The sequence below is a fragment of the Mycobacterium sherrisii genome (assembly GCF_002102355.1).
Taxonomy (GTDB): domain Bacteria; phylum Actinomycetota; class Actinomycetes; order Mycobacteriales; family Mycobacteriaceae; genus Mycobacterium; species Mycobacterium sherrisii.
Genome location: NZ_LQPT01000019.1, coordinates 1 through 57,671, shown reverse-complemented (window position 1 = coordinate 57,671; position 57,671 = coordinate 1). Strand labels below are relative to the sequence as shown.

The window sequence follows — 57,671 nt, the reverse complement described above, 5'->3', positions numbered from 1 at the left end:
ATGCCGCGCCCGCCACCAGGGGAACCGTGAAAAGCGCCACGGTCGCCGCGACGACGCCGACGGAATAGCGCTGCTCGACCTTCTCGATGAACAGCTGCGTTGTGGCTTTGCTGGCCGACGCCCGGGCGACGAGGGCAACGATGCGGGCCACGACCGTGTCGGACGGATCGTTGGTGACGCGAATCCGCAGTGCCCCAGCGGTATTGAGCGTACCGGCGAACACGTCGTCGTCGACGGTCTTGCCGACCGGCAGGGGCTCGCCGGTCACCGACGACTGATCGACCTCCGACGCTCCCTCGACGACGACACCGTCGGCCGCGATGCGTTCACCGGGTCGCACGCTGACAACGTCACCGACACGGAGGGTGTCGGCGTCCACCGATTCTTCGATGCCGTCGGCACCGATGCGGACGGCGCGCGAGGGCGCCAGGTCGAGCAGGCCCCGCACCGAATCCTCGGTGCGCTTGGTTGCCGCGTCCTCCAGGGCGCCCGAGGTCGCGAAGATCACAATCAGCAGCGCGCCGTCGACGATCTGGCCGATACCGGCCGCGCCGACGGCCGCGACCACCATCAGCAGGTCGACGTCGAGGGCACGAGAACGCAACGCCTGCAACCCTTCCCGCGCGGGCTGCCAGCCGCCGGTCAGATAGCATGCCAGGTAACACGCCCACCAACTCCATGCGGGCGCGCCGAGCAGCTGTGCGGTGAGTCCGGCCAGGAACAACAGCACGGCCGCCGAGGCCCAGCGCACCGCGGCGAGGGACCATAGCCCGGAGTGCTTTGGCCGCGCCACCGACGGGGTGGGCATCGCCTGCACGGTGGCGCAACTCATCGACGTCCCCTCAGCAACCGGATTGCAACATGTACACATGTAAAGCTCTACATATGTCATATCAGTTGGCGCCGCGTGCTTCAATTGGGGGATGGGACATGGAGTCGAAGGCAGGGTGACGCCACCCGCCACGCTCGACTCCGCCGCCGCCGTCAAAATCGCCGAGACCCTGCAAGCCTTGGCGTCACCCAATCGTTTGATGATCCTCACCCGGTTGCGGCAGTCGCCGTGTTCGGTCGGCGAGTTGTCCACCGCCGTCGGGATGGAGCAACCCGCGGTGTCGCACCAACTGCGGCTGCTGCGCGCGCTCGGGCTGGTCGCCGGTGATCGCAACGGCCGCCACATCGTCTACCGGCTCTACGACAATCACGTCGCCCAGCTCCTTGACGAGGCCGTGTACCACATCGAGCACCTGCGCCTCGGTGCGAGCGACACGAGCATCCAACGCGCCTGAGGCGCAAGGTGTTTCGCTGGCCTCCGGCTAAGCGTCACTCTTATTGAACATGTTTTTCGACAAAGGTTGCGCGCACCGGTATCGTACGGGTGATTTTAATGAAAACGATTGTCAATAAGGCTGAGGAGGCTGCGGATGAAGCCCGACATCCACCCCGACTACCACCCCGTGGTCTTCCAAGACGCCACCACTGGCGCGATGTTCCTCACCCGATCGACCATGACGAGCTCACGCACCATCGAGTGGCAGACACCCAACGGCGTCGAGACCTACCCGCTGGTCGTAGTCGAGGTCACTTCCGATTCACATCCGTTTTGGACCGGGGCGCGCCGAATCCTCGACACCGCGGGCCAAGTGGAAAAGTTCCACCGCCGCTACGGCAACCGCCGCTGACCATCGGCGTGCCCCTAGTGCGCGTGCACACTCCACGCCGGCAGCGGATCGGCGTACGCTGCCCAGCGCTGCGGACCGTCGGCCACTTCGGCGTCGGTCAACAGCGCCGATGTCATGAGCCGCAGGACTGCGTCGCGGTCGAGCTTGATGCCGATGAACACGATCTCTTGTCCGGGCGGGAAGTCGGCCGTCGACCAGTACTGCGCCGGTTCGATCGTCAGGTTGGGCCCGGCCTGCGACCACACCGCCAAAAGATCGGGACGGCTGGCGATCCAGCAAAAACCCTTGCTGCGCAACAAACCTTGCAACCGATCCAGCGCTGCGTGCAAGCGTTGCGGGTGGAAGGGGCGGCGTGCGCGGAACGTCACGCTGCTGATTCCGTATTCCTGTGTTTCCGGAGTGTGGCCGCCGCTGCGCTCTTGTTCCCAGCTCGGTAATTCCGCGGCGAGTTCGGGGTCGAACCGACCCGTGCCGAGCACCTCCGACAGCGCCACCCGGCCGTGGTCGGCGAGCACCAGGCGCGCCGAGGGATTCAGCCGCCGTAGCACCGCGGTCACCCGGGCGCAGGCATCCGCGCTGACCAGATCGGCCTTGTTGAGCACTAGAACGTCGGCGAATTCCACCTGATCGACGAGCAGATCGGCGATGGTGCGGATGTCGGCCTGGTCGACGGCGAGGTCGCGAGCCGCCAGCGCCTCGCCGCGCGCCAGCTCGCGCAGAAACGTCGAGGCGTCCACCACCGTGACCATCGTGTCGAGGCGGGCGACGTCGCTCAGGCTGAACCCGTCGTCGAACGTCCAGCTGAAGCTCGCGGCGACCGGCATCGGTTCGGAGATGCCCGTCGACTCGATCAGCAGATAGTCGAAGCGGCCCGTCGCCGCGAGGCGGGCCACCGATTCGATGAGGTCTTCGCGCAACGTGCAGCAGATGCAGCCGTTGGTCAACTCGACCAACTTCTCTTCGGTGCGGTCCAGATGTCCCGTCCCGGCGACCAGCGCGGCGTCGATGTTCACCTCGCTCATGTCGTTGACGATCACCGCAACTCGCCGGCCTTCGCGGTTGGCCAGGACATGGTTGAGCACGGTGGTCTTGCCTGCTCCCAGGAAACCGGAAAGCACGGTCACGGGCAGCAGGTCAGCGCGCGGCGAGGACATGCCTTAATGGTAATGATTTTCAATAAAGCGGCAACGCCGCCGCGCGGCCCCGCCCGGTTGGAAAAATTCAGCTGAACTTTCGATAAGAGCGCGTGGCGGCAACAAATTAGATACGTTCACGGATCTAATGTGGTGGGGATGACTATCGAGTACTACTTACAGAAGGTGCCCGTCGAGTCCGTCCGGCCGGGATTCTCGCTGGCCGTTCACGACGACGGCGATTACCGGTTGTTCCAGGTCGAGTGCACACAGATGTCGCAGCGGGCCGGCCTACCGACCATGTTCAAGCTCACCTCTGAGCCCGTCGACGGCGGGGCGCCCTGGGTCCTGGAATGCGAAGAGGGCACGCCGGTGGTGCGCATCCTGGGCGTGGCCAAGGCGGCGTCCTAATCCGACGTGCCCGGCTTTGCCGCGACGACGAACTGCACCGCGCGCCGGGTCTGCTGCTCGATGACGATCAGGCCCGCCGCGGTAAACAGGTCGACGAACTCGTGCCCGTCGAACATCGTGAGCCCGATGCCACGCGCGCTCGCCGTCATGAGTTGCCGCAGCGGCGCGACGTGCGGGGCATAGCTGGTCAGGATCGCGATCCGCCCGCCGGGTTTGAGCACCCGCACCATTTCACCCGTCACGCCGAACGGCTCCGGCATCAAGTACAGGGCACCGAAACAGCAGACGGCGTCGAAGATGTCGTCGCCGAAGGGCAGCAGGCGGGCGTCGCCGCGGACATAACACGTGCGTGGACCGCTATTGTCGGCGACGGCACGGGTCAGCATCGACTCGGAGATGTCGAATCCGACGGCCAACCCGTCTTCGGGCAGCTCCGCCGCCAGGGGAGCGGTGAAATTGCCGGGGCCGCAAGCCACGTCGAGCAGCCGGTGAGTCGAAGACAATCGCAGCGCCGACGCGGCCCGGATCTGCTCGGCGCGTTGCGTCAACCCGCTGGCGAGGTAAAACGCGGTGGGCCGCCACAGGCGTTCGTAGACCCTGGCCACGAGGGGACTGTTCATGGCGTGCTGCGCGACCGTTGGGACCGGCGCGCTCGTCGCCGCACCCAGCACGTCGAGGAATCCATGGCGCAGCTGCGCCGGCCGGTTCAGCAGGCCGCGGGTCGACTCGACCGGATCCAGGCTCATTGCATTGGACGGTAATGCAACGCAACGCAGGCCCCCGGTGCGGGCGCCGTCGGACGCGGTGATAATCATTTTCATCAACTGTCATGAGATGCCAATCCGGGTGCGTTAGATGAGGGCCGAACGCCGACCGCGTTTCGGGTCGATGGAAGTCCTGGTCTTCGGCTTGGTGATCTTCGCGATCTCCGGGACGTGGCTGCGGGCCATCGTGGCCAACAGCGCCGCGCTGGCCACCGCGGGCACCGTGTTCTGCGGGGTGTTCGTCCAAGCTCTGCCGTTTCTGGGCCTCGGCGTGGTGGTCAGCGGACTGATCGCGGTGTTCGTGCCGCCCGAGCGGCTGCTGCGCTGGCTGCCACGCCGGCCGGCGGCGGCCGTGCTTGCCGCCGGCGTCGTCGGGGCGGCGCTGCCGGGCTGCGAATGCGGCTCGGTGCCGGTGGCCCGGCGGCTGTTCGGCGACGGCGGCGCCACAGGTGCGGCGGCCCTGACGTTCATGCTCGCCGCGCCAGCCATCAACCCGGTCGTGGTGGTCGCCACGGCCGTCGCGTTTCCGGGGCAGCCGAAGATGGTCGTCGCGCGGGTGGCCGCGTCGTTGCTGACGGCGGTGGTGATGGGGTGGGCATGGTCGCGGTGGGGCCGTGCCGAATGGATCAGCCGCCGGCTTCCCACCCACGAATCACACGGCCCGGCAACACGATCCAACTGGGCCGTGTTCTGCGAAGTGGCGCGCCACGACTTCCTGCAGGCCGCGGCCTACCTGGTGGTCGGCGCGGCCGCGGCGGCGGCCCTGCACGTGCTGGTGCCGCCGTGGATCTTCGAACACGTCGGCGCGCATCTGGTCCTCGGCGTCGTCGCGATGGCGGCGCTGGCGGTCGTCCTGGCGGTGTGCTCGGAGGCCGACGCCTTCGTGGCGTCGAGTCTGACGATGGTGCCGCTGGTGCCGCGGCTGGTGTTCTTGGTCGTCGGGCCGGCGATCGACGTCAAGCTGGTGGCGATGCAATCCGGGATGTTCGGCCGCGCCTTCGCCACCCGCTTCGGCCCCGCGACACTCGTCGTCGCCGCCCTGGCCGCGACCCTGGTCGGCCTGCTGCTGCTGGGCGGCTCGCCATGAAACGCGAAACCGAGAACACCGTCCTGCTGCTGGTCGGGCTGAGCATCGCGATGATCCTGGCCACCGGGGTGTTCACCCGCTACGTCAAGCCGACGCTGCTGCCGTGGCTCGGGCTGACCGCCGCGCTGCTGATCGGGCTTGCCCTGGTGGCCATCGTCGGCGACGTCCGCCGCGGCGGAGCGCATCACCACCACGATCACGGCGACGGACACACCCACCGCGGCGGTGTGGTGTGGTTGCTCGCCGTGCCCGTCGTGGTACTGATCTTCGTCACCCCTCCGGCACTGCGGCCCCAGGCGGCCACCGGTTCGGTCACCAACGTCTCCAACGACGTTCTGCGCCAAGCCTATCCGCCGCTACCACCGGGTGTTGCGCCGGAAGTGTCGCTGCCCGACGTCATGATGCGGGCAGCCAACGACACCACCGGATCGCTGAACGACCGGCTGATCACCGTCACCGGTTTCGTCCTCAACGAACCCGGCGGAGTCGACCTCGCCCGCATCGTCATCATCTGCTGCGCCGCCGACGCCCAGCTGGCCCGCGTCCATCTGCGCGACCACGGCGGCGCCGCCACCCTGCACTACGCCGACAACACCTGGCTGCGGGTCCAGGGTGTCGTGACACCCGCCGAGCGGCGGCCGCACACGCCCCCCATCCCGACGCTGCGAGCAGTCACAATGACACCGATCGCCGCGCCGCCGAACCCCTACGCCTGACCCAAAACGCCGACAGCCGCGCTGGTGAGCCGTCGGGCTCGGGCGACCAGCGCAGGCGATCGCGTCGAAACAGACGCCCCCGAATCCGTGCGCGGGCGCCGCTGCGGGTCTCCTTCGCCGGGGGCGGCACCGACGTCGCGCCGTTCCCGACTCTCGAAGGTGGCTGCGTGTCATGGGATCGCCGGCAAAGTTCCACGGAACCCGCGACATCGGTGGGCCAGGTTGTTGCTGCCCCGGCCGCAAACGCCATAACCTGAGCCAATCGGACCGCAAGATGGGCCGCCGTGGCCGAACTGATCGGCGCGCGGGCAGAAGAACTCGCCACGATGGACATCTTCGAAGGATGCTCCATCGATGACTTGGAGCCGTTGGCGTCCTGTCTGCAGCCGCTGCGGGCCGCGGCCGGCCAGATCCTGATGCAGCAGGGCGAGCAGGCCGTCTCGTTTCTGCTCATCTCCTCGGGCACCGCTGAGATCAGACACATCGGCGCCGACGGCGCCGTGTCGGTGGGCGAGGCCGCCGCCGGCACGATCATCGGCGAGATCGCCCTGCTCCGCGAAAGTCGGCGCATCGCCACGGTCACCACGGCCCAACCGCTGACCGGGTGGATCGGCGACAACGACGCCTTCACCCGGTTGGTGCATATCCCCGGCATCATGCCCCGGCTGCTGCGCACGGTCCGCCAGCGCCTGGCCGAGTTCGTCACGCCGATTCCGATCCAGGTGCGCGACGGCACCGGCCTGCTGCTGCGCCCGGTGCTGCCCGGCGACGATCAGCGCACGGTACACGGCCACATCCGTTTCTCCAGCGAGACGCTGTATCGACGGTTCATGACCGCCCGGATGCCTTCGCCGGCCCTGATGCACTACCTGTCCGAGGTCGACTACGTCGACCACTTCGTCTGGGTCGTCACCGACGGCACCGACCCCGTGGCCGACGCCCGGTTTGTCCGCGACGAACACGATCCGACCGTCGCCGAGATCGCCTTCACCGTCGCCGATGCCTATCAGGGCCGGGGCGTCGGGAGCTTTCTGATCGGCGCGCTGTCGATAGCGGCCGAGGTCGAAGGCGTCGAAAGGTTCACCGCGCGAATGCTTTCCGACAACTTGCCGATGCGCACGATCATGGACCGGTACGGCGCGGTCTGGCGGCGCGAAGACATCGGCGTCATCACCACCGTCATCGATGTGCCGCGCGGGCGCGACCTGCACATCAAACGCGCCCTGGCCAGCGAGATCCGACGCGTCGCCCGCCAGGTGATCGAGGCACTCGGCTGATCCGGCGTCTCGTGATACCAATGGCCATGCGCGGCTTGTGGATTGGCGTCCGGCTCGGCGGAGCGCTCACGGTGCTGGCCGTCGGCTGCAGCCACCCGCCGGACCATCGACCGGCGGTCACGCCGTCGCCGACGCCGCCGCGCACCAGCACCATCAACCCCGCCAACATCAAGCGCGTCGTTCGTGACCTGCCCCCCAATTACGAAGTCACCAACGACGTTCCGGACACGGCGTCGCCGCGGCTGAGCTGGGGCCTGGATCCGGACGCGACGTCTCGCCCCGCCGCCTGCGCGGCGCTTGCCGACCCCGGCCGGGGGCGTGAGCAAACCGCGCAGGGACTGTCCGCCTCGGGCCAGGGCGGCATTCTCAACGTGACCTTGGTAGCTTCGCCCGACGCGCGCCTGGATCGTGGCGTCGTCGACGGCTGCGGCGAGTGGTCCCTGACCGCTAAACACACCACCGCACACGTGCGCCTGGCCGACCCCCCGCGCATCGACGGCGCCGATACCATCGGCATGGCCGTCGACATCAAGTCCGCCGTCGAATCGGGAACCGAAATCGACTCGCGGGCATACACATTCGTCGCCTATCTGGGCGGCTACTACGCGTTCACCACGCTGACCATCGATCCCGGGTCGGCATTGCCTGCGCTGCCACCGCAATTCGCCGCCGACTTGCTGGTCAAAACGGTGTCGACGTTGCGCGGCTGAGCGTCCCGCGTTGGGTAGATTAGCCACGGTGTCCAGGCTGGTATGCGTGCTCGCGACGGTGTGCCTGCTCGCCGGCTGTTCATCGAATACCGACAACGCCCCGCCGAGCGCCGACATTGCCAAGGTCGTCGCGGTGAAGTCGAGCTTTGGGCCCGAATTCAAGGTCACCGACGTCTCGGAACGGGCGATCGACCCCAAGCTGTTGTCGGCACGGAAGCTGCCCGACGGACTGAAATTCGATCCGGCCGACTGCGCAAAGCTGGCGTCCGGACCGGATATGCCGTCGGACGTGCAGGGCAACATGGCCGCGGTGTCGGCCGAGGGCAACGGGAACCGCTACGTGGTCATCGCGGTGGAAACCTCCAAGCCGCTGCCGGCCAGCGACCCGGGCAAGGACTGCACCAAGGTCGCGTTCGCGGGGACGGGGGTGCGCGGCGGCCTGGAAACCATCGACGTGCCCCGCATCGACGGCACCCGCACCCTCGGCGTGCACCGCGTGCTGCAGGCGGTACTGGCCGGTGGCACCCGCACCGGCGAGCTCTACGACTACTCCGCGCAATTCGGCGACTACCAGGTGATCGTGATCGCCAACCCGCTCGTCGTGCCCCACCAGCCCGTCGCCAAGGTCGACACCCAGCGTGCCCGCGACCTGCTGGTCAAAGCGGTCGCCGCGATCCGCACCTGAGGCGCTCAGCGCACGTCGCGCGGCCGGAACTGGATGCTGACCCGCGGGCCCTTGCGGGCCCTCGTCTTCGGGACGGCGTGCTCCCAGGTCCGCTGGCAAGAGCCGCCCATCACCAACAGATCGCCGTGCGCCTGCGGCAGCCGCAGCGACGGGCCGCCCCCGCGCGGGCGCATCGCGAACATCCGGGTGGCACCCAGGCTGACGATCGCCACCATGGTGTCCTCGGCGCTGCTGCGGCCGATCGTGTCGCCGTGCCAGGCGACGCTGTCGGAGCCGTCGCGATAGCAACACAGGCCGATGGTGGTGAACGGTTCGCCGAGCTCGCCCGCGTAGATGTCGTTGAGCCGGCGTCGCATCCGCGCCAGCAGCGGATGGGGCGGTTCCTCGAGGGTCAGGTCGTAAAAGCAGACCAGCCGCGGCACGTCGACCACCCGCTCGTACATCTGGCGGCGCTCGGCGCGCCACGGGATGCTGGTCAGCAGGGCGCCGAACAGCTCCTGCGCGGCACGCGGGTCGTCACTGAGCCAGCCGGCGCGAATCTCGATGAAGGCGCCGTCCCCGAGCTGGCGCCGCTCGGTGTGCTCGAACAACGAGCCCTGTACCCCTGAGATCTGGGTCCCCACGCTGCTAACTCTATCGCACATCCGTTCGATCAATTGGGACTCGCCGGGCTACCAGGCCGCCCCGCGTGTGACGCGACGGCCGCGATCCGCGCGGCTACGGTTTAACCGTGGGTGTCATTGAACTGAGCACCAATTCCGAGGTGGGCGCGCTTCGGGTGGCGATCCTGCACCGGCCCGGCGCCGAGCTGCGTCGACTCAATCCGCGCAACAACGACCAGCTGCTGTTCGACGGATTGCCCTGGGTGGCTCGCGCTCAGGAAGAGCACGACCAATTCCGCGAGTTGTTGCGCTCCCGCGGCGTGGAGGTGCTGCTGCTCGCCAACCTGCTGACCGAGGCGCTGCAGCACAGCGGCGCGGCCCGGATGCAGGGCGTGGCCGCCGCGGTCGACGCACGCCGGCTCGGAGTGCCGTTGGCGCAAAGCCTTTCGGCCTACCTGCGCGGCCTGGAGCCGGCGAAGCTGGCGCACGTGCTGATGGCCGGCATGACCTTCAACGAACTGCCACCGGATACCCGTACCGACGTGTCGCTGGTGCTGCGCATGCATCACGGCGGGGATTTCGTCATCGAGCCGCTGCCGAACCTGGTGTTCACCCGGGACTCATCGATCTGGATCGGCCCGCGGGTGGTGATCCCGTCGCTGGCGTTGCGGGCCCGGGTTCGCGAGGCGTCGTTGACGGACCTGATCTACGCCCATCACCCGCGGTTCACCGGGGTGCGGCGAGCCTACGAGTCGCGCACCGCGCCGGTCGAGGGCGGCGACGTGCTGCTGCTCGCTCCCGGGGTGATCGCGGTGGGAGTGGGGGAGCGCACCACGCCGGCCGGTGCGGAAGCGTTGGCGCGCAGCCTGTTTGACGACGATCTGGCGCACACGGTGCTCGCGGTGCCGATCGCGCAGCGGCGCGCGCAGATGCACCTGGACACGGTGTGCACGATGGTCGACACCGACACGGTGGTGATGTACGCGAACGTCGTCGACCACCTGTCGGCATTCACCATCCAGCGCGCGCCCGACGGGGTGACCATCAGCGATGAGGCGCCGTTTTTGGATGCCGCCCCCAAGGCGATGGGCATCGACAAGCTGCGCGTCATCGACACCGGACTGGATCCCCTGGTCGCCGAACGCGAGCAGTGGGACGACGGCAACAACACGCTGGCGTTGGCGCCCGGCGTCGTCGTGGCCTACGAGCGCAACGTGCAGACCAACGCCCGGCTGCGGGACGCAGGCATCGAGGTGTTGACCATCGCGGGGTCCGAACTGGGTACCGGCCGCGGCGGCCCGCGCTGCATGTCCTGCCCCGTCGCCCGCGACTCGCTGTAGCTCGTCGCGTTCCGCGAAACTGTAACTGGCAACCCGTTTCCCGAGTGCCACCGTCGCTCGTTGCAGTCTCACGGCGAAGCGAACGTCACCGCCAGCTGGGCAGCCAGATCTCCATGTCCCAGGTCTGCTGCGAGATCGGCAGCCCGGTCAAAATCGGGAACAGCCACGCGAAGTTCGTCACGACCAGCGCCACATAACAGCTCACCGCGATCAGGCCCAGCGTCCGGCGCTCGGCCGATTGTTTCGGGCGGTAGAGAATGTCGCCGCAAATCAGCGCGATGGCCATCACCAAGAACGGCGCCATGGTCGCCGCATAAAAGAAGTACATCTGCCGGTCGATGTCGGCGAACCACGGCAGCCAGCCCGCGCAGTAACCGACAAGGACCACCGCGTAGCGCCAGTCCCGCCGGATTGCGGCTCGCCACAGTGCATACAGCAGCACCGGCACCGCCAGCCACCACATCGCGGGCGTGCCGACCAGCATCTCGGCCTTGACGCAGGATTGCGCGCCGCAACCGGCGACATTTTGCTGGTCGATGGCATACAGCACCGGCCGCAACGACATCGGCCAGCTCCACGGCTTGGATTCCCAGGGGTGGTGGTTCCCGGCGGCATTGGTCAGGCCGGCATGGAACTCCAGCGCCTTGGCGCTGTAGTGCCACAGCGAACGCAGGGCGTCGGGGACCGGCAGCACGGACGTGGGCCCAATCGTCTGGCCCACCTCGTGCCGGTCGATCGCGGTCTCCGAGGCGAACCAGGGCGCATAGCCGGCCAGGTAGACCGCGATCGGGATGACGCCGAGCGCGTACGCCGTGGGGATCAGGTCCCGGCGCAGCGTCCCCAGCCAGGGCCTGCTCACCTGGTACTGCCGGCGTGCCGCGACGTCGAACGCCAGCGACATCGCCCCGAAGAACACCACGAAATACAGCCCGGACCACTTTGTCCCGCACGCCAATCCGAGCAGAACCCCGGCCAAAAAGCGCCACCAGCGCACCCCCAGCCGGGGGCCCCACGCGGTGTCGGCGCTGCGGCCTTCCAGCAGCGCGATGTGCATTCGCCGCCGCACCTCGTCACGGTCGACGATCAGCGCGCCGAACGCCGCCACCACGAAGAAGGTGAGGATGCCGTCGAGCAGCGCCGTGCGGGCGGCGACAAAGCTGACCCCGTCGCAGCTGCACAACACGCCCGCGATCGCGCCCACCAGCGTCGAGCGGCTGATGCGGCGCACGATCCGCATCACCAGGGTCACCATCACCACGCCCAGCAGCGCGCCGGTGAATCGCCAGCCCACCCCGTCATAGCCGAAGATCGCCTCGCCCACGGCGATCAGTTGCTTGCCGACGGGCGGGTGCACCACCAACCCGAAACCCGGGTTGTCCTCGACGCCGTGGTTGTGGAGCACCTGCCAGGCCTGCGGCGCGTAGTGCTTCTCGTCGAAGATCGGGGTGCCCGCATCGGTCGGCGAGCCCAGGTTGACGAACCGGGTCACCGTCGCCAGCAGCGTGATGATGCCGGTGACCACCCAGCCCCGGACATGATCCAGCGGCCCGAAATCGGCCACCGGCACCAGTGGGCCGGGGCTGACCATGGGGACGGCGCGCTCCGCGACGGCACCCTCCGCGGTCACGGAGGCTTCGCTGGGCGGGGCAGACATCACGTCGATCGTAGGCTGTCCGTCATGTCCTTTGGCCGCCTATTACTCGGCGCGACGCCACTGGGCCAGCCGTCGGACGCCTCCCCGCGGCTGATCAAGGCGCTGGGCGAGGCCGATGTCGTGGCCGCCGAAGACACCCGGCGGGTGCGCACGCTGGCCAAATCGCTGCAGGTGGCGATCACGGGCCGGGTGGTCGCGCTGTTCGATCAGGTCGAGGCCGCACGGGTGGAGTCTTTGATCGCCGCCCTGAAGGCCGGGGCGACGGTGCTGCTGGTCAGCGACGCCGGTATGCCGCTGATCAGCGACCCCGGCTACCGGTTGGTCACGTCCTGCATCGACGCCGGGGTGCCGGTGACATGCCTGCCCGGGCCGTCGGCGGTGACCACCGCGCTGGCCGTGTCCGGTCTGCCCTCGGAGAAGTTCTGCTTCGAGGGCTTCGCGCCGCGCAAGAGCGCGGCCCGCAAGACGTGGCTGGCCTCGCTGGTCGACGAGCGGCGCACCTGCGTGTTCTTCGAGTCGCCGCGCCGGCTGGCGGCGTGTCTGGACGACGCGGTCGGGCAGCTCGGCGGTGACCGGGCCGCCGCCGTCTGCCGGGAGCTGACCAAGGTGCACGAGGAAGTGGTGCGCGGCTCGCTGGCAGAGTTGGCCGCCTGGGCGGCCGACGGCGTGCTGGGTGAGATCACCGTGGTGCTGGCCGGTGCCCGCCCGGTCGCCGACGTGGCGTCGCTGGTGGCTCAGGTGCACGAGCTGATCGAGGCGGGCGCCCGGGTCAAGGACGCGTGCACCCGGGTGGCGGCCGGACATCCCGCCGTGCGCTCCCGCGACCTGTACGACGCGGTGCTCAAAGAGCGCCGGGACTGATTAGGCACTAGCCCACGCCGGCGGCGGCGCCGGTGGTCGCGGTGCGCGGCACCCCGACCACGGGGGCGGCCTTGTGCAGGCACTCCTGCCATTCGGCGTCGGGATCGGAATCGGCGGTGATCCCACCGCCCACCCCTAGCACGGCGGCCCCGGCGGCATCGAACTCCACGGTCCGGATCGCGACGTTCAGCTCGCATCCTGCAACCGGTGACGCTAAACCAATTGTGCCGCAATAGATTCCGCGACGGTTCGGTTCCCACTGCGAAATCAGCTGGCGGGCACGGTGTTTGGGCGTTCCGGTGACCGAGGCCGGCGGGAATGCGGTGTCCAGCAGCGCGGGCGTCGGCATGTCGACGGGAACCTGTGCCGACACCGTCGACACCAGATGCCACACGCCCGGAGCGCGTCGAACCACCAGCAGCTCTGGAACTTTGACCGTTCCGGTGACCGCGACCCGGCCCAGGTCGTTGCGCACCAGGTCCACGATCATGATGTTCTCGGCCACCTCCTTGGGGGAGGCGCGCAGCGCGGACGGCCAGGCGTTCAACGGCAGGGTCCCCTTGATCGGGCTGGACGTCACCAGGGCGCCGCGGCGGCGCAGGAACAGTTCGGGGGACAGCGACGCGACCGCCCCGGCGGTGCCGGCGACATAGGCGGCGCGGGCCGGCGAGGTGCGCGCGATGCCGTCGACGAAGAAGTCCAGGGGCGCCCCGCGGACGGTTCCGGTGAACCGGGTGCACACGCAGGCCTGGTAGACCTCGCCGGCCCGGATCGCTTCCAGGCAGGCAAGGACGCCGTCGCGGTGGGACGCCCGGTCGGGCGCACCCCACTCGATCCGGAAGTCACGCGGCGGGCCCGGGGTCGCGGCCAGGGCGGCGGACAGCCACTGCGGCATCGGCGCCCCGGACAGGCTCTCGTACCACCACCGGCCGTCGCGATCGCGACGCAGCACGCAGTCGGTCCAGCCGCCGGCGGCCTCGGGGATCCGGTGCGGCTGTCCGTCGGCGCCGGCGTCCGGATACGACAGATAGCCCACCCAGCCGCCGCCGACGGCGGCGCTGTCGCGGGGTGGGGTGTCAAGCGGAACCGCGAAGGCGTCCGCGACCCGAACCGGGCGCACCGCCACACTCGGGGCGATCACCGCGAGTGCACCGAACCATTCGCCGGTCAGCGCCGCGGGCGGCGGCAGACCGAGCCGATCGGTGGCATCGCCGACGGCGCGCAGCACGCGGTGCGCCTCACCGAGGCTGCCGAGCCGGTCGATCCGCACCGACCTAGCTTGACAGAACGCCGAACTTTCGCACCTCACGGCCCATACGGCTCAGCTGCGGCTGATGTCGCGGGCGGTTGCCAGCGCGGCCAGCTTGTCCGGGTTTCGCATCACGTAGAAGTTGGTGATCTTGTCTTCGACGATCTCCACCGTGATCACGCCTTCCAGGCTGCCGCGCAGATACAGCAACACCGCCGGGGCGTTGTTGCAGTTGACCAGTTCGACGTGCAGCTCGGTCTCCTCCCGGGCCTTGCGGAACAACCCGACGATGGCCCTGGCCACCTTGTCGGCGCCGACGACGGGCCGCCGGGCGGCCGACACCTTGCCACCGCTGTCGGCCATCCAGGTGGCGTCCGGCGCCAGCATCGCCACCAGCGCCGGTACATCCCCGCTGGCGGCGGTGGCCAGGAACTGGGCGGTGAGCTCCGCGTTGCGCCGCGGGTCCACGTCGCCGAACCGTTTGCGCCGCGCCCGCACGTGTTCGCGAGCGCGATGAGCGACCTGACGCACCGTCGGCACCGGTTTGTCCACCGCGTCGGCGATCTCGGCGTAGTCGAACCCGAACACCTCGCGCAGTACGAACACCGCCCGCTCGTCGGCGCTCAGCGTTTCCAGCAACACCAGCATGGCCATCGAAATCGATTCCGCCAGAACAACATCCGCTGACGGGTCCTGGTCGTCGAGCAGCAGCGGCTCGGGCAGCCACGGCCCGACGTACTCCTCGCGGCGACGGGCGCCGGCCCGTAACGCATTGAGCGCCTGCCGGGTCACCAGCTGGGCCAGGTACGACTTGGTGTCGTGCACCTTGGCCAGGTCGACGTCGGCCCACCGCAGATAGCTGTCCTGCAGCACGTCGTCGGCCTCGGTGGCCGAGCCGAGGATCTCGTAGGCGATGGTGAACAACAACGGGCGCAGCAGGGTGAACCGTTGCGCGTGCTCACCGGTCGCGATCATGGGACCGCGACCTGGCGGTCGGCCGGCTGGGCGGGCCGCTGCCCGCCTTTGAGCCAGAAGTACGAGCCGGGTTTGGCCGCCTCGCGCCGAATTGCCCACAGCGTGCCCCGACAAATGCGTTCCTTGATGGCCGCGGTGACGCGGCCGCCGAGCGCCAGGTTCAGCGGAGTGTCGTCGGTGTGTGCGAACTGCAGGGTGCCGCCGCTGCGGCCGATGCTGATGCACTGCCCGACGAACGCCTGGTCGAGGGGCGCGGGATCCTGGCCGGCGATGCGGGCGAGCACGGTGTTGGCGGCCTGGGCGCCCAACGGCCCAGCGGCCTGGCAGCTCATCCGCAACGGCCGACCCGACGGTGCGGCCGCGTCACCGGCAGCGACGATGCGGTCGTCGTCGATGCAGGTCAGCGTCTCGTCGGTGAGCAGCCGGCCGGCCTCGTCGGTACGCAGTCCGCTGCGGGCGGCCAGGTCGGGCACGGCGAACCCGGCCGTCCACACCGTCGCCATGCTGGGCAGTACCGCACCGTCGCTGAGCACCACGCTGTCCCAGCGCACCTCGGTGGCGGTGACGAATTCCGCCACGACCACACCGCGTGCGCGCAGCTGCTTGCGCACCGAACGCCGGCCGCGGTTGCTCAGCGATGCCCCGAGCGGACCGCCGCACACCAGCGTCACCGGGCGGCCCTGTTCGGCGAGTTCGGACGCCGTTTCGATGCCGGTCAGTCCGCCGCCCACCACGGTGACGGGAGCACCCAGCGGCAGGTCGGCGAGCGCGTAGTGCAGCCGCTGTGCGCTTTCCAGATCGCAGATCCCGTGGGCGAATTCGGCTGCCCCCGGCACCGAACGTGGCACCGCGCCGGTGCTACCCACGGCGTAGATCAGATAGTCGTAGTCCAGCACGGCACCGGAGGTCAGCACCAGGCGGCGGGCCGCGGCGTCGATGCGCTCGACGGCGTCGACGACGAGCTGGATGCCCTCGCCGAGCAGGGTGCCGTAGTCGGCGGTCGCGGCGCCGGTGTCGGCGACCAGCTGGTGCAGCCGAATTCGTTCGACGAAGACCGGACGCGGGTTCACCAGGGTGATGTCGACGCCGGTCCGCTGGCGCAGCCGATTGGCCGCCAGGGTGCCGGCATAGCCACCGCCGATGACCACGACGCGGGTGTTCTCGGTCATTTCTGTCTCCTCTTCTCGTGGGGCGTGTGCCCTCGAGACACCGGAGAGGGGCCAGGCGTGACATTACCGGGCCTGATTGTGAGCTGGATCACTGGCGGATCGGCCCGGCCGGTCGGGCCGCCGCTGCCCCTGGCCGGGCCACCCCTCTAGCATCGCAACGATGATTCGGACAGCGGGGCGAAGCGCGGCGGCGATCGTCGCGTGCGCGGCGGTCGCGCTGAGCGGGTGCAGCAAGCACAGCGACCCCGGTCCGTTGTCGGCCATCGTCAGCCCGGCCATCCCGCCCAGCGTCCAGGAAATCTCCAACCCGCTGCGCGGCCAGTACGAGGATTTGCTGAATCCGCTTTTCCCGCAGGGTAATCCGGCCCAGCAGCGGTATCCGGCGTGGCCGGCGTCGTATGACGCCAGCATGCGTATCTCGTGGCGACAACTGCAGCCCATCGATCCGGCCACGCTGCCGCCCGACGCGCCCGACGATCGCAGGTACGACTTCAGCGCGATCGACGACACCCTCAACAAGCTGGCCAGCCGGAACATGCGGCTCGGCCTGCGCATCGTCACCGTCACGCCGGACCCGCATGACCCGATCGCGATCCCGGACTGGATGCGGCCGGCGTCGACCAGTTCCCCGGCCGCGCCGAACAGCCCGGGCGTCACGCAGGTCGTGCCGAACTGGGACGACCCGCGCTACCTGGACGCGTTCGGCCGGCTGCTGTCGGCGCTGGGCCGCCGGTACGACGGCGACGAGCGGCTCAGCGTCTTCGAGTTCTCCGGTTATAACCAGTCAGGCCAGTTTCGCGATCAAAGCATCAGCGCCGCCTCGATCCGGCAGCTGGTGACGGCCAACGTCGACGCCTTCCCGCATACCCAACTGGTGGTGGCGCCGCAAAACCCGGAGATCGTGCGAGCGCTACTCGCCGACGAGGTGACGAAGAAGTTGTCCGCCCCGGTGGGCATCCGCGCCGAGTGCCTCGGCGCCCAATCGCCGTTGCCGGCCTGGGCGGAATCCGGGGATTCCCAGTACGTCCGGAACAACGACGCGGTCGTCAACGCGCTCAAGCAGCGACTGGCCTCGGCGCCGGTCATCACCGAATGGTGCCCACCGCCCCCGGGAACCGACCCGAAGGCCTACTACGAGAAGGCGCTGCACGACGTCGTTCGCTACCACGTGTCGATGACGGCGAGCGCGAACTTCCCGGACCGCGACGCGACCGCGGCGATGGACCCCAAGCTGTACGCGCTGTGGGCACAGGCCAACGCGGCTGCCGGATACCGGTATTCGGTGCAGGCGCGGCCGGGGTCGCAGTCGATTCAGGGCACGGTCGCGTCGATCTCCGTGGAGTGGACGAATTACGGGTCGGCGGCGAGCACCGAGCAGTGGGTGCCCGGCTACAAGCTGGTGGACTCCTCCGGCGCGGTGGTGCGCACGCTGCCGGCGACGGTCAACCTCAAGACGTTGGTCCACGACGACTCCAGCCCGTCGCGCGAAGAGGCGGTGCCCGCGACGTTCAGCGAGACGGTGCACGTCGACCTGGCCGGTGTGGCGCCCGGGCACTACACGCTGCGCGCCGCCGTCGACTGGCAACAGCACAAACCGGGCGCCTCGCACGTGGTGAACTACGGACCGATGGCACTGGCCCGAGACGGCCGCGACGGGTCGGGTGCGTATCCGATTGCGACGCTTGATATTCCGCGTTCCGGCATAGCCGGCACCGGCGGCTGACCCGGCCCGCGGCGGGCCCGTCGCCGCTGGTCATAGCAAAGAGCCGATATCGAACTGGCAGCGGCCCGCGGCGTCCCGCCTCGTGACCGGCGCCGATGCAGTTGGGCCAGGATGGCCGCGCGATGACCCGGCCGGTATCCGATCGCGATCCTCGGCATACTCCGCGAGCGACTGATCTCCGCTACTTCTCGCTGCATCGCCAGTCGTGCGCCCCGAAAAGACCAGGCAAACGAAACCATACTAATAGTCAGTGCCGCTCCAGAAATTCTGACGATAAGTATCGATATGGAATGACGCCGACGTCAATTTCCTGCGCCAGCTGCTAATCTCAGGGCGTTCAAACGTCGTCCCGAGAAGCACGGTGTGTGTATGCACAAACCGATGATGAGCCGAGGTGTGTGCCGAGCTCGAGTAAGGCATCTGCAGACGTGAAGACGGTGGAACCAGGTCATGGCGTAATAGCCGCTGGGAGTTTCAGGTCACCGAATTGCCAGGATCGGCGGTGTGCCGCCGAGCGGACTCGGTATCTGCGATGACGACCCACTCCACCGACGGGCGCGCCGACGTGACGCGCCGACACATTTTGCGGGCTGCGTCGCACCAATTTGCGCGGCGTGCGTACCACGAGGTTGGACTCGACGACATCCTTGCCGAAGCCGAGCTGACCAAGGGCGCGATGTACTTCCACTTCCGGTCGAAGCACGCGCTGGCGGTTGCGATCATCGACCGGCTGACCACTGCCGGAACCGCAGCCGTGCACGACCTGGTCACGCGGGGTTTGTCGGGCCTGGAAACCCTGATCGACTTCTCATATCTGATCGCTATCCAGGACATCAAGACCGACCAGGTGCGGGCCGGGCTGAATCTGATCGAGTCGGTCGGGCGTTCCGAGGGGCTGCAGGAGCGGTTGTTGGACGGCTGGGTCAAAGCCCTGGCCACAGTGGTCGAGCAGGCGATCGCCGAGGGCGACATCGACCAACGATGCGAACCCGAGGATGTGGGACGCATGATGGTCTCCCTGCACATGGGGTTTCGCAAGACCAGCAACCTGGACGACCCGGAACGGTTCCTGCGTGACCTGGAAAGGTGCTGGGGATTGATGTTGGCTGGCATCCTGCAACCCGACCGCGTCGACTACTTCCAGCAATTCCTGCGGCGCCGCGCGGCGCTGGCGGTCAACACGAGCTCGCCCGCGGATTTCCCGTGACCGGCCGGAACGGCGAGGGTGGCCCGGCGGGAGTTCACCGCACTTGCGGATCCGTCGACATGCCGAAGGAACAGGGGTAATGGCGCGCCAGGTTCGATCCGAGGTCACTCGCCGCAAGATCCTCAACGCCGCGATAGGCGTATTCGGCGAGGTCGGTTATTCGGCGGCCGGCTGGGGCACGATCATCGAGCGCACCGGGATGACCAAGGGTGCTTTGTACCACCACTTCGACTCCAAAGAGTCGTTGGCCTCGGCGATCATCGAGGAAGGCGCCGAAACGATCCTGCGCGGCTTCCGAAATGTCTGCGGGGGAGCATCGCCGGGACTGGAAAACCTGGTGCACGGAACGTTCACGATCGTCGGGGTGCTGAGCTCGGATGACACGGCGCGCGCCGCCGAGCAACTGAGCTGGACGCTGCGCGGATTCAACGAAGCCGCCGGAAAGTTCTGCAAAGCCTTGATCGGGCTGCTGGCCACCGAGGCCGCGCGGGCGATGTCCGAAGGTGACCTTCGGACAGATCTCGACCCTGAGGCGGTCAGCGAATCAGTTGTCGGCGCGTTGTTTGGCACCCGTGCACTGGCCGATGCAATCGCGGGTCAAACGGCGGACGCGGGGCCAGGCCGCGACGACGCGGCAGACCTCGAGCGGCTGACGCGGTCCTGGGAACTTATGTTGCCGGGCATCGTCACCGATGCGTCGCTGTCCTACTTCCGGCAGTTCCTTGGTCGCGAAGCGATGCGCCACCGCCGCACCGCCACGCCGCGCCCCGACGCCGTCGCCGTGTCCGAAATCGGTTAGTCCGGGGCTCGTGCCGCGACCGGCCGCGACCGACGCTGGCGGCGATCGGTTTGCGCGACATGAACTGCGCGCCGTTTCGACAACCTACCGAAAGGATGTATACGTTCGCCTGGGCTGTACTGGAAGTATCTAGCGGCCCGGTCGTCGCCTCAGCCGGTGTGGTCGGTTTCCTGGTGTCGAGCGCGCTGCCGGCGACCAAGGGTCGGTGCCCGGCGTGCAGCACGGCTGCTGTTGGTCGGATGGTTCCCATTCCGACCCGAGCTGGTTGTGATGTTGGGCGCCGGCTCAGCGCAACGGAACTCGGGCGTCAGCGCTCGTCATCCCACAGCTGCTCGGTCAGGTCCTGGAACGTCGCCAACGCGAACCGGTCGTCGGAGCGCATGCCGACCGACTTGCTCATCAGCGCACGCACTATCGAGCCGTCCTTGTGCGCCAATTCGACGACCATATTCGCCAGAGCGTGCACGACCGACAGCAGGGATTCCGAATCCGGAGCCTCGTGGAAAATTTCGCGGAACCGCAACTCCAAAACTTCTTCCGGCGCGTAGCCCACCATTTCTGCAAATGCGGTGTTGGTAAACAAGATCGTGCCGTCGTCGCCCACTGCCAGCACCGGAACCGGAATTCGCTCCAGCACGACCAAGGCAGGCAACTGTTTCAAGGTGGTCATCGGCGATTGGTTGGGTTGGTGCCGATTCTGTCGTCGCTCCACAGGCCGATTATGGTCTATGCCAGAGGCCAGGCTTGACACCAATTCCCGTCGCACACATTGGACGGTCGAAATGGTGCCCGGTGTTGTTTGGGCCTACTGCTCGTCGGCAGGGGGCTGATACCGGGGGAAGACGCCGGTGGGCGGGGGTAACACCGAGCCGGGGACCAGCCGCGTGCCGACCGCAGCCAACGTTCGTTGCTCGGCCGGTTGCCCGAGCAGATCCAGCAACTTGCCGGCCGATTCCGGCATGACCGGCTGGACCAGCAGTGCGGCGATGCGCACCACCTCGCAGGTGGTGTAGAGCACCGTGCGGAACCGCACCTGATCCGCCTCGGCTTCGCTTTTGCGCAAAACCCACGGTTGCTGCGCCGAGAAGTAGCGGTTGGCCTCGCCGAGCATCAGCCAGATGGCCTCCAGCGCCAAATGCATGGCTTGGTCGTCGAAGTGCGCCCGCACTCGGTCCAGCAACGAGTCCGCGCGCTCGAGCAGTTCGGTGTCGGCGGCGCTGAACTCGCCGGGTTCGGGCATGATCCCGTCGAGGTTCTTGGCGATCATCGACAGCGACCGTTGCGCCAGGTTGCCCAACTCGTTGGCCAGATCGGTGTTGATCCGGTTGATGATGGCCTCTTGGCTGTAGCTGCCGTCCTGACCGAACGGCACTTCGCGCAACAGGAAGTAGCGCAGCTGGTCCACACCGAAGGCGTCTGCCAGCGCGACCGGGTCGATCGTGTTGCCCACCGACTTGCTCATCTTCTCCCCGCGGTTGTGCAGGAATCCGTGCGCGAAAACCCTTCGCGGCAGCTCGATTCCGGCCGACATGAGGAATGCCGGCCAATACACCGCGTGGAACCTGATGATGTCCTTACCGATCATGTGCAGATCGGCGGGCCAGTAGCGGCGGAACAGTTCCGAATCCGTGTCCGGGTAGCCGGCGCCGGTCAGGTAGTTGGTCAGGGCGTCCACCCATACGTACATGACGTGGTCCGGATGCTCGGGCACCTGCACGCCCCAGTCGAACGTGGTGCGCGAGATTGAGAAATCGGTGAGCCCGCCGGCGACGAAACTGACCACCTCGTTGCGACGCGCCTCCGGGCCGATGAAATCGGGGTTGGCCTTGTAGTGGGCCAGCAGCTTGTCGGTGTACGCCGAGAGCCGGAAAAAGTACGTCTGCTCCTTCTCGCTCCAGGTCACCGGCGCCCCGGTGTCGGTCGCGATGCGGACACCGTCGACCACCTCGATCTCCGAGTCGGTGAAGTAGCGCTCATCGCGCACCGAGTACCAGCCGGAGTACGTGGCCAGATAGATGTCTCCGGCCGCCTCCATCCGCCGCCAGATCTTCTTGGACGCCTCATGGTGGTCGGGATCGGTGGTGCGGATGAAACGGTCGAAGGAGATGTTCAGCGCTTCCTGCATGCGTTGGAACACATCGGAATTGCGCCGCGCCAGCTCGGCGGTCGGGATGCCGGCGGCGGCGGCGGTCTCGGCGACCTTTTGGCCGTGCTCGTCGGTCCCGGTCAGGAAGCGCACGTCGAAGCCGTCGAGCCGCTTGAACCGGGCGATCGCGTCGGTGGCGATGTATTCGTAGGCATGACCGACGTGCGGCGCGCCGTTCGGATACGCGATCGCAGTCGTGACGTAATAGGGCCTCATCGAGATTCACCCTATTGTGTGCGCGTGAGGTCCAGCCGACCCGGTAAACGAGAAGCACCGCCCGCCCCGGAACCGTTGGCGCCCCTGATCGATGCCCACACTCACCTCGACGCGTGCGGGGCCGAGGACGCCGCCGGGGTGGCGGCGATCATGCAGCGGGCCGCGGCGGTCGGCGTGGGTGCGGCCGTGACCATCGCCGACGACTTGGGCTCGGCGCGCTGGGCGACCCAAGCCGCCGACTGGGATCCGCGGGTGTACGCCGCGGTCGCCCTGCACCCCACCCGCGCCGCCGCGCTCGACGACGAGGCGCGCGCCGAGATCGAGCGGCTGGCCGCGCACCCGCGGGTGGTGGCCGTCGGCGAGACCGGGATGGACATGTACTGGCCCGGACGGCTGGACGGATGCGCCCCGCCCGACGTGCAGCGGGAGGCGTTCGCCTGGCATATCGACCTGGCCAAGCGCGTCGGCAAACCGTTGATGATTCACAACCGGGAGGCCGACGCCGAGGTGCTCGACGTGTTACGGGCCGAGGGCGCACCCGAGCTGGTGATCTTCCACTGCTTCTCCTCCGGCAGCGTGATGGCCCGAATCTGCGTCGACGCCGGCTGGTTTCTCAGCCTGGCCGGCACGGCCAGCTTCACCAATGCCCGCGCGCTGCGGGAGGCGGTGCCGTTGATCCCGGCCGAGCAGCTTCTGGTGGAGACTGATGCACCCTTTTTGACACCACATCCTTATCGTGGCGCGCCCAACGAGCCATATTGCCTTCCATATACTGTCCGGGCGATCGCGGAACTGGTCGACCGCCCGGCAGCGGAGCTGGCGCGGACCACCACGAGCAATGCCCGACGGATCTACGGGCTCGCCGAGGCCGACGGGTGATTTCCGCAACACACTTCGGCTCGGGTTGCTCCAGATTGACCGGTTCGTTACCGTCTTGTGATCGAATCGTTGGTTTAATGCACTGTTGTCGAATGCCGGGTAGGTCGTTACGTGGTTGCTGAGCATGGGGTAGATGCGCGTTGAGCGTATTGAGAAAACTCGATCAGACCCCATCACCGATGTTGCGGCTCGTAGTAGGTGGGCTGCTCGTGGTCCTCGCCCTGGCCGGCGGGTTCGCGGTTTCGGTGTCCAAAACGGTGACGCTGACCGTCGACGGCGTGGCGATGCGGGTGACCACCATGAAATCTCGGGTCATCGACATCGTCGAGGAGAACGGCTACGTCGTCGGCGAGCGCGACGACCTGTATCCCGCCGCCGACGTCCAGGTGCGCAACGCCGACAAGATCGTGCTGCGGCGCAGCCGGCCGCTGGAGATCTCCCTGGACGGCCGCGACACCAAGCGGGTGTGGACCACCGCCTCCACCGTCGACGAGGCGCTGGCCCAGCTCGCGATGACCGACACCGCGCCCGCCGCGGCCTCCCGCGGCAGCCGGGTTCCGCTGGCCGGCATGGCGCTGCCGGTCGTCAGCGCCAAGACCGTTCAGATCAACGACGGCGGCAAGGTCCGCACGGTTCATCTGCCCGCGCCCAACGTTGCCGGGCTGCTCAACGCCGCCGGCGCGCCGCTGCAGGACAGCGACCAGGTGGTGCCCAGCGCAACGTCGCCGATCGTGGACGGCATGCAGATCCAGGTGACGCGTAACCGCATCGAGAAGGTCACCGAGCGAATCCCGTTGCCGCCGACCGCGCGCCGGGTCGAAGACCCCGACATGAACATGAGCCGGCAGGTCGTCGAGGACCCCGGTGCCCCGGGAACCCAAGACGTGACCTTCGCGGTGGCGACGGTCAACGGGGTGGAGACGGGCCGGCTGCCGATCGCCAACATCGTGATCGCCCCGGCCCGCGACTCCGTCGTCCGGGTGGGCACCAAGCCCGGCACCGACCTCGGCCCGATCAGCGACGGCGCCATCTGGGACGCCATCGCGGGCTGCGAGGCCGGCGGAAACTGGGCGATCAACACCGGCAACGGCTATTACGGCGGCGTGCAGTTCGATCAGGGCACCTGGGAGCGCAACGGCGGGCTGCGCTTCGCCCCCCGCGCCGACCTCGCGACCCGTGAGGAACAGATCACGATCGCCGAGGTGACCAGGGAGCGTCAGGGCTGGGGCGCGTGGCCGGTGTGCAGCGGAAGAGCTGGTGCGCGCTGACGATACGGCTGCTCGGACGCACCGATATCAGGCGGCTGGCCAAAGAACTCGAGTTTCGGCCACGCAAATCGTTCGGCCAGAACTTCGTCCATGACGCCAACACGGTCCGGCGCATCGTGTCGATCTCCGGAGTCGGCCGCGCCGAGCGCGTCCTCGAGGTCGGGCCGGGTCTCGGCTCGCTCACACTGGCGTTGCTCGACCGCGGCGCGGCCGTCACCGCGGTCGAGATCGATCCCGTGCTGGCCGGCCGGCTGCAGCAGACCGTCGCCGAGCATTCGCACAGCGAGGCCCAGCGGCTGACGGTGTGCAACCGCGACGTGCTGACCTTGCGGCGCGACGAGCTGGCCGCCCCGCCCACTGCCGTCGTCGCCAATCTGCCCTACAACGTCGCCGTCCCGGCGCTGCTACACCTGCTCGCGGAGTTTCCCTCCATCCAGACCGTGACCGTGATGGTGCAGGCCGAGGTGGCCGAGCGGCTGGCCGCCGAACCCGGCGGCAAGGAATACGGTGTGCCCAGCGTCAAGGTGCGCTTCTTCGGACGGGTGCGCCGGTGCGGCACGGTCTCGCCGAACGTGTTCTGGCCCGTCCCGCGCGTCTACTCCGGTTTGGTGCGCATCGACCGGTACGCCACCGCGCCGTGGCCCACTGACGACGGCTTCCGCCGACAGGTCTTCGAGCTGGTGGATATCGCCTTCGCGCAGCGGCGTAAGACCGTGCGCAATGCGTTCCTGCAGTGGGCGGGGTCGGGCAACGAGTCGGCGAACCGGCTGCTCGCGGCCAGCATCGATCCGGCCCGGCGGGGTGAGACGCTGTCGATCGAAGATTTCGTGCGCCTGCTGCGTCGCTCCGGTGACTCGGCGCGGCCGCAGCGATAGTCTGCTGCCGTGGCCGCGGCGGACATGGTGACCGAGGATGTCTGACGGCAGCACCGCCGCGCAGTGGGTGCCCACCGGATCGGTCACGGTCCGCGTTCCCGGCAAGGTCAACCTGTATCTCGCGGTCGGCGATCGTCGCGACGACGGCTATCACGAGCTGACGACGGTGTTTCAGGCCGTCTCCCTGCTCGACGAGCTGACCGTCCGCAACGCCGACGTCCTGTCGCTCGAACTGGTCGGCGAGGGGGCCGAGCAATTGCCTACCGACGAGCGCAACCTGGCCTGGCAAGCCGCCGAGCTGATGGCCGATCACGTCGGCCGGGCTCCCGACGTGTCGATCATGATCGACAAATCCATTCCGGTGGCCGGCGGCATGGCGGGCGGCAGTGCGGACGCGGCGGCGGTGCTGGTCGCGATGAACTCGCTATGGGAACTCAACGTCCCCCGCCGCGACCTGCGGATGCTGGCCGCCCGGCTGGGCAGCGACGTGCCGTTCGCCCTGCACGGCGGCACCGCGTTGGGCACCGGCCGCGGTGAGGAGTTGGCGACGGTGTTGTCGCGCAACACTTTTCATTGGGTACTGGCCTTCGCCTACGGCGAGCTGCTCACCCCGGCAGTGTTCGGCGAGCTCGACCGGCTCAGGGATACGGCGGAGCCATCGCGGCTGGCCGAGCCCGGGCCGGTGCTGGCCGCGCTGGCGGCGGGCGATCCGCAGCGGCTGGCGCCGTTGTTGGGTAACGAACTGCAAGACGCGGCGATCAGCCTGCACCCGCAGCTGCAGCGCACCCTGCGCGCCGGGGAAGAGGCCGGCGCCCTGGCCGGCATCGTCTCCGGGTCGGGCCCGACGTGTGCGTTTCTGTGCGCGTCGGCGTCCTCGGCGGTCGATGTCGGCATGGCGCTGTCGGGCGCCGGTGTGTGTCGCGCGGTGCGGGTCGCGAGCGGTCCGGTGCCCGGCGCGCGGGTGGTGCCGGCGCCGATGACCGACGCATGAACGCGCTGTGAAATCAGACTCAAATCGCAGAAATGGTGGGTTGTTACTTAAGAGGAGTTTAAGATAGCTCGCGGTGAGGACTATAGATCAGGACGAGCATTCGGCCTGGCCGTTCGCCGGCAGCCCCGGTGGACGGCCAGTTGGTCAAGTGTGGCCCGGCCGCGCGCATGCTGATCGGACAACCGGACATGGGGTTGCGCAAACGTCACCCTTTCGAGATCTAACCGCTTTCCAACTGTGCTCGCGTGCCTGCTGCAAAGTGTCGCCGCGCGAGCGGAACATGAAATCCCGGGTGTTGGGGACAGCGCCGGAACCAAGGAGGTTTGCGTGAGCAGGTTTACCGACAAGATGTTCCACAACGCCCGTGTCTCGAAAAAGGGCATGGTCACCGGTGAGCCACACGAACCCGTCCGCCACACCTGGGGTGAGGTGCACGAGCGCGCCCGCCGCATCGCGGGCGGCCTGGCCGCCGCGGGCATCGGTCTCGGCGACGCCGTCGGGGTGTTGGCCGGCTACCCGGTGGAGATCGCCCCGACGGCGCAGGGTCTGTGGATGCGCGGCGCGAGCCTGACCATGCTGCACCAGCCCACCCCGCGGACGGATCTGGCCATGTGGGCCGAAGACACCATGAACGTCATCGGCATGATCGAGGCCCGGGTGGTCATCGTGTCGGAGCCCTTCCTGGTCGCCATCCCCGTACTGGAAGACCAGGGCATCAAGGTCCTCACCGTCACCGACCTGCTGGCCTCGGAACCCATCGACCCGATCGAGGTCGGCGAGGACGACCTGGCGCTGATGCAGCTGACGTCGGGATCGACCGGATCGCCCAAGGCCGTCCAGATCACACACCGCAACATCTATTCCAACGCCGAGGCGATGTTCATCGGCGCCCAGTACGACATCGACAAAGACGTGATGGTCAGCTGGCTGCCCTGCTTCCACGACATGGGCATGGTCGGCTTTCTGACGATTCCGATGTACTTCGGCGCGGAGCTGGTCAAGGTCACGCCGATGGACTTCCTGCGTGACGCGCTGCTGTGGGCCAAGCTGATCGACAAGTACCGGGGCACCATGACCGCGGCGCCCAACTTCGCGTATGCGCTGCTGGCCAAGCGGTTGCGGCGGCAGGCCAAGCCCGGCGATTTCGACCTGTCGACCCTGCGTTTCGCGCTGTCCGGCGCCGAGCCCGTCGAGCCCGCCGACGTCGAGGATCTGCTCGACGCCGGAAAGCCGTTCGGTCTGAAGCCGTCGGCGATCCTGCCGGCCTACGGGATGGCGGAGACGACGCTGGCGGTGTCGTTCTCGGAGTGCAACGCGGGCCTGGTCGTCGACGAGGTGGACGCCGACCTGCTAGCCGCCCTGCGCCGGGCCGTGCCCGCCACCAAGGGCAACACCCGCCGGCTGGCCACCCTGGGGCCGCTGCTGCACGGTTTGGAGGCCCGCATCATCGACGAGCAGGGCAACGTGATGCCGCCGCGGGGCGTCGGCGTCATCGAGTTGCGCGGCGAGTCGCTGACGCCCGGCTACCTGACCATGGGTGGCTTCATCTCGGCTCAGGACGAGCACGGCTGGTACGACACCGGCGACCTCGGCTACATCACCGACAACGGCCACATCGTCGTGTGCGGCCGCGTCAAGGACGTCATCATCATGGCCGGCCGCAATATCTATCCGACCGACATCGAGCGCGCGGCCTGCCGGGTCGACGGTGTCCGGCCGGGCTGCGCCGTCGCGGTCCGGCTCGACGCCGGCCACTCCCGCGAGACGTTCGCCGTGGCGGTCGAGTCGAACGCGTTCCAGGACCCCGCCGAGGTGCGGCGGATGGAACACGAGGTCGCCCGCGAGGTGCTCAAAGAGGTCGACATGCGGCCCCGCAACGTGGTGGTCCTGGGCCCCGGCACCATTCCGAAGACGCCGTCGGGCAAGCTGCGCCGGTCCAACTCCGTCACGCTGGTCACCGGATAACCGGCTCTCGCACGGTTGGCCAGCTCTCTCACAGCCGGGTGTGCGTTCACGGATTTCGGTGTGCGCCAGCGGTGCCGACACGCCGACCGGGCCCGCCGGCAGCGCACACTCAACGGCCTGGACGCACACAGCGCGGGGAACTACCAGGCGTGCACGCGGTTCTGTGCGGGCTCTAAACCCAACTCGATCAGCAACTCGGTCGCGTCCGCGGCCTGCTCGCAGATAGCGGGGATCTCCGGGCGCTCCCTGGCGGTGAACGGCTCCAGCACGAACGCGGCCGGATCCTTGCGCCCGGGCGGACGCCCGATGCCCAGCCGCACCCGCTGAAAGTCCTTGGTGCCCAGCGCCGATGCCACCGAGCGCAACCCGTTGTGCCCGCCCTCGCCGCCGCCCATCTTGAGCCGGATACGACCGAACTCGAGGTCGAGGTCGTCGTGGATGAGGATGATGTCGGCCGGCGCCACGGAGTAGAACTTGGCCAGCGGGCCCACCTGGCGGCCGGATTCGTTCATGTAGCAGCGCGGTTTGGCCAGTAGCACCGAGCGGCCGGCGAGCCGGCCGCTGACCACCTCGGCGCCGGACCGCTTGTGCACCTTGAACTTTGCGCCCAGCCGCGCGGCGAGCAGGTCGGCGACCATGAACCCGACGTTGTGTCGGGTGCGGGCGTAGTTGTCTCCGGGATTGCCCAGGCCGACCACCAACAGCGGTTCGGCCATCTCGTCGGCCGCCTACTCGGACTCTTCGGCGACGGCCTCGCCCTCATCGGCCGCCTCGGCGGCCGGCTCGGCACCTTCGGCGGTCTCGCCGGCGCCCTCTTCCTCGAGGTCCTCGGCAGTCGGCGCGGTGACCACGTTGACCACCAGCATCTCCGGGTCGGAGACCAGGCTGACCCCGTTGGGCAGCTGAATTTGTCCGGCAGTGATCTGGGTACCGGGCTCGACGTCCTCGACCGAGACGGTCAACTGCTCGGGGATGGACAGCGCGTCGGCCTCGATCTCGATGGTGTTGGTGTCCTGGGTGACCAGGGTGCCGGGAACGGCGTCACCCTCGATGATCACCCGCACCTCGACGACGACCTTTTCGCCGCGCCGCACGACCAGCAGGTCGGCGTGCTGAATGGTGCGGCGGATCGGGTGGATGTCGAGGACCTTGGTCAGCGCCAGCTGCTCCTTGCCCTCGACGTCAAGCGTCAGCACGGCATTGGTGCCGGAGTGCCGCAGCACGGCCGCGAACTCGTGCCCGGGCAGTTCGAGGTGCTGCGGTTTGGTGCCGTGACCATAGAGGACGGCGGGAATCTTGCCGGCGCGCCGGGCCCGGCGCGACGCGCCCTTACCGGTCTCGGTTCGCACCGTGACCGCGAGTTGGTTGACTGGAGATTTCTTCGCCATTGTCGCTCCTGTGTGCTCGGTACCTAAGTGTCAAGGCACGGCCAGGGTCGCGACATCTGTCGGTCTCCGTCGATAACGGTGCTGGCTGGACGCCAATCACCCTCGCCGTGACGCCCGGCCAGGGTATCCCATGTGCGCCTCAGAGCGGAAATTTGGTGCCGGTGAGCCGCTCGGACAGCTCCCACAGCCTGGTCGCCGCGGCGCCATCTTTGGCCCGACGGCTGCGGCCCACCGGTCGCGTTGGCCCGATCCAGCCGAGCCGCGGACCGACGAAGGTGTCGCCGGGCAAATCCTGTGACGCCGCGTACAACGTTTGCCGCGCGCCGAAATCGGCATTCGTGGCTACCACCCGGGTGGCCGCCGACATCAGCGCGTCACCGACCCTGCGGCCGGAGGCGCCCTGCAAATTGGTGTGCGAGTAACCGGGATGAACGGCCAGCGCGCGCAGCGGCGAGCCGGCCGAGCGTAGTCGGCGCTGCAGTTCGCTGGTGAACAACAGGTTGGCCAGCTTCGACTGGCTGTATGCCAGCCAGGGCGAATAGCGGCGGGCCTGCCAGTTGATGTCGTCGAAGTCGATCCGCCCGGCCCAGTGCGCCATCGACGACAACGTCACCACCCGGTCGGTCAGCTGGGGCAGCAGCAGGTTGGTCAGCGCGAAGTGGCCGAAGTGGTTGGTGCCCATCTGGCTCTCGAAGCCGTCGGCGGTCAAGGCGAACGGTGCGGCCATGATGCCGGCGTTGTTGATCAGCAGGTCGACCTTGTCGACGCCGTCGGCGAACTCATGCACCGACGACAGGTCCTGCAGATCCAGTCGGCGCACCTCGATTTGGCCACGCAGGTCGCGAGCGGCCTTCTCGCCCTTGCGCGGGTCGCGGACGGCCATGATGACCGTCGCGCCGACTCGGGCCAGCTCGCGAGCGGTGATCGCGCCAAGTCCACTGTTGGCGCCGGTGACGATCACGGTGCGCCCGGCAAATGGCGGCAGGTTTGCGGCGGTCCAATCGGTCATGCCTGACAACCCTAGTGTTCGAGGGTTCGCGGGTCGGCACACCTCTCCCGACCAAGATTGCCGCCATGGCTGTGGTTTGACCGCCTTCACGCCCGTGAAGCAATCTGGCTACCGCTCCGATTGATCAGTTACGAAGGCCGCCAGACAACTTCGAGGTCATCTTCCGACACGTCCGAATCCGCGAACTCCACCAGGTACGCGGGCGGCTGACCTTGTTCTAGATCGTCCGCTTGCTCAGACAGACACTGTGCGGTGTGGGCAGCCACCGCGAGTTGCACTGCGGAATACGCCTGCCACGTTCCCTCATGGTTAGCGTTGCAGTCGGTGCTCACGGTCAAGACCACCCACTGCGGATGTGCAATCCCGCGCCCTATTTCGCGGCGACGACGAATCCGTGGATGATCATGTCGATGTCGGGTCCCTGCGCGGCTGCCTGGTCGGCCAGGCCGGTGATGGTGAGTTGGACAAAGTACCGCTGCTTTGCCGGGGGCGACCCGGTCGGCAGGACGATCCGATTCCAGCTGTGCAGCCGGGTGCCGTTCTCGCTGTTGTAGCTGCCCTGAATCATCGACGAGGGAAACCCGTTGAAGGGGTCCATCGAGGCGTCCAATTGTTTGAAGTTCTCGAACAACTGGGTGTCGTCGTTGCCGTGCTTGATGACCTGAGCGGGGTCGAACTCGCCATTGAGTTTGAACACGACGAGCCGCGCCGTCGGATACTTGCCGCCTTTGGCCAGGATCAGCGTCTGGGGGGCGATGTGCGGATCGGTGAACCGCGACCAGCCCGCCGGCGTCGGTATGGACACCGTCAGATCGGTCAGCGAATCGGGCGCCACCTGCTGTCCGGTCACGCCGATGCTGTTCAGATACATCGACAGCGGCACCGGCCGGTCGGTGGTCGTGGTGGTCGTCGCCGTCGTGCTCGTCGTCCAAACCGACGAGTAGTCAGGAGCTTTCGGGCCACACGCCGCTGTTAGCGCGGCGATCCCGGCAGCGGCGGCGAGCCGTCTCACAGAATCTCGTGCACCGCGTCGATCGGACGAGCCAGCCGGGTGCCCTTGCCCGTGACGACGAACGGGCGCTCGATCAGGATGGGATGCTCGGCCATCGCGTCGAGCAGCTGGTCGTCCGTCGCGTCGGCCAGTCCCAGTTCGGCGTACAAGGATTCGCGCTTACGCACCGCGGTGCGTACGTCGATGCCCGCGTCGCGAATCATTTTGGCCAGCTCGGCGCGGGACGGCGGAGTCTTCAGGTACTGCACGACCGTGGGTTCTAAACCGTTGTCGCGCAACAAGTCCAACGTCTTACGAGAGGTGCTGCAGTTGGGATTGTGGTAGATGACGGCTGCGGCGGCCATTCAGGCGTCTCCATCGAATAGTCCTGTGACAGAACCATTTTCGAAGACGGCGCGAATCGTGCTGGCCAGCAGCGGTGCAATGGACAACACCGTGAGTTGCGGGAAGCGCTTTTCGTCGCCGATCGGCAACGTGTTGGTGACGATCACTTCCCGGGCCCCGCACGCGGCCAGGCGTTCGGCGGCCGGGTCCGACAGCACACCGTGGGTCGCCGCGACGATCACGTCGGTGGCTCCGTCCTCACGCAGCAGGTTCACCGCGCCGGCGATGGTCCCACCGGTGTCGATCATGTCGTCGATCAGCACGCAGGTGCGGCCCTCAACCTCGCCGACCACCCGGTTGGAGACCACCTGGTTGGGCACCCGCGGATCGCGAGTCTTGTGGATGAAGGCCAGCGGAACGCCGCCCAGCGCGTCGGCCCACTTCTCGGCGATACGCACCCGGCCGGAGTCGGGGGAGACCACGACCATGTTGCTGTCCGGGTAGTTGTCCCGGATGTAGCCGGTCAGCAGGTTTTGCCCGCGCATGTGGTCCACGGGCCCGTCGAAGAATCCCTGGATCTGGTCGGTGTGCAGGTCAACGGTGACGATCCGGTCGGCGCCGGCGGTCTTGAGCAGGTCGGCGACCAGCCGCGCCGAAATGGGCTCACGGCCGCGGTGCTTCTTGTCCTGGCGGGCGTAGGGATAGAACGGCATCACCGCGGTGATCCGCTTGGCGCTGCCCCGTTTGAGCGCGTCGATCATGATCAGCTGTTCCATCAGCCAGTTGTTCACCGGCGCCGGATTGGACTGCAGGACGAACGCATCGCAGCCGCGCACCGATTCGTGGAAGCGCACGAAGATCTCGCCGTTGGCGAACTCGCGTGCGGTCTGCGCGGTGACGTGGACGTCGAGTTCCTTGGCGACCTGCTCGGCGAGCTCGGGATGCGCCCGGCCGGAGAACAGCATCAGATTTTTGCGATTGTCGGTCCAGTCGTGGCTCACGGTGCTGCCCTTAGCGTTCGGGTCGTGATGGAAGTGCTGCTCATCGTACGTAGCGAATCGTACGGAACGACCGCCGGGTTGCCAGCCACCAAATTCATGGTGTCTATTCGGATTCCGGTGGTGGGGTAGCCGACGAAGCCTGCTGTGCGGCCTTCTCCGCGGCTTCCGCGGCGGCGGTGCCTGGGCGTTTGCGTTGCACCCAGTTCTCGATGTTGCGCTGCGGGCCGGCGGACACGGCCAGCGCGCCCGGCGGAACGTCCTCCCGCAGCACGGTGCCGGCCCCGGTGTAAGCACCGTCGCCGACGTTCACCGGCGCCACGAACATGGTGTCCGAGCCGGTGCGCACGTGCGAGCCGACCGTGGTGCGCCGTTTGGTGGTGCCGTCGTAGTTGACGAAGACGCTCGACGCCCCGATATTGCTGTGTTCGCCGATGTCGGCGTCACCGACGTAGGTCAGATGCGGCACCTTGGTGCCCGTCCCGATGGTGGAGTTCTTCACCTCGACGAACGCGCCGAGCTTGCCGTCGGCACCCAGCGCGGTGCCGGGCCGCAGGTAGGTGAACGGCCCGACGGTCGCGCCGCCGCCGATCGTCGCCGATTGGCCGTGCGTGCGCACCACGGAGGCGCCGTCGCCGACGGTGACATCGGTGAGCGTGGTGTCGGGGCCGACGACGCAGTGGCCGCCGATCTGGGTGCGGCCGAGCAGCTGCGTGCCCGGGTGCACGACCGTGTCGCGGCCGATCGTCACGTCGATGTCGATCCATGTGGTGGCCGGATCGATGATGGTGACACCGGCCAGCTGGTGTGCGGCGACGATGCGGCGGTTGAACTCGGCGCCGAGCTGGGCCAGCTGGACGCGGTTGTTCACGCCGGCGACCAATGCGCTGTCGTCTACATGCTGGGCGTGCACGGTGCGACCGTCGCCGCGCAGGATCGCGATCACGTCGGTCAGGTAGAGCTCCTGCTGGGCATTGTCGGAGCTCAGCCGGCCCAGCGCCGACCGCAAAGCGCCGGCGTCGAACGCGTAGACGCCGGCGTTGACCTCCCTGATGCTGCGCTGCGCCGCCGTCGCGTCGGCTTCCTCGACGATCGCCAGCACCTGGCTTTCCCCGGGATCGTCCTGGCTGCGCAGGATGCGGCCGTAGCCAAACGGATCGCTCAGGGTGGTGGTCAGCACGGTGGCCGCGGCGGACATCGCGTGGTGGGTGGCGATCAGGTCGGCCAGCGTGTCGGCGTCCAGCAGTGGGGTATCGCCCGAGGTGATGACCACGACCCCGGCGTAGTCGGGCGGCAGCGCGGCTAGTCCGCACAGCGCAGCATGGCCGGTGCCGCGGGGAGCGTCCTGCAGGGCGACGTCGATCCGACGCCCGAGAGCGTCGGCGAGATCGGCGACCACGCCGGCGATGCGCTGGTGCTCATGCCCCAACACCACCACCAGGCGCTGCGGCGCCACCTTGGCGATCGAGTGCAGGGCGTGCGCGAGCATGCTGCGTCCGGCGAGGGTGTGCAGCACCTTCGGGGTGTCCGATCGCATCCGGGTGCCGGGCCCGGCCGCCAGGACCAGGACCGCTGTGTCACCGTGAAACGACATCGACTCTCCTCGTGCTTAGCCCCAAGACTGTCATTTCACCTGCACCAATGGCAAAGACCCGACACCGAGGAGCCGGTGGACAAGCAGCCGAAGCTCCGTCGCCAGGACTCGAACCTGAACTATCTGAACCAAAATCAGAGGTGCTGCCGATTACACCACGACGGACTGTCGATCCCGGCCGGTGGCGGAACCCGCCAACCGCGCCACCAAGACTTTAGTCGGACCGCATCGCGAACCGCTCGCGACGCCGGACAAACCCGGGCATTTTCGACCGGACGAACCGATACGCTGAGTGACGTGGCAGCCCCGGATAAACCGGATAAAGAGGTGCGTGCGCCACGCGCCCGGATGACCGGCAGCGAGCGTCGACACCAGCTCATCGGCATCGCCCGCGCACTTTTCGCCGAGCGCGGTTACGAGGGCGCTTCGATCGAAGAGATCGCCCAGCGGGCCAATGTCTCCAAGCCGGTCGTCTACGAACATTTCGGCGGCAAGGAGGGCCTCTACGCAGTCGTCGTCGACCGCGAGATGTCGGCGCTGCTGGACGGCATCACCTCGTCGCTGACCAACAACCGTTCCCGGGTCCGGGTGGAGCGGGTCGCCCTGGCGCTGCTCACCTACGTCGAGGAGCGCACCGACGGTTTCCGGATCATGATCCGCGACTCGCCGGCGTCGATCAGCACGGGCACCTACTCGAGCCTGCTCAACGACGCGGTCAGCCAGGTCAGTTCCATCCTGGCCGGCGACTTCGCCCGTCGCGGTTTGGACCCGGACCTGGCGCCGCTGTATGCCCAGGCATTGGTCGGTTCGGTGTCGATGACCGCGCAGTGGTGGTTGGACACTCGCGAACCCAAAAAAGAGGTGGTGGCCGCGCACCTGGTCAACCTGATGTGGAACGGCCTGACGCATCTGGAATCCGATCCGCGGCTGCAGGACGAGTAGTTCCGCGAGCGCAACGCCGGAACCACAGTGCCGTTGATTTCCTGCCCCGGCGGTACGCTCGGCGATCGTGTGTGTCCCCGCCGGGGGCCAAGTCAACCGCAGTCCCGCGACAGCAGGTCGGCGATCGTCTCCCGGCGGATCAGTTGGTGGGCCCGGCCGTTTCTGACGGCCACCAGCGGCGGCCGGCACACCATGTTGTAGTTGGACGCCATGCTGTGGTGGTACGCGCCGGTGCATGCCACGGCCAGCAGGTCGCCGGGATGCAGGTCGACCGGCAATTCGACGTCGCGGACGATCTCGTCGCCGGCCTCGCAGTGCCGGCCGACGACGGTGACCCGGTGCTTGAGCCCCAGCGAGTGCCGGTTGGCCAGGGCGACGGTGTACTGCGCGCCGTACAACGAGACCCGCGGGTTGTCGCTCATCCCGCCGTCGACGGCGACGAAGGTGCGCCCACCCGGCTGTGCTTTGACCGAGCAGACCCGGTAGAGCGTCACGCCGGCCCGGCCGCTGATCGCGCGACCGGGCTCGACCACGAGCGTCGGCCGCGGGAAATGTTCGGCGGCACACGCCGTGTCCAGAGCGTCTTCGACGACGGCGGCGAGATCGTCGAGCTGCAACTCACGGTCACCGCAGACATATGGGATCGCGTGCCCGCCACCGATGTTGAGCTCGGTGAGGATCACGCCGTAGCGGGCCCGGATGTCGGCCATCGCGGCGATCATCCGGGAAATGGCTTCGCCGTACAGGGCCGCGTCGGTCACCTGCGACCCGAGGTGGCAGTGCAGGCCGACCAGGTCGAGGATCGGGTGCGCCAGCACCCGCCCGACCGCGTCGGCGGCCAGGTCTTCGGCCAGGGTGAAGCCGAATTTCTGGTCGCTGATGCCGGTGGTGACCGCGCGGTGTCCGTGGATGTCGATGTCGGGGGTGACGCGGATCAGTACCGGCTGACGTTTTCGCGCGCAGCCGGCCAGGTAGGCGATTTCGATGCCGGAGTCCAGCACAATCCGGCCGACCCCGACCCGGACCGCGTCGTGCAGCTCGTCGGGCGATTTCGCGTTGCCGTGCATGATGATTCGGGCCGGGTGCACGCCGGCAGCCACGGCGACGGCCAACTCGCCGGCCGAGCACACGTCGACGCCCAGGCCTTCTTCGTGCGCCCAGCGTGCCACGGCCGTGGTCAGCAACGACTTTCCGGCGTAGACGACCTGAACCCCACGCAGCACCTTGCGGTAGCGGCGGGCGCGCTGACGAAAATCTGTTTCGTCGATCACATAGGTGGGGGTGTGGAATTCGTCGGCGATGTCCGTCAGGGGTACGTCGCCGACGCAGAGCCGCCCTTCCTCGTCGGAATGCGTAGTGGCAGGCCAGATCGCGGGATCCAGTCGCCGGGGCGCCGCCCGGCCGATGGACGGCAGCATGTCGAGCAATGTCATGAGTTCAAAGTGCGCCCGGTCGACCCCCCGTGACCCGTTCCTTACGATCCCTTGACGCCCCCCGGCGCATTCTTGACGTCGTTCTGCGGATTCCTCGGCGATCTAGCAGGCCACCTAGAATGGGTGCATCATGACCGCACCGGGGCCTGCTCGCCCAGAAACCCCGATCGCGGGGCTCGTCGAATTGGCGCTGACCGCGCCGACGTTCCAGCAGATCACCGCCGCGGCGGCGGCCGGGCCGGCCACGCTGAACCTGGTTGGTCAGGCGAGCGCGCGGGTGTTCGTCGCCGGCGCGCTGGCACGGCGCGGCCCGCTGCTGGTGGTTACCGCCACCGGCCGCGAAGCCGACGACCTGGGCGCCGAACTGCGCGGTGTCTTCGGCGATGCCGTCGCGATCTTCCCGTCCTGGGAAACGCTGCCGCACGAACGGCTTTCGCCGGGCGTCGACACCGTCGGCACCCGATTGCTGGTGCTGCGCCGGTTGGCCCATCCCGACGACGCACGCCTGGGGCCGCCGCTGCAGGTCGTCGTGACCGCCGCGCGCTCGCTGCTGCAGCCGATGACGCCGCGGCTGGGGCTGGTGGAACCGCTGACCCTCAGCGTCGGTGCCGACGTCGATTTCGAGGGTGCGATCGCGAAGTTGGTCGAACTCGCCTACACCCGGGTGGACATGGTCGGCCGGCGCGGCGAATTCGCGGTCCGCGGCGGCATTCTCGACGTGTTCACCCCGACCGCCGAACACCCGGTGCGCGTCGAGTTCTGGGGCGACGAGATCACCGAGATGCGGATGTTCGCGGTCGCCGATCAGCGGTCCATCCCGGAGCTCGAGGTCGACACCGTGGTCGCGGTGGCGTGCCGCGAGCTGTTGTTGACCGAGGACGTTCGGGCGCGGGCGGCCGAGCTGGCGGCCCGGGCAGTCGCCGGGCTGCCGGAGGGGCAGCCCGCGATCACCGGCAGCGTCGCCGACATGCTGGCCAAGCTTGCCGAGGGCATTCCGGTCGACGGCATGGAGGCGCTGCTGCCCGTCCTTCAGCCCGACGAGAACGGCTCCCATGCGCTGCTGACCGATCAGCTGGCCGACGGAACCCCGGTGCTGCTGTGCGACCCGGAGAAGATCCGCAGCCGCGCCGCCGATTTGATCAAGACGGGTCGCGAGTTCCTCGAGGCATCCTGGTCGGTCGCCGCGATGGGCAGTCCCGAAGGTCAGGCGCCGGTCGACGTCGAGCAGCTGGGCGGTTCGGGCTTCGTCGAACTGGAGGACGTGCACGCCGCCGCGGTCGCGGCCGGGCACCCGTGGTGGACACTGAGCCAGCTGTCCGACGAGTCGGCGGTGGAGCTCGAGGTCCGGGCGGCGCCGTCGGCTCGTGGGCATCAGCACGACATCGAAAGCATTTTCGCGATGCTGCGGGCGCACGTCTTGACCGGCGGCTACGCGGTGGTCGTCGCGCCCGGTACCGGTACCGCCCATCGGGTGGTGGAGCGGCTGGCCGAGTCCGACACCCCGGCCGCGATGCTGGACTGCGGCGCGGCCCCGAAGGCCGGCATAGTCGGGGTGCTGAAGGGACCGCTGCACGACGGGGTGGTGATCCCGGGCGCCAACCTGGTCGTCATCACCGAGACCGATCTGACCGGTAACCGGGCCACGGCTCCGGAGGGCAAGCGGCTGGCCGCCAAGCGGCGCAACACCGTGGACCCGCTGGCCCTGACCGCCGGCGACCTGGTCGTGCACGACCAGCACGGCATCGGGCGGTTCGTCGAGATGACGGAACGCACGGTCGGCGGCGCCCGGCGCGAATATCTGGTGCTCGAGTACGCGTCCAGTAAGCGCGGCGGTGGGTCGGACAAGCTGTACGTGCCGATGGACTCGCTGGACCAGCTGTCGCGGTACGTCGGCGGGCAGGCGCCCGCCCTGTCGAAGCTGGGCGGCAGCGACTGGGCCAACACCAAGACCAAGGCCCGCCGCGCCGTGCGCGAGATCGCCGGCGAGCTGGTTGCCCTGTACGCCAAGCGGCAGGCCAGTGCCGGGCACGCCTTCGGCCCGGACACCCCTTGGCAGGCTGAGATGGAAGACGCGTTCGGTTTCACCGAGACCGTCGACCAGCTGACGGCGATCACCGAGGTCAAGGCCGACATGGAAAAGCCGATCCCGATGGACCGGGTGATCTGCGGCGACGTCGGCTACGGCAAGACCGAGATCGCGGTGCGCGCGGCGTTCAAGGCCGTGCAGGACGGCAAACAGGTCGCGGTGCTGGTGCCGACGACGCTGCTGGCCGATCAGCATCTGCAGACGTTCACCGACCGGATGACCGGGTTCCCGGTGACCGTGAAGGGGCTGTCCCGGTTCACCGACACCGCCGAGTCCCGCGCCGTGATCGAGGGCCTGGCCGACGGGTCGGTGGACATCGTGATCGGCACGCACCGGCTGCTGCAGACCGGGGTGCGGTGGAAGGATCTGGGCCTGGTGGTGGTCGACGAGGAGCAGCGGTTCGGCGTCGAGCACAAGGAGCACATCAAGTCGCTGCGCACCCATGTCGACGTGCTGACCATGAGCGCCACCCCGATTCCGCGCACCCTGGAGATGAGCCTGGCCGGGATCCGCGAGATGTCGACGATCCTGACGCCGCCCGAGGAGCGCTATCCGGTGCTGACCTACGTCGGCCCGCACGACGACAAGCAGGTCGCCGCCGCGTTGCGCCGCGAGCTGCTGCGTGACGGGCAGGCGTTCTACGTGCACAACCGGGTCAGCTCTATCGACCGGGCCGCGGCCCGGGTCCGCGAGCTGGTGCCCGAGGCGCGGGTCGTCGTGGCGCACGGGCAGATGCCCGAGGAGCGGCTGGAACGCACCGTGCAGGGCTTCTGGAACCGCGACTACGACATTCTGGTGTGCACCACGATCGTGGAGACCGGCCTGGACATCTCCAACGCCAACACCCTCATCGTCGAACGGGCCGACACCTTCGGCCTGTCGCAGCTACACCAGCTGCGGGGGCGGGTCGGCCGCAGCCGCGAACGCGGATATGCCTACTTCCTTTATCCGCCGCACACGCCGCTGACCGAGACGGCCTACGACCGGCTGGCGACGATTGCGCAGAACAACGAGTTGGGCGCGGGAATGGCCGTGGCGCTGAAGGACCTGGAGATCCGCGGCGCCGGCAACGTGCTGGGCGTCGAGCAGTCCGGGCACGTCGCCGGCGTCGGATTCGACTTGTACGTGCGGCTGGTCGGCGAGGCCGTGGAAGCGTATCGGGCTGCTGCCGACGGCCAGACGGTCACCACCCCGGAGGAGCCCAAGGACGTGCGGATCGACCTGCCCGTCGACGCGCATCTGCCGCCGGACTACATCGCCAGCGACCGGCTGCGGCTGGAGGCCTATCGGCGGTTGGCCGCCGCCCCCGACGACGCGGCCGTCGATGCCGTCGTCGAGGAGCTCACCGACCGCTACGGCGCGCTGCCCGAGCCGGCCGAGCGGCTGGTGGCCGTGGCCCGGCTGCGGTTGCTGTGCCGCGCTTCGGGCATCACCGAAGTCTCGGCGCCGTCGGCGGCGACCGTGCGGTTGTCCCCGTTGACGCTGCCCGATTCCGCGCAGGTGCGGCTCAAGCGGATGTATCCGGCCGCCAACTATCGCGCCACCACATCCACCGTGTCCGTGCCGATTCCACGGGCCGGCGGCTCGGCCGGTGGAGTCGGTGCGCCGCGGCTCCGCGATGTCGAGTTGGTGCAGATGGTGGCCAACCTGGTCACCGCCCTGCAGGGCAAACCGCAGCAAGAAGTTGGTATAACGAGTTCGTCAGCGCCGCGCGACGACAACGCCGGCCGCAAATCGGCGGGCTGAAGGTCGGGTCATGGGCTCGCGCGGTGACAAGGGAGGAGAACGGCGCCAGTGATAGTCGTGTTGTTCGACCCCCGCCGCCCGTCGCTGGTGCCCGTCGAAGCGGTCGAGCACCTCACCGGCGAGGTCCAGTACACCGAAGAGATGCCGGTCGCGGTGCCCTGGTCGCTGTCGTCCGCCCGACCGGTGGACACCGGCGAGGACGCCCCGGTGCTGCTGTCGTCGGATCCCGACCACCCCGCCGTCGCCGCCCGGTTGGCGGCCGGGGCGCGGCTGATTTCCGCGCCGGAAACCCCTCGCGGGGAACGACTCGTCGACGCCGTCGCCATGATGGACAAACTGCGCACCGCCGGGCCGTGGGAAAGCGAGCAGACCCACGACTCGCTGCGCCGGTATTTGCTCGAGGAGACCTACGAGCTGCTGGATGCGGTCCGCAGCGGCAACGCCGACCAGCTGCGCGAAGAGCTGGGCGACGTCTTGCTACAGGTGCTGTTTCACGCCCGAATCGCCGAGGAGGCGCCGCAGTCGCCGTTCGACATCGACGCCGTGGCCACCACATTGATGCGAAAGCTGGGCAATCGGGTGCCGGGAGTGCTTGCCGGCCAAACGATTTCACTCGAAGAGCAGTTGGCGCAGTGGGAGCAGCGCAAGGTGGCCGAGAAGCCCCGAACCTCGGTGATGGATGACGTGCACACCGGACAGCCCGCGCTGGCGTTGGCGCAGAAGGTGATTCAGCGAGCCGGTGCGGCCGGCCTGCCCGCCGACCTGATTCCCAATGAGATCACCTCGATTTCGCTGTTGACCGACGTCGACGCGGAAAGTTCCCTCCGCACGGCCGTTTTGGAGTTCGTGGACACCGTTCGCGCGGTCGAACGGTCGATTGCCGCGACCCGGCGCGGGGACAGCGTTCCGGAAGAGTTCGACGTGGTGCCGCTGGGCGCGGTCACCGAGCAGGAGTGGCGGCAGCACTGGCCCGCCGCGGCCCACGGCGACGCGGCGGCGGGCGAGCCCCCCGAGACCGCCTTGACCGGGGGCCAGGCCGATGGCAAGGCCGATGGGAATGCCGACGAGCCACCCGAGCAGGCCGAGTTGGCCGACGATGCGGCGGAATAGACACGTCCAACCGACCCGGCAAAGACGCCAAAGAAGCCCGCAGTCGCGACTGACGCGAAATCCGAGCACCTTCACAGGATTGTCGGGCAGCGATTCGCTCGGTGTTTGCCGTTGTGCGGCACGGTCTGAGGATGATGTGGCTTCTGAATTGGGAAATCCGGTGACCGGCAGCGGCCGTGGTTTGCTAGCCACGATCGTTGTCAGCTAACGCATAATGTGACGGGAAGCGGGCTTGCCGGCTAAAAGAAACCGGTCCCGTCCCCGGCTCGTGGGACGATAATTATCGGGTGACGTTGGTGTAGGGGAAGTTAAGGGGAGCATGGTGTCGCCGAGGCGTTGGTTGCGCGCATCCGCCGTGATCGGGGCGACCGCCATGCTGATGGCCTCCAGTTGCACCTGGCAGCTCAGCCTGTTCATCCCCGCGGGCGTGCCGCCCCCCTTCGGGGATCCGGTGCCCCCGGTCGATACCCACGCCAGCGGCCGGCCCGCGGACCAGTTGCGCGCGTGGGCAGTCCCGCGGGCTGCGGCCCTGGAAATCCCGCTCATCGCGCTGGAGGCCTACGCATATGCGGCCCGGGTCGCCGAGGTCGAAAACCCGAAGTGCCATATCGCCTGGACCACGCTGGCCGGCATCGGCCAGGTGGAAAGCCACCACGGCACCTACCGGGGTGCGACGCTGTCGCCGAATGGGGATGTCAGCCCACCCATCCGCGGTGTCCAGCTCGACGGCACCGGCGGCAACCTGCGCATCGTCGACGCCGACGAGAGCAGCACCGACAGCGGGCCCGCGATCGCCCGCGCCATGGGACCGATGCAGTTCATTCCGGAGACCTGGCGGTTGTACGGGGTCGACGCCCACAACGACGGCCGGGTCAGCCCGGACAACATCGACGACGCGGCCCTCGCGGCCGCGGGTTATTTATGTTGGCGCGGAAAGGATCTCGCTACTCCACGGGGATGGGTGACCGCGCTGCGGGCATACAACAATTCCGGCGTGTACGCCCGCGCGGTGCGGGACTGGGCCACCGCTTACGCGGCCGGCCACCCGCTGTAGAAGGATGGTTGCGGTCCCAGGCTTTAGGCTTTAGAGGCTGCCCGGGGCTGGCATCAGCTACGAGTCAAGTTCAGGCAAGGAGATCCTAGTGCCGATTATCGAGCAGGTCGGGGCCCGCGAGATCCTCGATTCCCGCGGTAACCCCACGGTCGAGGTCGAGATCGCCCTGATCGACGGGACTTTTGCCCGGGCGGCGGTGCCGTCCGGCGCGTCGACCGGAGAGCACGAGGCCGTCGAGCTCCGCGACGGCGGCACCCGGTACGGCGGCAAGGGCGTGGACAAGGCGGTCCAGGCGGTCCTCGACGAAATTGGGCCGGCGGTGATCGGACTCAACGCCGACGACCAGCGTCTGGTCGATCAGGCGCTGGTGGACCTCGACGGCACCCCGGACAAGTCCCGGCTGGGCGCCAACGCCATCCTGGGCGTGTCACTGGCCGTGGCCAAGGCGGCGGCCGACTCCGCCGAGCTGCCGCTGTTCCGCTACCTCGGCGGGCCGAACGCGCACATTCTTCCGGTGCCGATGATGAACATCCTCAACGGCGGGGCGCACGCCGACACCGGCGTGGACGTCCAGGAATTCATGGTGGCGCCGATCGGTGCGCCCAGCTTCAAAGAGGCGCTGCGTTGGGGTGCCGAGGTGTACCACTCGCTGAAGTCCGTGTTGAAAAAGCAGGGGCTGAGCACCGGGCTGGGCGACGAGGGCGGCTTCGCCCCGGACGTCGCGGGCACCAAGGCGGCGCTGGATCTGATCCTGACGGCCATCGAAGCGACCGGCTTCAAAACGGGGTCGGATGTGGCCCTGGCGCTCGACGTTGCGGCGACCGAATTCTTCACCGCGGGCGAGGGTTACAGCTTCGAAAAGGAGATCCGCAGCGCCGACCAGATGGCGCAGTTCTACACCGGCCTGCTAGACACCTACCCGTTGGTGTCCATCGAGGACCCGCTGTCCGAGGATGACTGGGATGGCTGGGTGGCGCTGACGGCGGCCGTCGGCGACCGCGTGCAACTGGTGGGTGACGATCTGTTCGTGACCAACCCGGAGCGGTTGGAAGAGGGCATCGAACGCGGCGCCGGCAACGCGCTGCTGGTCAAGGTGAACCAGATCGGCACGCTGACCGAGACACTCGATGCGGTCGCGCTGGCGCACCACAGCGGATACCGCACCATGATGAGTCACCGCAGCGGCGAGACCGAGGACACCACGATTGCCGATCTGGCGGTGGCCGTCGGCAGCGGGCAGATCAAGACCGGCGCGCCCGCCCGCAGCGAGCGGGTCGCCAAATACAACCAGCTGCTGCGCATCGAGGAGGCCCTGGGCGACGCCGCCCGCTACGCGGGCGACCTCGCCTTCCCGCGCTATGCCTTGGATGTGAAATAGTTTGGCCGTCAACAGGAAACGCGGCTAGCGCCGACATGCCCGACGCGAAACGGCCGGATCCGAAGCGCCGCTCCCCGGCAGCACGACCGGGGAAAGCGGGTGATTCGGTCCGGCGCGGTCGGGCCGCCAAACCCTCGGCCAAGCCGGCCTCCAAGGCGTCCCCGAAGCCGTCGTCGCGGTCGGCGAAGGGGCACAACGCCTCGACGGCTCGGAGCACCGCCGAGCACATCGTCGAGCCCATCAAGCGGCAGATCACCGAGTCGCTCGAGCAGCGATCCGAGCAGCGGCTGGGATTCACCGCCCGGCGTGCGGCGGTGCTGGCCGGGGTGGTCTGCGTGCTGACGTTGACCATCGCCGGTCCGGTCCGCACGTACTTCGCCCAGCGCACCGAAATGGCTCAATTGTCCGCCAGCGAGGCGGCATTGCGGCGTCAGATCGCCGATCTCGAGCAGAAGAAGATCAAGCTCGCCGACCCGGCGTACATCGCGGCCCAGGCCCGGGAGCGGTTGGGTTTCGTGATGCCGGGCGACACGCCGTTCCAGGTGCAACTTCCGCCGACCGCGGCGGTGCCGGCCCAGCCCGGAGACGAGACGTCCAAGCCCGCGGGCAACGGCCCGTGGTATTCGTCGTTGTGGCACACCATCGCCGACACCCCGCACCTGCCACCGGCCGGCCCCGCACCGCCGGATGCACCGAGGCCCCCGACGCCCGGTGGTTGATCGTGCCGACCTGGAGGCCGTGGCGCGCCAGCTGGGACGCGAACCGCGCGGTGTGCTCGAGATTGCCTACCGTTGTCCCAACGGTGAGCCCGGCGTGGTGAAGACCGCGCCGAAATTGCCTGACGGAACTCCTTTTCCGACGTTGTATTACCTGACGCATCCGGCGCTGACCGCCGCGGCGAGCCGGCTGGAAACGACGGGGCTGATGCGGGAGATGACTCAGCGCTTGCACGCCGACCCCGAGCTGGCCACCGCGTATCGGCGCGCACACGAGTCATATCTCGCGGAGCGTGATGCGATCGAGCCGCTCGGGACGACATTTTCCGGTGGGGGCATGCCGGATCGCGTCAAGTGCCTGCATGTGTTGATCGCGCATTCGCTGGCCAAGGGGCCCGGGGTCAACCCGTTGGGTGACGAGGCACTGGCGCTGTTGGCCGCCGAGTCGGCCATGGCCGGGGTCCTGGACGGTGAAACATGGCGTTGAGGGCTGCGGGTGTGGACTGTGGTACCAACTCGATTCGGCTGCTGATCGCCGACGTCTCGAATGGCAAGCTACGCGACGTGCACCGCGAGACTCGGATCGTGCGGCTGGGTCAGGGCGTCGACGCCACCGGGCAGTTCGCGCCGGAGGCGATCGAGCGGACCAGGGTCGCGCTGGCCGACTACGCGGAGCTGATGAAAACCCATGGTGTGCAGCGGGTGCGGATGGTCGCCACGTCCGCCGCCCGCGACGTCGGCAACCGCGACGAGTTCTTCGCGATGACGGGTGAGGTGCTGGGTGGCGTGCTGCCCGGCGCGGTGGCCGAGGTGATCACCGGGGTCGAAGAGGCGGCGTTGTCGTTTCGCGGGGCGGTCGGTGAATTGGATAGTGCCCGAGGGCCTTTCGTGGTCGTCGACCTGGGCGGCGGATCCACCGAGATTGTGCTCGGATCCGATGAGGTCGTGGCGAGTTACTCGGCCGACATCGGCTGTGTCCGGTTGACCGAGCGCTGCCTGCATGACGATCCGCCCACCCCGGCGCAGGTTCAGGCGGCGCGGCAGTTCGTCCGCGACCGGCTCGGCCCCGCGCTGCAGGCCGTGCCCGTCGAACAGGCCCGAACCTGGGTGGGATTGGCCGGCACGATGACCACGCTGTCGGCGCTGGCGCACAATATGACGGCGTATGACCCTGCCGCCATTCATCTTTCGCGGGTGAGCGGGGCCGATCTGGCGGCGGTGTGCGAACGGCTGATCGGTATGACCCGGGCGCAGCGGGCGGCGCTGTCGCCGATGCACGAGGGCCGGGCGGACGTGATCGGCGGCGGCGCGATCGTGGTCCAGGAGTTGGCGCGCGAATTGCGCGCCCGGGCCGGCATCGATGAGTTGACGGTCAGCGAGCACGACATCCTCGACGGCATCGTGTTGTCGGTCACCTCGCCCTGACGCGCCGGCCGGCCGGTTAGGGTGTGCATTCCCGGCTTTCGGTGTGCGGTGGCGGCCGCCCCGCCCGGCGCGTCGGCGCCCGCCGTGCACGCCCAAAACCGTCAGCGCACACTCAGACTTCGAATCGGTAGCCCATACCCGACTCGGTCACCAAGTGCTTGGGATGGGACGGATCGTCTTCCAATTTGCGCCGTAGTTGCGCGAGGTACACACGCAGGTAATGGGTTTCGGTGGCGTATGCCGGCCCCCACACTTCCTTGAGTAGTTCCTCGCGGCCCACCAGCTTGCCGCGATTGCGTGCCAACACCTCCAGCATGCCCCATTCGGTCGGCGTGAGGTGTACCTCTTTGCCGTTCTTGGTGACCTTCTTGGCGGCCAGGTCGACGGTGAACGAGTCGGTCTCGACCACCGGCTCGTCGATCTCCGACGCTGCGGCGTTACGCCGGACCGCTGCTCGCAACCGTGCCAGAAACTCGTCCATACCAAAGGGTTTGGTGACGTAGTCGTCGGCTCCGGCGTCCAGCGCCTCGACCTTGTCCGAGGAGTCGGTCCGCGCCGACAGCACGATCACCGGCGCGGTCAACCAGCCGCGCAGGCCGCCGAGGACCTCGATGCCGGAGATGTCGGGCAGGCCCAGATCCAGGATCACCACGTCGGGTTTGTGTTCGGCGGCGGCCCGCAGCGCCCCGGCACCGGTCGCCGCGGTGACGACCTCGTAGCCGCGCACCGACAGGTTGATCCGCAACGCGCGCAGGATCTGCGGCTCGTCGTCGATCACCAACACGCGAGTCATTGACTACCAATCGGTTGCGTCGGTGCGGCCAAGTCTACGACGACGGTGAGCCCACCCCCCGGCGTATCGCCCGCCTGAATGCTGCCCCCCATCGCCTCGACAAACCCGCGCGCGACCGGCATGCCCAGCCCCACACCGGTGGTGTTGTCGTGATCGCCCAGCCGCTGAAACGGTTCGAACAACTGATCCTCGCCGCCGTGCGGGATGCCCGGACCCTCGTCGATGACGTTGATCAACACCCGGTCACCGACCCGGCCCGCATTGACCCGCACCACGCAATTGGGTGCGTAGCGCAACGCATTGTCGATCAGGTTGGCCAGGACCCGCTCCAGGAGCCCGGCGTCGGCCATCGCCACCGCATCGCCCACGTCGACCTTGACCCGGTCGATCGCGGAGCGGTAGAAGCCGGTGGCGCCCTTGCCGACGCTGACCAGTGCGCGTTGTACCGTCTCTTCCAGATACACCCGGCGCAGATCGGGGCGCACCACGCCGGCGGCCAGCCGCGACGAGTCGAGCAGGTTGCCGACCAGCGCGGTCAGCTGGTCGATCGACTCCTCGACGGTGGCCAGCAATTCCGCGGTGTCGGTGGGGGAGAACGCGACGTCTTCGGCCCGCAGACTCGACACCGCCACCTTGGCGGCCGCCAGCGGGGTGCGCAGGTCGTGGCTGACCGCCGAGAGCAGCGAGCGTCGCAGTTCGTCGGCGCGCACGATGGCCTCGGTCCGGCTGGCCTCCTCGATCAGCTCGCGCTGCCGAATCAGGCCCGCGGCCTGCTTGGCCACCGCGCTGAGCACCCGGCGTTCGCGGGCGGACAGCTTGCGGCCCGCCATCAGCATCCAAAACTCGTCGTCGCCGACCTCGATCGCGGTGTCGGCGGAATCGACTGCGACACAAGGGTCTTTGCCGATACATGCCACGATGTACGGTTTTTTACCGGCGGCGCGATCTTCGTCACCGGGCTCGCGCAGCATGCTGACCGCCCGCTGCGAGTAGGTCTCGCGCACTCGTTCGAGCAGCGTTTCGAGGTCGGCGCCGCGCAGCACCGAGCCCGCGAACAGCGTGAGCAGTTCCGCCTCCTGGGCGGCCAGCCGGGCCTCCCGGGCACGTTTGGCGGCGAAGTCGACCAACACGGCGACCGCCACCGCAATCAGCAGCAGCACCAATTGGGTGATGGCACTGCTGGGTTCGGCGATGGTGAAGCTGTGGCGCGGGGCGATCAGGTAGTAGTTCAGCAGCAGCCCGGACAGCACCGCCGAAAGAGCGGCCGGCGCAACACCTCCCAGCAGGCCCACCGCGAGGACACCGACGAAGAACAGTGCGCTCTCGCCGCCGGTGTCCAGATACGGGTCCAGCTTGGTCACCGTGATCGCGCAGACGGCCGACGGGACGATGCAGGCCGCCAGCCAGGAGGCGATGCGGCGATCGCGCGGCGCCAGGGACGCCAGCCGGAAGCCGTGTTGCGATTCTTCGTGCGTGACGATGTGCACGTCGATCTTGCCGGAGCGCCCCACGATGGTCGGGCCGATGCACTCCTCGAACAGCCGCGACCACCGGGACCGCCGCGAGCTGCCGATCACCAACTGGGTGGCGTTGATCTCCCGGGCGAAATCCAAGAGCGCCGTGGGTACGTCGTCGCCGACGACGGTGTGCAGCGACGCATCCAGGCTGTTCGCCAACTCGCGGATCTTGCTCATCCGGGCTTCCGACAGCCCGGCCAGGCCGTCGCCCCGGATCACGTGCACCACCATCAGTTCGGCGCTCGACTTCGACGCGATCCGCGAGGCGCGCCGCACCAGCGTCTCGGATTCGGGGCCCCCGGTCACCGCGACCGCGACGCGTTCGCGCGCCTCCCACATATCGGTGATCTTGTTCTCGGCGCGGTATTTGGCCAGCGCGGTGTCCACCTGGTCGGCCAGCCACAACAGCGCCAATTCGCGCAACGCGGTGAGGTTCCCGCGCCGAAAGTAGTTCGACAGCGCGGCGTCGATCCGTTCCGGGGCGTAGACGTTGCCGTGAGATAGTCTGCGCCGCAACGCTTCCGGAGTGATGTCGATCAGCTCGACCTGCGAAGCCTGCCGCACAATGGAATCCGGCATCGTCTCCTTCTGCTCGATCCCGGTGATCTGGGCGACGACGTCGTTGAGGCTTTCCAGGTGCTGGATGTTGACCGTGGAGATCACGGCGATCCCCGCGTCGAGCAACTCCTCGACGTCCTGCCAGCGTTTCCGGTTCTTGCTGCCCGGTGAGTTGGTGTGGGCGAGTTCGTCGACCAGCACCACTTGCGGGCGCCGAGCCAGCACGGCCGGCACGTCGAGCTCGGGGAAGCTGCTGCCGCGGTAGTGAATGTAGCGCGGCGGGATGATCTCGATGCCTTCCAGCAGCTCCGCGGTCTTGCGGCGGCCGTGGGTCTCGACGACGGCGGCCACCAGATCGGCGCCGCGCTCCAAGCGCCGGTGGGCTTCGCCCAACATCGCGAACGTCTTGCCCACGCCCGGAGCCGCACCCAGGTAGATGCGCAGCTCCCCGCGCTTGGGGTGGGAGTCCCCGCGGTTGACGTCGCTCACGTCAACCATCATCCCCCGAGCCACCAACTCGTGGTCGGGAACCGGTGGTCGAGTTCGGCGTTGAGCTGCAAGACATTGACCGTCGGCTCACCGAAGAACCCCAGCGCACGGCCGTCGCGGTACTGCGCCAACACCGCGCGGATCTGGTCCGGGCTGACGTGCCGGGCCTTGGCGACCCGGGGCACCTGCAGCTCGGCGTAGGCCGGCGAGATGTCCGGATCCAGGCCACTGCCGCTGGCGGTGACGGCGTCGGCGGGCACCTGCGGGGTGCCCGGGGCGGCACCGCGAATCGGCATGATCTGGCCGTTGGAATAGTCTTCACCGAACTTCGCGCACTCCACCCGCACACCTTCGTACAAGTCGAGGAACGGCTGCTTGGTCGTCGCGCACGGCTCGTTGACGCTGACCACCCGGGTCGGGTGGATGACGTAACCACGCGCATCCCGCGGGCCGATCACCGACAGCACCGCGCCCACACCCCCTCCGGTGCAGAACGGCCGGGCCCTGTTGTCTCCCTCGAGTTGCCCGACGGACATGCTGCGCGTGCAGATCTGCGTCAGCAGGCTCGGCTTGAAGCCGGCATCCGATGCGGACTTACCCGCCGCCAGTAGTGCCGGATCGCCGGGTGTGTCGACCACGCTTTCGGGCCCGAGGTTGCTGCCGCCGCTGGCCGTGGGGTCGTACCCGTTGTTACCCGCCGCCGAGGGCCGGCTCTGGAAGTACTGCGGCAGTGGGTTGCCGGACGAATCGGTGAACGACTGGCCGATCAGCGTGCTGCCGATCGCCTTGCCGGCCACCGACAACAGCGAACCTTCCGCCTTCTCGTGTAGGCCCGGAATCAACCCGATCAGCCAAATCAGCAGCGGGTAGCCAAAACCCAGGATCACGGTGAAGACGAGCAGTGCGCGCAGCGCGGCCCAATGTTGGCGCAGGGTGTTGGTGACATTCATTTAGGCCATCCCGGGGAGGAGTTGAACCAGCAAGTCGATGAGCTTGATACCCGCGAACGGGGCGAGGATGCCGCCCAGTCCGTAGATGTAGAGGTTGCGGCTGAGCAGTTTCGACGCGCGGCTCGGGGTGTATCGAACACCGCGCAGCGCCAACGGAATCAGCGCGACGATGACGATCGCGTTGAAGATGACCGCGGACAGGATCGCCGATTGCGGGCTGTGCAACCGCATCACGTTGACCAGGTCAAGGCCCGGGAAGATCGTCACGAACATCGCCGGGATGATCGCGAAGTATTTGGCGATGTCGTTGGCGATGGAGAAGGTGGTCAACGCGCCCCGGGTGATCAGCAATTGCTTACCGATCTCGACGATCTCGATCAGCTTGGTGGGGTCGGAGTCCAAATCCACCATGTTGCCGGCCTCTTTGGCCGCCGACGTTCCGGTGTTCATCGCGACACCCACGTCGGCCTGAGCCAAAGCCGGAGCGTCGTTGGTGCCGTCACCGGTCATTGCCACTAGCCGACCGCCCTGCTGCTCCTTTTTGATCAGCATCATCTTGTCTTCCGGGGTGGCCTCGGCCAAAAAGTCGTCCACACCGGCCTCGTCGGCGATTGCCTTGGCGGTCAACGGGTTATCGCCGGTGATCATCACCGTGCGGATACCCATCAGACGCATGGCGTCGAAGCGTTCCCGCATGCCCTGCTTCACCACGTCCTTGAGATGGATCACGCCGAGCACTCGAGCTTTTGCGGCGTCTCCGTCGCCCTCGACCTGACCGACCACCAGCGGGGTGCCCCCGGCCGCGGAGATGCCGTCGACGGTCTCGCCCAGTTCGGCCGGGACGTTGCCGCCGTGGCTGCGGACCCACTCCGAGACGGAGTTGGCCGCCCCCTTGCGTAGCTGCCGGCCATCGACGTCCACCCCCGACATCCGGGTGGTCGCGCTGAATTCCACCCACGTGGCGTGGGACAACTCGCCGGGAGTGCGCGCGCGCAGCCCGAAGGCCTGCTTGGCGTACACCACGATGGAGCGCCCTTCGGGGGTTTCGTCGGCGAGGCTGGACAGCTGCGCGGCGTCGGCCAGGTCCGCGTGGGTCACGCCGGACACCGGAATGAATTCCGACGCTTGACGATTCCCGAGCGTGATCGTTCCGGTCTTGTCCAGCAGCAGCGTGTTGACGTCACCGGCCGCTTCGACGGCCCGGCCCGACATGGCCAGCACGTTGCGTTGCACGAGACGGTCCATGCCGGCGATCCCGATCGCCGAGAGCAGCGCGCCGATGGTGGTCGGAATCAGACACACCAGCAGCGACACCAGCACGATGCCACTGATCCCGTCCGAGCTCAGCGCCGAGCTGTCGGGGACACCGGGGTTGTTCACCTTGGAGTAGATCGCCAGGGGCTGCAGCGTGGCGACCGCGAAGACGAAGATGATGGTCAACGCGGCCAGCAGGATGTTCAGGGCGATCTCGTTGGGGGTCTTCTGCCGGTTGGCGCCCTCGACGAGGGCGATCATCCGGTCCACGAAGCTCTCGCCGGGCTTTTGGGTGATCTTGACGACGATGCGGTCGGAGAGCACCGTGGTGCCGCCGGTCACCGCGGAGCGGTCGCCGCCGGACTCACGAATCACCGGGGCCGATTCGCCGGTGATGGCCGATTCATCCACCGACGCAATGCCTTCCACCACGTCGCCATCGCCGGGAATGACCTCACCCGCGGTGACGACCACGAAGTCACCCTGTTGCAGCAGTGGCGCGGCGATCTCTTCCACGGTCTCGTTCCCGGCGGTTCCGTCCGCTGCGCCGGGTCGCCAGCCGACGAGGCGGCGTGCGACGGTGTCGGCCTTGGACTTGCGCAGGGTGTCGGCCTGCGCCTTGCCGCGCCCCTCGGCGACCGCTTCGGCGAGGTTCGCGAAAAGCACTGTCAGCCATAGCCAGAACACGGTGAGCCAGCTGAACCAGCTGTTCTCGCCGACGGCAAGCACCGTCGACCAGACGGCACCGATCTCGACGATGAACATCACCGGGTTGCGCCACAACGTGCGCGGATCGAGCTTGCGCACCGCGTCCGGCAACGACTTCAGCAGCAGCGCGGGGTCCAGCAGCCCGCCCTGAAGTTTTCCGCCCGGGGCGTGCGCGGCGGGCCGGCGAGTGCGCGAATCCGTTACGGTGGTCACTTTAATGAATCCCTTCGGCGAGTGGCCCGAGCGCCAGCGCGGGCAGGAAGGTAAGGGCAACCAGAATGACCGTCACCCCCACCACCAGGCCGACGAACTGCGGCCGATGGGTGAGGAGCGTCCCGCTCGATGCGGGCGTCATCCCTTGGCGCGCAAGCGAACCGGCCAGCGCAAGAACAAGAATCATCGGCAGGAATCGGCCGAAGACCATCGCCAACCCCAACGCGGTGTTCCACCAGACCGTGTTGGCCGACAGCCCGGCGAAGGCGGAACCGTTGTTGTTGGCCGCCGAGGTGAAGGCGTACAGCACCTCGGACAGGCCGTGCGGTCCGGTGTTGGCCATGCCGGCGCGCTCGCCCGGTAACGCCATCGCGCTGGCGGTGCCGAGCAGCACGATCAGCGGGGTGATCAGGAAATACCCGGCAGCCAGCTTCATTTCGTGCGGGCTGATCTTCTTGCCGAGGTATTCCGGCGTCCGGCCGACCATCAACCCGGCGACGAACACCGTGATGACCGCGAGGATCAAGATGCCGTACAGGCCCGAACCGACGCCGCCGGGGGCGACCTCACCGAGTTGCATGTTGAACATCGTCATCATGCCGCCCAGGCTGGTGTAGGAGTCGTGGGTGGAATCGACTGCGCCGGTTGAGGTCAGCGTGGTGGCATCGGCGAAGATCGCCGAATCGGCCACGCCGAAACGCTGCTCGACGCCCTCGTAGGAGGCGCCCACCGCGGTTGGCACCGTGCCGTGGTGCTGCAGCTGGAACAGCATCATGAGGCTGACGCTCAGGACGGCCAGGACGCTGACGACCGCGGCGATCGCATAGCCCTGCCTCTTGCTGTTGACCATCCGGCCGAAGGTGCGCGGCATGGAGAAGCTGATGACCAACAGCAGGAAGATCTCGACCCAGTTGGTCCACGCGGTGGCGTTTTCGAAGGGGTGGGCGGAGTTGGCGTTGTAGAACCCGCCGCCGTTGGTGCCCAACAGCTTGATTGCCTCTTGGCTGGCGACGGGCCCGCCGGGGAGGGTTTGCGGGGCCCCGGCCAACGTGGTGACGACCTGATCGTTGAGATGGAAGTTCTGGATGACGCCACCTGCCAACAGGATCAGGGCGCCCAGCACCGAGATCGGCAACAGGATGCGCAGGGTGCCGCGGGTGAGGTCGGCCCAGAAATTGCCCAACTCGTTGGTGCGGTGCCGGGCGAATCCGCGAACCAGCGCGACGGCGACGGCCATGCCCACCGCGGCGGACACGAAGTTTTGTACCGCCAGGCCGGCCATCTGGACCAGGTGGCCCATCGTCGATTCGCCCGAGTAGGACTGCCAGTTGGTGTTGGTGACGAAGCTGATCGCGGTGTTCCACGCCAGCGCCGGTGTCATCTTCGTTCCCGCGTCGTGCAGGTGCAGCGGCAATTTGTCCTGCACGAGTTGCAGAACGAACAGGAAGACGACGCTCACCGCCGAAAAGGCCAGTGCGCTACGGGCATACGTCTTCCAGGTTTGCTCGGCCTCGGGGTCGGCGCCGATCAGCCGGTAGATGAATTTTTCTGCACGCGAATGGCTTTGGGCGCTGTAGACGCGATACATGTAGTCGCCCAGCGGCACGTGGACGACGGCCAGGGCTATGACCAACAGTGCAAGGAAAACCACGCCGGCCGCGGTGGCGCTCACTAGAAGCGCTCCGGGTACATCAGCGCGGCACCCAGCAACAGGGCGATCAGCACGGACAGGATGAGTCCCACGGTGTTGGCGATGCTCATGAGCCCAGCCTCAGCGTCAGGCCAAGCGCGACGAACACCGCCGCAGTCAACACGAGGTAAATCACCACGGACATGTTTGTCTTTCGTTAGATGACTGATCGATGCCAGACAGTTCTCGGGCATCAGTGACCTGACCTCGGAGGAGGCCACGACCGAGGTTAAGCTCGCCGGCTACTCCCGGCGCCGCCCCTTAACGCTTTCTTTACGGCTTGACCGCCGCTGATGCGGTCTTTCTTACCCTTTGTTGACCCTCCCGCGCCGCAGCAGATGTCGCGGACGCGCGGGTCCGTCAGTCGGGAATCGGCCCGTCGGTCAGGGGGAGACGGACCCGGAACACCGTTCGGCCCTGCGCGGATTCGGCATCGACGGAGCCATGATGCGCCTTGACGATCGAACTGACAATGGCAAGACCCAGCCCGATGCCCGAGCTGTCGAACCGGGAGGCGTCCCCGCGAACGAACCGCTCGAACAACCGCGGCAGCAGCTCCGGGTCGATGCCGGGGCCGTCGTCGGCGACGGTGAGTTCGGCGTACGGGGCGGCCGGATCGTCACGGTGACAGACGATCGCGGTGGTCACCGTGACACCGGGCGGGGTGTGCAACCGGGCGTTGTTGAGCAGGTTGCTGAGCAGCTGGTGCAGCCGGGCGTGGTCGCCGCGCACCCAAACCGGTTCTTCTGGAAGGTTTTTGAGCCAACGATGGGTAGGTGCCGCGACGGCGATGTCGTTGACCGCGTTCATGGCGAGGTCGCCCAAATCGACATCTTCGTTCTGCAGGTCTTCACCCTCGCCGAGCCGGGAGAGCAGCAGCAGCTCTTCGACCAGCAGGGCCATGCGACGCGCTTCGGATTCGATGCGGGCCAACGCGTATTCGGTGGTCGGCGGCAGCGCCGAACTGTCCTGGCGGGTCAGCTCGGCGTAACCCTGAATCGCCGCGAGCGGGGTCCGCAACTCGTGGCTGGCGTCGGTGAGGAATTGCCGCATCCGCATGTCGGAGTCGACCCGATGCGCCAGCGCGCTATCGACGTTGTCCAGCAACCGGTTCAGCGTGTGCCCCACGATTCCGACTTCGTTGTCCGGGTCGGTGTCTTCCTCCCGGACTCGCACGCTGATCCGGTGGTCGTCGCCGGTGAGCGGCATCGCGGCGACTTCCGCGGCGGTCGCGGCAACCCGGCGCAGCGGGCGAAGGGTGTAACCGACCAGCCACGCGGTGAGCCCCGCGGTGACCAACAGTGCGGTCGCGACGAGCACGGTGGTGGTGATGTATTTACGGGCGATGATTTGGTCGGCGAGTTGCACCGACATCCCGACGATCAGCAGGTCGGATCCCTCGATCCGGCTGTCGACGCGGTAGGCGCCCAGGCTGCCCATCCGGATGGTGCGGGGCGGCCCGTCGGACCAGGATTGTGCCTCGATCGCACTGACGACGTCCGGCGGTGCGGGCTTCGGCTGGTCCTCGGAGAACACCGCCGTGCCGATGACGACGCCGTCATGCAATATCGCGATCAGGTTTCCCGGTGTCTGCCCGGTGAACTCGAGCATCGCCTGCGACACCGGCGGGGTCCGGCGGTGCGCCGAGGTGTGTTCCCCGTTCTGGTATCGGTTGTACGAGTTGCTCAGGGCGTCAAGGGATTCGGCGACGTCGGCGTCGCTGATCGCGGTGACGTAGCCGCGCAGGCTGAGCACCGAGACGATGCCGACGGTCACCAAGACCACGGTGACGACCGTCAGCACGCCCAGCAGTAGTTGGCGGCGCAGGGACCGGGGGAACCACGAAGGAGTATTACGCTGGCGGGTCATTCCGGCGGCCGCAGCATGTATCCAACGCCGCGAACGGTGTGGATCATCGGCTCACGCCCGGAGTCAATTTTCTTCCTCAGATACGAGATGTACAGGTCGACGATGCTGGTTCGCCCGGCGAAATCATAGTTCCACACGCGGTCGAGGATTTCGGTGCGGCTCAGAGCGCGGCGCGGGTTGCGCATCAAGAAGCGCAACAGTTCGAACTCGGTGGACGACAGCGCGATCGCGGTGCCGTCGCGGGTGACCTCGCGGCTGGCGGTGTCGAGCCGAAGGTCGCCGACCTTCAGGGCTTCCGGAGCCGGCGGCGACAGCTGACTGGACCGGCGTAGCAACCCCCGCAGGCGCGCGACCAGTTCCTCCAGACTGAACGGCTTCGTCATGTAGTCGCCAGCGCCCGCGGTGAGACCGGTGACCCGGTCCATGACCGAATCGCGGGCCGTGAGGAACAGCGTGGGGGTGTAGACGTCGGATTCGCGGATCCGCTGCAGGATCCGCAGGCCGTCCATGTCCGGAAGCATGATGTCGAGGACCAGGACGTCGGGGGTGGCTCGCTCGAATTTGGCCAGCGCTTCACGCCCGTTGTGGGCGATTTCGACCACCCAGCCCTCGTAGTGCAGGGCCATCTTCACCAGGTTGGTCAGCGCGGGTTCGTCGTCGACCAGCAGCACCCGGATCGGCGAGCCGTCAGCGCGATAGATCCTGGGTAGCTGCCCAAGGATGGCTTGGCGCGGTCTCTGGCTGGCCGCGCTGCCCGCGCTGCCCGCGTACCCCGGCGATGCTGTCATGTCGTTTCATTCTGGCAAGACGCTTATCGGGTTGTCACGGACTTCATAGCGTCCTCAAATCTTCCCCAGGCTCGGGTGGGCGAGCTCGGCAAACACGATAGGGATCGGCGGCCCGACAAAAGAACGGGGCCGCACACCGTGTGGTGTGCGGCCCCGCCTGAAGCCAGCGGTGTCAGGCCCAGCTGGACCCGACGGCGCTGTCGGTGCTGGCCATGTTGCTGCCCGCGGTCTGCACCTTCTGCCCGT

General features: G+C 67.9%; 52 protein-coding genes, 1 tRNA gene and 1 pseudogene (1 of these 54 running past the window's edge). 26 read left to right on the top strand and 28 right to left on the bottom strand.

The annotated features are described in order from the left end of the window. Positions 1-832, bottom strand: the start of a protein-coding gene (locus AWC25_RS01770; RefSeq protein WP_085166257.1) for a heavy metal translocating P-type ATPase. It extends 1,109 nt beyond the left edge of the window; 832 of the gene's 1,941 nt are visible here — the first part of the coding sequence; the start codon lies at positions 830-832; the stop codon falls past the left edge of the window. A gap of 91 nt (positions 833-923) precedes the next feature. Between AWC25_RS01770 and AWC25_RS01765 the strand changes: the two genes are divergently transcribed. Continuing rightward, positions 924-1,286: an ArsR/SmtB family transcription factor gene (locus AWC25_RS01765; protein WP_069400533.1), complete on the top strand. Its 363-nt coding sequence runs from the start codon at positions 924-926 to the stop codon at positions 1,284-1,286. 135 nt (positions 1,287-1,421) lie between these two features. Continuing rightward, on the top strand, positions 1,422-1,679 hold the full coding sequence (locus tag AWC25_RS01760; protein ID WP_069400532.1) for a type B 50S ribosomal protein L31: 258 nt from the start codon (positions 1,422-1,424) through the stop codon (positions 1,677-1,679). A gap of 14 nt (positions 1,680-1,693) precedes the next feature. Here the strand turns inward: AWC25_RS01760 and AWC25_RS01755 are convergent, their stop codons facing one another. Beyond that, positions 1,694-2,833 (bottom strand): GTP-binding protein, encoded by a 1,140-nt coding sequence (locus tag AWC25_RS01755; protein WP_069400531.1) that lies wholly within the window; start codon positions 2,831-2,833, stop codon positions 1,694-1,696. A gap of 138 nt (positions 2,834-2,971) precedes the next feature. Between AWC25_RS01755 and AWC25_RS01750 the strand changes: the two genes are divergently transcribed. Next, positions 2,972-3,223 (top strand): hypothetical protein, encoded by a 252-nt coding sequence (locus AWC25_RS01750; RefSeq protein WP_069400530.1) that lies wholly within the window; start codon positions 2,972-2,974, stop codon positions 3,221-3,223. On the opposite strand, the gene AWC25_RS01745 is transcribed toward AWC25_RS01750, so the two are convergent. Next, entirely contained in the window at positions 3,220-3,969 is a 750-nt protein-coding gene (locus tag AWC25_RS01745; protein ID WP_085166343.1) for a class I SAM-dependent methyltransferase, read from the bottom strand. The two genes, AWC25_RS01750 and AWC25_RS01745, sit on opposite strands and share 4 nt — an antisense overlap. A 109-nt stretch (positions 3,970-4,078) precedes the next feature. Between AWC25_RS01745 and AWC25_RS01740 the strand changes: the two genes are divergently transcribed. From AWC25_RS01740 to AWC25_RS01720, 5 genes are all read left to right on the top strand, one after another. Beyond that, a complete protein-coding gene (locus AWC25_RS01740) occupies positions 4,079-5,074 on the top strand; it encodes a permease (protein WP_069400529.1) in 996 nt (331 codons plus the stop codon). Further along, a complete protein-coding gene (locus AWC25_RS01735; RefSeq protein WP_069400528.1) occupies positions 5,071-5,790 on the top strand; it encodes a TIGR03943 family putative permease subunit in 720 nt (239 codons plus the stop codon). The genes AWC25_RS01740 and AWC25_RS01735 overlap by 4 nt, the downstream gene beginning before the upstream one ends. A 284-nt stretch (positions 5,791-6,074) precedes the next feature. Continuing rightward, positions 6,075-7,067, top strand: a complete 993-nt coding sequence (locus AWC25_RS01730) for a GNAT family N-acetyltransferase (protein ID WP_069400527.1) — start codon at positions 6,075-6,077, stop codon at positions 7,065-7,067. 26 nt (positions 7,068-7,093) lie between these two features. Beyond that, entirely contained in the window at positions 7,094-7,777 is a 684-nt protein-coding gene (locus AWC25_RS01725; protein WP_069400570.1) for a DUF5642 family protein, read from the top strand. 28 nt (positions 7,778-7,805) lie between these two features. Continuing rightward, on the top strand, positions 7,806-8,462 hold the full coding sequence (locus AWC25_RS01720) for a DUF5642 family protein (protein WP_069400526.1): 657 nt from the start codon (positions 7,806-7,808) through the stop codon (positions 8,460-8,462). A 5-nt stretch (positions 8,463-8,467) separates the two neighbouring features. Here the strand turns inward: AWC25_RS01720 and AWC25_RS01715 are convergent, their stop codons facing one another. Further along, positions 8,468-9,085 carry an alpha-ketoglutarate-dependent dioxygenase AlkB family protein gene (locus AWC25_RS01715; protein WP_232327016.1) on the bottom strand — a complete coding sequence of 206 codons (618 nt, stop codon included), beginning with the start codon at positions 9,083-9,085 and terminating at the stop codon, positions 8,468-8,470. A gap of 107 nt (positions 9,086-9,192) precedes the next feature. On the opposite strand from AWC25_RS01715, the gene arcA reads away from it, so the two are divergent. Beyond that, positions 9,193-10,404 (top strand): arginine deiminase, encoded by a 1,212-nt coding sequence (gene arcA, locus AWC25_RS01710; RefSeq protein ID WP_069400524.1) that lies wholly within the window; start codon positions 9,193-9,195, stop codon positions 10,402-10,404. Positions 10,405-10,489: 85 nt separating this feature from the next. Here the strand turns inward: arcA and AWC25_RS01705 are convergent, their stop codons facing one another. Then, positions 10,490-12,058: a dolichyl-phosphate-mannose--protein mannosyltransferase gene (locus AWC25_RS01705; protein WP_069400523.1), complete on the bottom strand. Its 1,569-nt coding sequence runs from the start codon at positions 12,056-12,058 to the stop codon at positions 10,490-10,492. A gap of 24 nt (positions 12,059-12,082) precedes the next feature. Between AWC25_RS01705 and rsmI the strand changes: the two genes are divergently transcribed. Continuing rightward, positions 12,083-12,919, top strand: coding sequence for a 16S rRNA (cytidine(1402)-2'-O)-methyltransferase (gene rsmI, locus AWC25_RS01700; protein WP_069400522.1), 837 nt, complete (start codon positions 12,083-12,085; stop codon positions 12,917-12,919). A 7-nt stretch (positions 12,920-12,926) separates the two neighbouring features. On the opposite strand, the gene AWC25_RS01695 is transcribed toward rsmI, so the two are convergent. From AWC25_RS01695 to AWC25_RS01685, 3 genes are read right to left on the bottom strand one after another with little or no spacing between them, the layout of a single operon-like run. Further along, positions 12,927-14,189 (bottom strand): aminodeoxychorismate synthase component I, encoded by a 1,263-nt coding sequence (locus AWC25_RS01695; RefSeq protein ID WP_069400521.1) that lies wholly within the window; start codon positions 14,187-14,189, stop codon positions 12,927-12,929. Between the two features lie 51 nt (positions 14,190-14,240). Continuing rightward, positions 14,241-15,143: an RNA polymerase sigma-70 factor gene (locus AWC25_RS01690; RefSeq protein ID WP_069400520.1), complete on the bottom strand. Its 903-nt coding sequence runs from the start codon at positions 15,141-15,143 to the stop codon at positions 14,241-14,243. Beyond that, on the bottom strand, positions 15,140-16,312 hold the full coding sequence (locus AWC25_RS01685; RefSeq protein WP_069400519.1) for an NAD(P)/FAD-dependent oxidoreductase: 1,173 nt from the start codon (positions 16,310-16,312) through the stop codon (positions 15,140-15,142). The genes AWC25_RS01690 and AWC25_RS01685 overlap by 4 nt, the downstream gene beginning before the upstream one ends. Before the next feature lie 160 nt (positions 16,313-16,472). Between AWC25_RS01685 and AWC25_RS01680 the strand changes: the two genes are divergently transcribed. From AWC25_RS01680 to AWC25_RS01670, 3 genes are all read left to right on the top strand, one after another. Further along, positions 16,473-18,035, top strand: coding sequence for a hypothetical protein (locus AWC25_RS01680; RefSeq protein WP_069400518.1), 1,563 nt, complete (start codon positions 16,473-16,475; stop codon positions 18,033-18,035). Positions 18,036-18,567: 532 nt separating this feature from the next. Next, complete coding sequence (locus AWC25_RS01675) at positions 18,568-19,242, top strand: TetR/AcrR family transcriptional regulator (protein WP_069400517.1); 675 nt, start codon at positions 18,568-18,570, stop codon at positions 19,240-19,242. A gap of 79 nt (positions 19,243-19,321) precedes the next feature. Then, a complete protein-coding gene (locus tag AWC25_RS01670; protein WP_069400516.1) occupies positions 19,322-20,041 on the top strand; it encodes a TetR/AcrR family transcriptional regulator in 720 nt (239 codons plus the stop codon). Between the two features lie 307 nt (positions 20,042-20,348). On the opposite strand, the gene AWC25_RS01665 is transcribed toward AWC25_RS01670, so the two are convergent. Further along, positions 20,349-20,711, bottom strand: coding sequence for a PAS domain S-box protein (locus tag AWC25_RS01665; RefSeq protein WP_069400515.1), 363 nt, complete (start codon positions 20,709-20,711; stop codon positions 20,349-20,351). 135 nt (positions 20,712-20,846) lie between these two features. Beyond that, a complete protein-coding gene (metG, locus tag AWC25_RS01660) occupies positions 20,847-22,403 on the bottom strand; it encodes a methionine--tRNA ligase (protein ID WP_085166256.1) in 1,557 nt (518 codons plus the stop codon). An 18-nt stretch (positions 22,404-22,421) separates the two neighbouring features. Between metG and AWC25_RS01655 the strand changes: the two genes are divergently transcribed. The 5 genes from AWC25_RS01655 to AWC25_RS01630 all read left to right on the top strand — a co-directional run bounded on the left by AWC25_RS01655 (position 22,422) and on the right by AWC25_RS01630 (position 28,381). Then, on the top strand, positions 22,422-23,282 hold the full coding sequence (locus AWC25_RS01655; RefSeq protein WP_069400513.1) for a TatD family hydrolase: 861 nt from the start codon (positions 22,422-22,424) through the stop codon (positions 23,280-23,282). 140 nt (positions 23,283-23,422) lie between these two features. Then, positions 23,423-24,550, top strand: coding sequence for a resuscitation-promoting factor (locus AWC25_RS01650; protein WP_211281008.1), 1,128 nt, complete (start codon positions 23,423-23,425; stop codon positions 24,548-24,550). Then, on the top strand, positions 24,514-25,425 hold the full coding sequence (gene rsmA / locus AWC25_RS01645; protein ID WP_069400511.1) for a 16S rRNA (adenine(1518)-N(6)/adenine(1519)-N(6))-dimethyltransferase RsmA: 912 nt from the start codon (positions 24,514-24,516) through the stop codon (positions 25,423-25,425). Before AWC25_RS01650 ends, rsmA begins: the two co-directional genes overlap by 37 nt. Before the next feature lie 37 nt (positions 25,426-25,462). Then, positions 25,463-26,416 (top strand): 4-(cytidine 5'-diphospho)-2-C-methyl-D-erythritol kinase, encoded by a 954-nt coding sequence (locus AWC25_RS01640; RefSeq protein ID WP_069400510.1) that lies wholly within the window; start codon positions 25,463-25,465, stop codon positions 26,414-26,416. A gap of 327 nt (positions 26,417-26,743) precedes the next feature. Further along, positions 26,744-28,381: a fatty acyl-AMP ligase gene (locus AWC25_RS01630; RefSeq protein WP_069400569.1), complete on the top strand. Its 1,638-nt coding sequence runs from the start codon at positions 26,744-26,746 to the stop codon at positions 28,379-28,381. Between the two features lie 140 nt (positions 28,382-28,521). On the opposite strand, the gene pth is transcribed toward AWC25_RS01630, so the two are convergent. The 8 genes from pth to AWC25_RS01585 all read right to left on the bottom strand — a co-directional run bounded on the left by pth (position 28,522) and on the right by AWC25_RS01585 (position 34,871). Beyond that, positions 28,522-29,097: an aminoacyl-tRNA hydrolase gene (pth, locus tag AWC25_RS01625; protein ID WP_069400509.1), complete on the bottom strand. Its 576-nt coding sequence runs from the start codon at positions 29,095-29,097 to the stop codon at positions 28,522-28,524. A 12-nt stretch (positions 29,098-29,109) separates the two neighbouring features. Continuing rightward, complete coding sequence (locus tag AWC25_RS01620; protein WP_069400508.1) at positions 29,110-29,769, bottom strand: 50S ribosomal protein L25/general stress protein Ctc; 660 nt, start codon at positions 29,767-29,769, stop codon at positions 29,110-29,112. A gap of 139 nt (positions 29,770-29,908) precedes the next feature. Next, positions 29,909-30,778, bottom strand: coding sequence for an oxidoreductase (locus AWC25_RS01615; protein ID WP_085166254.1), 870 nt, complete (start codon positions 30,776-30,778; stop codon positions 29,909-29,911). A gap of 370 nt (positions 30,779-31,148) precedes the next feature. Next, positions 31,149-31,790, bottom strand: coding sequence for an LpqN/LpqT family lipoprotein (locus tag AWC25_RS01605; protein ID WP_069400505.1), 642 nt, complete (start codon positions 31,788-31,790; stop codon positions 31,149-31,151). After that, positions 31,787-32,134: an arsenate reductase (glutaredoxin) gene (gene arsC / locus AWC25_RS01600; protein WP_085166253.1), complete on the bottom strand. Its 348-nt coding sequence runs from the start codon at positions 32,132-32,134 to the stop codon at positions 31,787-31,789. Before arsC ends, AWC25_RS01605 begins: the two co-directional genes overlap by 4 nt. After that, positions 32,135-33,115 (bottom strand): ribose-phosphate diphosphokinase, encoded by a 981-nt coding sequence (locus tag AWC25_RS01595; protein WP_061556756.1) that lies wholly within the window; start codon positions 33,113-33,115, stop codon positions 32,135-32,137. Positions 33,116-33,218: 103 nt separating this feature from the next. Next, a complete protein-coding gene (glmU, locus tag AWC25_RS01590; protein WP_085166252.1) occupies positions 33,219-34,706 on the bottom strand; it encodes a bifunctional UDP-N-acetylglucosamine diphosphorylase/glucosamine-1-phosphate N-acetyltransferase GlmU in 1,488 nt (495 codons plus the stop codon). Positions 34,707-34,799: 93 nt separating this feature from the next. Continuing rightward, positions 34,800-34,871: transfer RNA gene (locus tag AWC25_RS01585), tRNA-Gln, on the bottom strand. 183 nt (positions 34,872-35,054) lie between these two features. Between AWC25_RS01585 and AWC25_RS01580 the strand changes: the two genes are divergently transcribed. Beyond that, positions 35,055-35,648 (top strand): TetR/AcrR family transcriptional regulator, encoded by a 594-nt coding sequence (locus AWC25_RS01580; RefSeq protein ID WP_069400502.1) that lies wholly within the window; start codon positions 35,055-35,057, stop codon positions 35,646-35,648. 92 nt (positions 35,649-35,740) lie between these two features. Here AWC25_RS01580 and lysA read toward each other — a convergent pair whose 3' ends face one another. Further along, entirely contained in the window at positions 35,741-37,081 is a 1,341-nt protein-coding gene (lysA, locus tag AWC25_RS01575; RefSeq protein WP_069400501.1) for a diaminopimelate decarboxylase, read from the bottom strand. A 130-nt stretch (positions 37,082-37,211) separates the two neighbouring features. Here lysA and mfd point away from each other — a divergent pair, with 130 nt between their 5' ends. The 7 genes from mfd (at position 37,212) to AWC25_RS01540 (ending at position 46,596) form a co-directional block, all read left to right on the top strand. Further along, the gene (gene mfd, locus AWC25_RS01570) at positions 37,212-40,913 is read left to right on the top strand and encodes a transcription-repair coupling factor (RefSeq protein ID WP_069400500.1); all 3,702 of its coding nucleotides are present in this window, start codon (positions 37,212-37,214) and stop codon (positions 40,911-40,913) included. Between the two features lie 48 nt (positions 40,914-40,961). Next, positions 40,962-42,023, top strand: a complete 1,062-nt coding sequence (locus tag AWC25_RS01565; protein ID WP_069400499.1) for a nucleoside triphosphate pyrophosphohydrolase — start codon at positions 40,962-40,964, stop codon at positions 42,021-42,023. Between the two features lie 322 nt (positions 42,024-42,345). Then, complete coding sequence (locus AWC25_RS01560) at positions 42,346-43,077, top strand: lytic transglycosylase domain-containing protein (protein ID WP_069400568.1); 732 nt, start codon at positions 42,346-42,348, stop codon at positions 43,075-43,077. A gap of 88 nt (positions 43,078-43,165) precedes the next feature. Beyond that, on the top strand, positions 43,166-44,455 hold the full coding sequence (eno, locus tag AWC25_RS01555; RefSeq protein ID WP_069400498.1) for a phosphopyruvate hydratase: 1,290 nt from the start codon (positions 43,166-43,168) through the stop codon (positions 44,453-44,455). Positions 44,456-44,490: 35 nt separating this feature from the next. Beyond that, positions 44,491-45,174, top strand: coding sequence for an FtsB family cell division protein (locus AWC25_RS01550; protein WP_069400497.1), 684 nt, complete (start codon positions 44,491-44,493; stop codon positions 45,172-45,174). Continuing rightward, positions 45,167-45,658, top strand: coding sequence for a DUF501 domain-containing protein (locus tag AWC25_RS01545; RefSeq protein ID WP_069400496.1), 492 nt, complete (start codon positions 45,167-45,169; stop codon positions 45,656-45,658). Before AWC25_RS01550 ends, AWC25_RS01545 begins: the two co-directional genes overlap by 8 nt. Beyond that, positions 45,649-46,596 carry a Ppx/GppA phosphatase family protein gene (locus tag AWC25_RS01540; protein WP_085166251.1) on the top strand — a complete coding sequence of 316 codons (948 nt, stop codon included), beginning with the start codon at positions 45,649-45,651 and terminating at the stop codon, positions 46,594-46,596. The genes AWC25_RS01545 and AWC25_RS01540 overlap by 10 nt, the downstream gene beginning before the upstream one ends. Positions 46,597-46,708: 112 nt before the next feature. On the opposite strand, the gene AWC25_RS01535 is transcribed toward AWC25_RS01540, so the two are convergent. The 9 genes and pseudogenes from AWC25_RS01535 to AWC25_RS26335 form a co-directional block, all read right to left on the bottom strand. Continuing rightward, positions 46,709-47,389, bottom strand: coding sequence for a response regulator (locus tag AWC25_RS01535; protein ID WP_069400494.1), 681 nt, complete (start codon positions 47,387-47,389; stop codon positions 46,709-46,711). Continuing rightward, the gene (locus AWC25_RS01530) at positions 47,386-49,965 is read right to left on the bottom strand and encodes a sensor histidine kinase (RefSeq protein WP_085166250.1); all 2,580 of its coding nucleotides are present in this window, start codon (positions 49,963-49,965) and stop codon (positions 47,386-47,388) included. The genes AWC25_RS01535 and AWC25_RS01530 overlap by 4 nt, the downstream gene beginning before the upstream one ends. Continuing rightward, positions 49,962-50,903, bottom strand: a complete 942-nt coding sequence (locus AWC25_RS01525) for a potassium-transporting ATPase subunit C (RefSeq protein ID WP_069400492.1) — start codon at positions 50,901-50,903, stop codon at positions 49,962-49,964. The genes AWC25_RS01530 and AWC25_RS01525 overlap by 4 nt, the downstream gene beginning before the upstream one ends. Beyond that, positions 50,904-53,078: a potassium-transporting ATPase subunit KdpB gene (gene kdpB / locus AWC25_RS01520; RefSeq protein WP_085166249.1), complete on the bottom strand. Its 2,175-nt coding sequence runs from the start codon at positions 53,076-53,078 to the stop codon at positions 50,904-50,906. It abuts the gene before it with no gap. Between the two features lies 1 nt (position 53,079). After that, positions 53,080-54,750 carry a potassium-transporting ATPase subunit KdpA gene (kdpA, locus tag AWC25_RS01515; RefSeq protein WP_069400490.1) on the bottom strand — a complete coding sequence of 557 codons (1,671 nt, stop codon included), beginning with the start codon at positions 54,748-54,750 and terminating at the stop codon, positions 53,080-53,082. Beyond that, positions 54,750-54,839 carry a K+-transporting ATPase subunit F gene (locus AWC25_RS27225; RefSeq protein WP_101528525.1) on the bottom strand — a complete coding sequence of 30 codons (90 nt, stop codon included), beginning with the start codon at positions 54,837-54,839 and terminating at the stop codon, positions 54,750-54,752. Before AWC25_RS27225 ends, kdpA begins: the two co-directional genes overlap by 1 nt. A gap of 289 nt (positions 54,840-55,128) precedes the next feature. Further along, entirely contained in the window at positions 55,129-56,637 is a 1,509-nt protein-coding gene (locus AWC25_RS01505; RefSeq protein WP_069400489.1) for a sensor histidine kinase, read from the bottom strand. Next, complete coding sequence (locus tag AWC25_RS01500) at positions 56,634-57,425, bottom strand: response regulator transcription factor (RefSeq protein WP_085166248.1); 792 nt, start codon at positions 57,423-57,425, stop codon at positions 56,634-56,636. The genes AWC25_RS01505 and AWC25_RS01500 overlap by 4 nt, the downstream gene beginning before the upstream one ends. 172 nt (positions 57,426-57,597) lie before the next feature. After that, positions 57,598-57,671, bottom strand: a pseudogene (locus AWC25_RS26335) (type VII secretion protein EsxI); the annotation flags it as partial.

Excerpts from the sequence above, each read along its gene's own strand:
- AWC25_RS01765 (WP_069400533.1), top strand. The coding sequence starts at position 924 with ATGGGACATGGAGTCGAAGGCAGGGTGACGCCACCCGCCACGCTCGAC.
- AWC25_RS01760 (WP_069400532.1), top strand. The coding sequence starts at position 1,422 with ATGAAGCCCGACATCCACCCCGACTACCACCCCGTGGTCTTCCAAGAC.
- AWC25_RS01755 (WP_069400531.1), bottom strand. The coding sequence starts at position 2,833 with ATGTCCTCGCCGCGCGCTGACCTGCTGCCCGTGACCGTGCTTTCCGGT.
- AWC25_RS01750 (WP_069400530.1), top strand. The coding sequence starts at position 2,972 with ATGACTATCGAGTACTACTTACAGAAGGTGCCCGTCGAGTCCGTCCGG.
- AWC25_RS01745 (WP_085166343.1), bottom strand. The coding sequence starts at position 3,969 with ATGAGCCTGGATCCGGTCGAGTCGACCCGCGGCCTGCTGAACCGGCCG.
- AWC25_RS01740 (WP_069400529.1), top strand. The coding sequence starts at position 4,079 with ATGAGGGCCGAACGCCGACCGCGTTTCGGGTCGATGGAAGTCCTGGTC.
- AWC25_RS01735 (WP_069400528.1), top strand. The coding sequence starts at position 5,071 with ATGAAACGCGAAACCGAGAACACCGTCCTGCTGCTGGTCGGGCTGAGC.
- AWC25_RS01725 (WP_069400570.1), top strand. The coding sequence starts at position 7,094 with ATGCGCGGCTTGTGGATTGGCGTCCGGCTCGGCGGAGCGCTCACGGTG.
- AWC25_RS01705 (WP_069400523.1), bottom strand. The coding sequence starts at position 12,058 with ATGTCTGCCCCGCCCAGCGAAGCCTCCGTGACCGCGGAGGGTGCCGTC.
- rsmI (WP_069400522.1), top strand. The coding sequence starts at position 12,083 with ATGTCCTTTGGCCGCCTATTACTCGGCGCGACGCCACTGGGCCAGCCG.
- AWC25_RS01690 (WP_069400520.1), bottom strand. The coding sequence starts at position 15,143 with ATGATCGCGACCGGTGAGCACGCGCAACGGTTCACCCTGCTGCGCCCG.
- AWC25_RS01685 (WP_069400519.1), bottom strand. The coding sequence starts at position 16,312 with ATGACCGAGAACACCCGCGTCGTGGTCATCGGCGGTGGCTATGCCGGC.
- AWC25_RS01680 (WP_069400518.1), top strand. The coding sequence starts at position 16,473 with ATGATTCGGACAGCGGGGCGAAGCGCGGCGGCGATCGTCGCGTGCGCG.
- AWC25_RS01675 (WP_069400517.1), top strand. The coding sequence starts at position 18,568 with ATGACGACCCACTCCACCGACGGGCGCGCCGACGTGACGCGCCGACAC.
- AWC25_RS01670 (WP_069400516.1), top strand. The coding sequence starts at position 19,322 with ATGGCGCGCCAGGTTCGATCCGAGGTCACTCGCCGCAAGATCCTCAAC.
- AWC25_RS01665 (WP_069400515.1), bottom strand. The coding sequence starts at position 20,711 with ATGACCACCTTGAAACAGTTGCCTGCCTTGGTCGTGCTGGAGCGAATT.
- metG (WP_085166256.1), bottom strand. The coding sequence starts at position 22,403 with ATGAGGCCCTATTACGTCACGACTGCGATCGCGTATCCGAACGGCGCG.
- AWC25_RS01640 (WP_069400510.1), top strand. The coding sequence starts at position 25,463 with ATGTCTGACGGCAGCACCGCCGCGCAGTGGGTGCCCACCGGATCGGTC.
- pth (WP_069400509.1), bottom strand. The coding sequence starts at position 29,097 with ATGGCCGAACCGCTGTTGGTGGTCGGCCTGGGCAATCCCGGAGACAAC.
- AWC25_RS01620 (WP_069400508.1), bottom strand. The coding sequence starts at position 29,769 with ATGGCGAAGAAATCTCCAGTCAACCAACTCGCGGTCACGGTGCGAACC.
- AWC25_RS01615 (WP_085166254.1), bottom strand. The coding sequence starts at position 30,778 with ATGACCGATTGGACCGCCGCAAACCTGCCGCCATTTGCCGGGCGCACC.
- arsC (WP_085166253.1), bottom strand. The coding sequence starts at position 32,134 with ATGGCCGCCGCAGCCGTCATCTACCACAATCCCAACTGCAGCACCTCT.
- glmU (WP_085166252.1), bottom strand. The coding sequence starts at position 34,706 with ATGTCGTTTCACGGTGACACAGCGGTCCTGGTCCTGGCGGCCGGGCCC.
- AWC25_RS01580 (WP_069400502.1), top strand. The coding sequence starts at position 35,055 with ATGACCGGCAGCGAGCGTCGACACCAGCTCATCGGCATCGCCCGCGCA.
- lysA (WP_069400501.1), bottom strand. The coding sequence starts at position 37,081 with ATGACATTGCTCGACATGCTGCCGTCCATCGGCCGGGCGGCGCCCCGG.
- mfd (WP_069400500.1), top strand. The coding sequence starts at position 37,212 with ATGACCGCACCGGGGCCTGCTCGCCCAGAAACCCCGATCGCGGGGCTC.
- AWC25_RS01550 (WP_069400497.1), top strand. The coding sequence starts at position 44,491 with ATGCCCGACGCGAAACGGCCGGATCCGAAGCGCCGCTCCCCGGCAGCA.
- AWC25_RS01540 (WP_085166251.1), top strand. The coding sequence starts at position 45,649 with ATGGCGTTGAGGGCTGCGGGTGTGGACTGTGGTACCAACTCGATTCGG.
- AWC25_RS01535 (WP_069400494.1), bottom strand. The coding sequence starts at position 47,389 with ATGACTCGCGTGTTGGTGATCGACGACGAGCCGCAGATCCTGCGCGCG.
- AWC25_RS01530 (WP_085166250.1), bottom strand. The coding sequence starts at position 49,965 with ATGATGGTTGACGTGAGCGACGTCAACCGCGGGGACTCCCACCCCAAG.
- AWC25_RS01525 (WP_069400492.1), bottom strand. The coding sequence starts at position 50,903 with ATGAATGTCACCAACACCCTGCGCCAACATTGGGCCGCGCTGCGCGCA.
- AWC25_RS27225 (WP_101528525.1), bottom strand. The coding sequence starts at position 54,839 with ATGAGCATCGCCAACACCGTGGGACTCATCCTGTCCGTGCTGATCGCC.
- AWC25_RS01505 (WP_069400489.1), bottom strand. The coding sequence starts at position 56,637 with ATGACCCGCCAGCGTAATACTCCTTCGTGGTTCCCCCGGTCCCTGCGC.
- AWC25_RS01500 (WP_085166248.1), bottom strand. The coding sequence starts at position 57,425 with ATGACAGCATCGCCGGGGTACGCGGGCAGCGCGGGCAGCGCGGCCAGC.